This window comes from Microbacterium enclense, assembly GCF_001456955.1.
Taxonomy (GTDB): Bacteria; Actinomycetota; Actinomycetes; order Actinomycetales; family Microbacteriaceae; genus Microbacterium; species Microbacterium enclense.
Genome location: NZ_KQ758476.1, coordinates 1 through 56,461 on the forward strand (window position 1 = coordinate 1; position 56,461 = coordinate 56,461).

At 69.7% G+C, this 56,461-nt stretch carries 53 protein-coding genes; 22 read left to right on the forward strand and 31 right to left on the reverse strand.

The window, feature by feature from the left end:
• Both AS029_RS17385 and AS029_RS17390 read right to left on the reverse strand, forming a co-directional pair.
• On the reverse strand, nt 1-247 hold a 247-nt coding region (locus tag AS029_RS17385; RefSeq protein WP_139168154.1), incomplete at its 3' end, for a hypothetical protein.
• Nucleotides 248-316: 69 nt separating this feature from the next.
• Nucleotides 317-742, reverse strand: a complete 426-nt coding sequence (locus AS029_RS17390; protein WP_167345290.1) for a hypothetical protein — start codon at nt 740-742, stop codon at nt 317-319.
• A gap of 301 nt (nt 743-1,043) precedes the next feature.
• Here AS029_RS17390 and AS029_RS15655 point away from each other — a divergent pair, with 301 nt between their 5' ends.
• The 3 genes from AS029_RS15655 to AS029_RS15665 all read left to right on the forward strand — a co-directional run bounded on the left by AS029_RS15655 (nt 1,044) and on the right by AS029_RS15665 (nt 3,339).
• The gene (locus AS029_RS15655) at nt 1,044-1,310 is read left to right on the forward strand and encodes a GlsB/YeaQ/YmgE family stress response membrane protein (RefSeq protein ID WP_058233532.1); all 267 of its coding nucleotides are present in this window, start codon (nt 1,044-1,046) and stop codon (nt 1,308-1,310) included.
• Nucleotides 1,311-1,420: 110 nt separating this feature from the next.
• Nucleotides 1,421-2,296: a CHAD domain-containing protein gene (locus AS029_RS15660; protein WP_058233533.1), complete on the forward strand. Its 876-nt coding sequence runs from the start codon at nt 1,421-1,423 to the stop codon at nt 2,294-2,296.
• A gap of 17 nt (nt 2,297-2,313) precedes the next feature.
• A complete protein-coding gene (locus tag AS029_RS15665) occupies nt 2,314-3,339 on the forward strand; it encodes an endonuclease/exonuclease/phosphatase family protein (protein ID WP_058233534.1) in 1,026 nt (341 codons plus the stop codon).
• 18 nt (nt 3,340-3,357) lie between these two features.
• Here AS029_RS15665 and AS029_RS15670 read toward each other — a convergent pair whose 3' ends face one another.
• Together AS029_RS15670 and AS029_RS15675 are read right to left on the reverse strand one after the other, a co-directional pair.
• A complete protein-coding gene (locus AS029_RS15670; protein ID WP_058233535.1) occupies nt 3,358-3,786 on the reverse strand; it encodes a hypothetical protein in 429 nt (142 codons plus the stop codon).
• A gap of 48 nt (nt 3,787-3,834) precedes the next feature.
• A complete protein-coding gene (locus AS029_RS15675) occupies nt 3,835-4,443 on the reverse strand; it encodes a GntR family transcriptional regulator (RefSeq protein ID WP_058233536.1) in 609 nt (202 codons plus the stop codon).
• 319 nt (nt 4,444-4,762) lie between these two features.
• On the opposite strand from AS029_RS15675, the gene AS029_RS15680 reads away from it, so the two are divergent.
• Nucleotides 4,763-4,969, forward strand: coding sequence for a cold-shock protein (locus AS029_RS15680; protein WP_058233537.1), 207 nt, complete (start codon nt 4,763-4,765; stop codon nt 4,967-4,969).
• A gap of 55 nt (nt 4,970-5,024) precedes the next feature.
• Here the strand turns inward: AS029_RS15680 and AS029_RS15685 are convergent, their stop codons facing one another.
• From AS029_RS15685 to AS029_RS15725, 10 genes are all read right to left on the reverse strand, one after another.
• Entirely contained in the window at nt 5,025-7,088 is a 2,064-nt protein-coding gene (locus AS029_RS15685) for a bifunctional lysylphosphatidylglycerol flippase/synthetase MprF (RefSeq protein WP_058233605.1), read from the reverse strand.
• Between the two features lie 120 nt (nt 7,089-7,208).
• Nucleotides 7,209-8,429, reverse strand: a complete 1,221-nt coding sequence (locus tag AS029_RS15690; protein WP_058233538.1) for a hypothetical protein — start codon at nt 8,427-8,429, stop codon at nt 7,209-7,211.
• Nucleotides 8,422-9,126, reverse strand: a complete 705-nt coding sequence (locus AS029_RS15695) for an HAD hydrolase-like protein (RefSeq protein ID WP_058233539.1) — start codon at nt 9,124-9,126, stop codon at nt 8,422-8,424. Before AS029_RS15695 ends, AS029_RS15690 begins: the two co-directional genes overlap by 8 nt.
• Nucleotides 9,127-9,241: 115 nt before the next feature.
• Nucleotides 9,242-9,940 carry an endonuclease NucS gene (nucS, locus tag AS029_RS15700; protein ID WP_058233540.1) on the reverse strand — a complete coding sequence of 233 codons (699 nt, stop codon included), beginning with the start codon at nt 9,938-9,940 and terminating at the stop codon, nt 9,242-9,244.
• An 82-nt stretch (nt 9,941-10,022) separates the two neighbouring features.
• On the reverse strand, nt 10,023-10,448 hold the full coding sequence (locus AS029_RS15705; protein ID WP_139168156.1) for a hypothetical protein: 426 nt from the start codon (nt 10,446-10,448) through the stop codon (nt 10,023-10,025).
• A 183-nt stretch (nt 10,449-10,631) separates the two neighbouring features.
• Nucleotides 10,632-11,132, reverse strand: a complete 501-nt coding sequence (locus AS029_RS17395; RefSeq protein ID WP_139168157.1) for a hypothetical protein — start codon at nt 11,130-11,132, stop codon at nt 10,632-10,634.
• Nucleotides 11,133-11,194: 62 nt separating this feature from the next.
• The gene (locus AS029_RS15710) at nt 11,195-11,710 is read right to left on the reverse strand and encodes a hypothetical protein (RefSeq protein ID WP_058233542.1); all 516 of its coding nucleotides are present in this window, start codon (nt 11,708-11,710) and stop codon (nt 11,195-11,197) included.
• A complete protein-coding gene (locus AS029_RS15715; protein WP_058233543.1) occupies nt 11,707-13,506 on the reverse strand; it encodes a hypothetical protein in 1,800 nt (599 codons plus the stop codon). Before AS029_RS15715 ends, AS029_RS15710 begins: the two co-directional genes overlap by 4 nt.
• Nucleotides 13,503-13,865: a DUF6507 family protein gene (locus AS029_RS15720; protein WP_139168158.1), complete on the reverse strand. Its 363-nt coding sequence runs from the start codon at nt 13,863-13,865 to the stop codon at nt 13,503-13,505. The genes AS029_RS15715 and AS029_RS15720 overlap by 4 nt, the downstream gene beginning before the upstream one ends.
• Before the next feature lie 142 nt (nt 13,866-14,007).
• Complete coding sequence (locus AS029_RS15725) at nt 14,008-15,246, reverse strand: MFS transporter (protein ID WP_058233606.1); 1,239 nt, start codon at nt 15,244-15,246, stop codon at nt 14,008-14,010.
• A gap of 78 nt (nt 15,247-15,324) precedes the next feature.
• On the opposite strand from AS029_RS15725, the gene AS029_RS15730 reads away from it, so the two are divergent.
• The 7 genes from AS029_RS15730 to mnhG all read left to right on the forward strand — a co-directional run bounded on the left by AS029_RS15730 (nt 15,325) and on the right by mnhG (nt 22,756).
• A complete protein-coding gene (locus tag AS029_RS15730) occupies nt 15,325-16,368 on the forward strand; it encodes a LacI family DNA-binding transcriptional regulator (RefSeq protein ID WP_058233545.1) in 1,044 nt (347 codons plus the stop codon).
• A gap of 96 nt (nt 16,369-16,464) precedes the next feature.
• Nucleotides 16,465-19,392: a Na+/H+ antiporter subunit A gene (locus tag AS029_RS15735; protein ID WP_058233546.1), complete on the forward strand. Its 2,928-nt coding sequence runs from the start codon at nt 16,465-16,467 to the stop codon at nt 19,390-19,392.
• Nucleotides 19,389-19,955 (forward strand): Na(+)/H(+) antiporter subunit C, encoded by a 567-nt coding sequence (locus AS029_RS15740; RefSeq protein WP_058233547.1) that lies wholly within the window; start codon nt 19,389-19,391, stop codon nt 19,953-19,955. The genes AS029_RS15735 and AS029_RS15740 overlap by 4 nt, the downstream gene beginning before the upstream one ends.
• On the forward strand, nt 19,952-21,505 hold the full coding sequence (locus AS029_RS15745) for a Na+/H+ antiporter subunit D (RefSeq protein ID WP_058233548.1): 1,554 nt from the start codon (nt 19,952-19,954) through the stop codon (nt 21,503-21,505). Before AS029_RS15740 ends, AS029_RS15745 begins: the two co-directional genes overlap by 4 nt.
• Nucleotides 21,505-22,113: a Na+/H+ antiporter subunit E gene (locus AS029_RS15750; RefSeq protein ID WP_058233607.1), complete on the forward strand. Its 609-nt coding sequence runs from the start codon at nt 21,505-21,507 to the stop codon at nt 22,111-22,113. Before AS029_RS15745 ends, AS029_RS15750 begins: the two co-directional genes overlap by 1 nt.
• Complete coding sequence (locus AS029_RS15755) at nt 22,110-22,379, forward strand: MrpF/PhaF family protein (protein ID WP_058233549.1); 270 nt, start codon at nt 22,110-22,112, stop codon at nt 22,377-22,379. Before AS029_RS15750 ends, AS029_RS15755 begins: the two co-directional genes overlap by 4 nt.
• Entirely contained in the window at nt 22,376-22,756 is a 381-nt protein-coding gene (gene mnhG / locus AS029_RS15760; RefSeq protein WP_058233550.1) for a monovalent cation/H(+) antiporter subunit G, read from the forward strand. Before AS029_RS15755 ends, mnhG begins: the two co-directional genes overlap by 4 nt.
• 55 nt (nt 22,757-22,811) lie before the next feature.
• On the opposite strand, the gene AS029_RS15765 is transcribed toward mnhG, so the two are convergent.
• From AS029_RS15765 to AS029_RS15775, 3 genes are all read right to left on the reverse strand, one after another.
• Nucleotides 22,812-23,354: an SRPBCC family protein gene (locus AS029_RS15765; RefSeq protein ID WP_058233551.1), complete on the reverse strand. Its 543-nt coding sequence runs from the start codon at nt 23,352-23,354 to the stop codon at nt 22,812-22,814.
• Nucleotides 23,355-23,761: 407 nt separating this feature from the next.
• Nucleotides 23,762-24,469: an ABC transporter ATP-binding protein gene (locus AS029_RS15770; protein ID WP_058233552.1), complete on the reverse strand. Its 708-nt coding sequence runs from the start codon at nt 24,467-24,469 to the stop codon at nt 23,762-23,764.
• Between the two features lie 25 nt (nt 24,470-24,494).
• Nucleotides 24,495-25,949 carry an ABC transporter permease gene (locus tag AS029_RS15775; RefSeq protein ID WP_058233553.1) on the reverse strand — a complete coding sequence of 485 codons (1,455 nt, stop codon included), beginning with the start codon at nt 25,947-25,949 and terminating at the stop codon, nt 24,495-24,497.
• A gap of 77 nt (nt 25,950-26,026) precedes the next feature.
• On the opposite strand from AS029_RS15775, the gene AS029_RS15780 reads away from it, so the two are divergent.
• Together AS029_RS15780 and AS029_RS15785 are read left to right on the forward strand one after the other, a co-directional pair.
• The gene (locus AS029_RS15780) at nt 26,027-26,803 is read left to right on the forward strand and encodes a response regulator transcription factor (RefSeq protein WP_058233554.1); all 777 of its coding nucleotides are present in this window, start codon (nt 26,027-26,029) and stop codon (nt 26,801-26,803) included.
• Nucleotides 26,800-28,239 carry a sensor histidine kinase gene (locus AS029_RS15785; RefSeq protein WP_058233555.1) on the forward strand — a complete coding sequence of 480 codons (1,440 nt, stop codon included), beginning with the start codon at nt 26,800-26,802 and terminating at the stop codon, nt 28,237-28,239. The genes AS029_RS15780 and AS029_RS15785 overlap by 4 nt, the downstream gene beginning before the upstream one ends.
• Nucleotides 28,240-28,318: 79 nt before the next feature.
• On the opposite strand, the gene AS029_RS15790 is transcribed toward AS029_RS15785, so the two are convergent.
• The 3 genes from AS029_RS15790 to AS029_RS15800 all read right to left on the reverse strand — a co-directional run bounded on the left by AS029_RS15790 (nt 28,319) and on the right by AS029_RS15800 (nt 32,779).
• On the reverse strand, nt 28,319-30,913 hold the full coding sequence (locus tag AS029_RS15790; RefSeq protein ID WP_058233556.1) for a bifunctional lysylphosphatidylglycerol flippase/synthetase MprF: 2,595 nt from the start codon (nt 30,911-30,913) through the stop codon (nt 28,319-28,321).
• Nucleotides 30,914-31,026: 113 nt separating this feature from the next.
• Nucleotides 31,027-32,235: a cation:proton antiporter domain-containing protein gene (locus AS029_RS15795; protein WP_058233557.1), complete on the reverse strand. Its 1,209-nt coding sequence runs from the start codon at nt 32,233-32,235 to the stop codon at nt 31,027-31,029.
• 37 nt (nt 32,236-32,272) lie between these two features.
• Entirely contained in the window at nt 32,273-32,779 is a 507-nt protein-coding gene (locus AS029_RS15800; RefSeq protein WP_058233558.1) for a hypothetical protein, read from the reverse strand.
• 147 nt (nt 32,780-32,926) lie between these two features.
• Here AS029_RS15800 and AS029_RS15805 point away from each other — a divergent pair, with 147 nt between their 5' ends.
• The 3 genes from AS029_RS15805 to AS029_RS15815 all read left to right on the forward strand — a co-directional run bounded on the left by AS029_RS15805 (nt 32,927) and on the right by AS029_RS15815 (nt 36,115).
• Nucleotides 32,927-33,604, forward strand: a complete 678-nt coding sequence (locus AS029_RS15805; RefSeq protein WP_058233559.1) for a response regulator transcription factor — start codon at nt 32,927-32,929, stop codon at nt 33,602-33,604.
• Entirely contained in the window at nt 33,601-34,692 is a 1,092-nt protein-coding gene (locus tag AS029_RS15810; protein WP_058233560.1) for a sensor histidine kinase, read from the forward strand. The genes AS029_RS15805 and AS029_RS15810 overlap by 4 nt, the downstream gene beginning before the upstream one ends.
• Nucleotides 34,693-34,849: 157 nt before the next feature.
• Nucleotides 34,850-36,115 (forward strand): DUF3500 domain-containing protein, encoded by a 1,266-nt coding sequence (locus AS029_RS15815; protein ID WP_058233608.1) that lies wholly within the window; start codon nt 34,850-34,852, stop codon nt 36,113-36,115.
• A 279-nt stretch (nt 36,116-36,394) separates the two neighbouring features.
• Here AS029_RS15815 and AS029_RS15820 read toward each other — a convergent pair whose 3' ends face one another.
• The 4 genes from AS029_RS15820 to AS029_RS15835 form a co-directional block, all read right to left on the reverse strand.
• Nucleotides 36,395-37,966, reverse strand: coding sequence for a tripartite tricarboxylate transporter permease (locus AS029_RS15820; protein WP_058233561.1), 1,572 nt, complete (start codon nt 37,964-37,966; stop codon nt 36,395-36,397).
• On the reverse strand, nt 37,954-38,496 hold the full coding sequence (locus AS029_RS15825) for a tripartite tricarboxylate transporter TctB family protein (protein ID WP_058233562.1): 543 nt from the start codon (nt 38,494-38,496) through the stop codon (nt 37,954-37,956). The genes AS029_RS15820 and AS029_RS15825 overlap by 13 nt, the downstream gene beginning before the upstream one ends.
• A complete protein-coding gene (locus tag AS029_RS15830) occupies nt 38,493-39,473 on the reverse strand; it encodes a Bug family tripartite tricarboxylate transporter substrate binding protein (protein ID WP_058233563.1) in 981 nt (326 codons plus the stop codon). The genes AS029_RS15825 and AS029_RS15830 overlap by 4 nt, the downstream gene beginning before the upstream one ends.
• A 95-nt stretch (nt 39,474-39,568) precedes the next feature.
• Nucleotides 39,569-40,465: a GntR family transcriptional regulator gene (locus tag AS029_RS15835; RefSeq protein WP_074615979.1), complete on the reverse strand. Its 897-nt coding sequence runs from the start codon at nt 40,463-40,465 to the stop codon at nt 39,569-39,571.
• A 121-nt stretch (nt 40,466-40,586) separates the two neighbouring features.
• Here AS029_RS15835 and AS029_RS15840 point away from each other — a divergent pair, with 121 nt between their 5' ends.
• The 5 genes from AS029_RS15840 to AS029_RS17080 are packed head-to-tail and all read left to right on the forward strand — an operon-like array spanning nt 40,587 to nt 46,139.
• Nucleotides 40,587-41,498 (forward strand): amidohydrolase family protein, encoded by a 912-nt coding sequence (locus AS029_RS15840; protein ID WP_058233564.1) that lies wholly within the window; start codon nt 40,587-40,589, stop codon nt 41,496-41,498.
• On the forward strand, nt 41,498-42,841 hold the full coding sequence (locus AS029_RS15845) for a 2-hydroxycarboxylate transporter family protein (protein WP_058233565.1): 1,344 nt from the start codon (nt 41,498-41,500) through the stop codon (nt 42,839-42,841). The genes AS029_RS15840 and AS029_RS15845 overlap by 1 nt, the downstream gene beginning before the upstream one ends.
• 26 nt (nt 42,842-42,867) lie before the next feature.
• Complete coding sequence (locus tag AS029_RS15850; protein WP_058233566.1) at nt 42,868-43,953, forward strand: isocitrate/isopropylmalate dehydrogenase family protein; 1,086 nt, start codon at nt 42,868-42,870, stop codon at nt 43,951-43,953.
• 29 nt (nt 43,954-43,982) lie between these two features.
• Complete coding sequence (locus AS029_RS15855; RefSeq protein ID WP_058233567.1) at nt 43,983-45,395, forward strand: NAD-dependent succinate-semialdehyde dehydrogenase; 1,413 nt, start codon at nt 43,983-43,985, stop codon at nt 45,393-45,395.
• 3 nt (nt 45,396-45,398) lie between these two features.
• Entirely contained in the window at nt 45,399-46,139 is a 741-nt protein-coding gene (locus AS029_RS17080) for a cupin domain-containing protein (protein WP_082642355.1), read from the forward strand.
• A gap of 217 nt (nt 46,140-46,356) precedes the next feature.
• On the opposite strand, the gene AS029_RS15865 is transcribed toward AS029_RS17080, so the two are convergent.
• The gene (locus AS029_RS15865) at nt 46,357-47,574 is read right to left on the reverse strand and encodes an MFS transporter (RefSeq protein ID WP_139168160.1); all 1,218 of its coding nucleotides are present in this window, start codon (nt 47,572-47,574) and stop codon (nt 46,357-46,359) included.
• A 184-nt stretch (nt 47,575-47,758) separates the two neighbouring features.
• Nucleotides 47,759-48,847 (reverse strand): flavin monoamine oxidase family protein, encoded by a 1,089-nt coding sequence (locus AS029_RS15870; protein ID WP_058233569.1) that lies wholly within the window; start codon nt 48,845-48,847, stop codon nt 47,759-47,761.
• A gap of 199 nt (nt 48,848-49,046) precedes the next feature.
• Between AS029_RS15870 and AS029_RS15875 the strand changes: the two genes are divergently transcribed.
• Nucleotides 49,047-50,420, forward strand: a complete 1,374-nt coding sequence (locus AS029_RS15875) for a glycosyltransferase (RefSeq protein WP_058233570.1) — start codon at nt 49,047-49,049, stop codon at nt 50,418-50,420.
• 151 nt (nt 50,421-50,571) lie between these two features.
• On the opposite strand, the gene AS029_RS15880 is transcribed toward AS029_RS15875, so the two are convergent.
• From AS029_RS15880 to AS029_RS15900, 5 genes are all read right to left on the reverse strand, one after another.
• A complete protein-coding gene (locus AS029_RS15880) occupies nt 50,572-52,509 on the reverse strand; it encodes a YhgE/Pip domain-containing protein (protein ID WP_058233571.1) in 1,938 nt (645 codons plus the stop codon).
• A complete protein-coding gene (locus tag AS029_RS15885; RefSeq protein ID WP_058233572.1) occupies nt 52,506-53,102 on the reverse strand; it encodes a hypothetical protein in 597 nt (198 codons plus the stop codon). The genes AS029_RS15880 and AS029_RS15885 overlap by 4 nt, the downstream gene beginning before the upstream one ends.
• Complete coding sequence (locus AS029_RS15890; RefSeq protein WP_058233573.1) at nt 53,099-53,704, reverse strand: TetR/AcrR family transcriptional regulator; 606 nt, start codon at nt 53,702-53,704, stop codon at nt 53,099-53,101. The genes AS029_RS15885 and AS029_RS15890 overlap by 4 nt, the downstream gene beginning before the upstream one ends.
• Nucleotides 53,705-54,193: 489 nt before the next feature.
• Entirely contained in the window at nt 54,194-55,636 is a 1,443-nt protein-coding gene (argG, locus tag AS029_RS15895; protein ID WP_058233574.1) for an argininosuccinate synthase, read from the reverse strand.
• A 78-nt stretch (nt 55,637-55,714) separates the two neighbouring features.
• Entirely contained in the window at nt 55,715-56,398 is a 684-nt protein-coding gene (locus tag AS029_RS15900) for a peptidylprolyl isomerase (RefSeq protein WP_228375974.1), read from the reverse strand.
• Nucleotides 56,399-56,461: the final 63 nt, after the last annotated feature.

Sequence of the window (56,461 nt, forward strand, 5' to 3'; positions counted from 1 at the left end):
CCACGACCGCGACGGCGGCGGCGAACAACGACGCCACCGCTGCGGCACAGTCCGCGGGTTCCTCGACCGCCGCCGTGAACGGGTCCACCCAGGCCTCCGCGAACGTCGGCGCCACCGCCAGCGCATCGTCCGTCGCCGCAGCACAAGCCGCCGCCATGAACGATGCAACCGCCACCGGCTCCACGACCGCGACGGCAAGCGCCAACGCGAACGCGTCGGCGGCCGCATCGGCCGCGTCGAAGGGCACGTCGCAGTCCACGGCGTCCGTGAACGTCGACGGGCAGGGATCGTCGGTCGCATCGTCCGCCGCGTCTGCTCAGGCGAATGCATCGGCATCGGCCGCTGCTGACTCCCGTGCGAACGCTGCTGCCGTGGGAGCCGCGTACAACGACGCGTCGACGACCGCTACTGCGGCCGCGAACTCGAACGCACGTTCCGCGTCGCAGTCCGCGGCTTCGTCCACCGCTGCCGTCAACGGAGCCACCCAGGCCTCCACCACGGCGACGACGAGCGCGAACGCGTCCGCGGCATCCGCCGCAGTCGCCGCCGCGAACGCGGACGCGAGCGCCGCGACGAACGCCGCCGCCTCGGCAGCCGCGAAGGCGAACAACTCGGCTGCAGCACAGTCGGCCGCAACGGCTGCCTCGACCTCGAACGCATCCGGCAATTCCCAGGCCAACGGACTTGCTGTGACCGGCTTCGAGGCGACCAGTCTGGTCCCTGGAGCGGTCGCCGGACTCACCGGGCTGCTGATCGGTCTGCTGGCACTGGTTGCGTCTCGACGGAAGCGGACGCAGTCGTAAGCTGACACACCCGAGCGGGGGTGTCAGGGAGATTCACTCCCTGGCATCCCCGTTCGGCGTTTCAGCTGCCACGTGAGAGCGAACCCGCAGACGACGCGTTGCAGCTTCGGGCCGGCCCCGAATCAGAGATCGACCTCTGATGCAACCCACCCCCGCGAACTCGCTTGCTGGGAGGAAGCTGGATGTCACGAGACTCCCGCCTCGAGCGGGCATCGGTTCACACTCGCGAAAGGAACAACAATGGGATTCTTCGGATTTCTTCTCCTCGGCCTCATCGCCGGCGCCATCGCCAAGCTGATCCTCCCCGGCAAGCAGGGCGGCGGCTGGCTCATCACGCTCGTGCTCGGCGTCGTGGGCGCGCTGCTGGGCGGGTTCCTCGGCTCCGTTCTCTTCAACGCGCCTTTGGAGGACTTCTTCTCGATCCAGACCTGGCTCCTCGCCATCGGCGGCTCGATCATCGTCCTCCTCATCTACGGCCTGATCGTGGGGCGTCGCGCCACGCGCTGACGACCATCATCGAAAGGCCCGGGGCGGTGGGACCGCGCCCCGGGCCTTTCGGCGTTTCTGCGTTCGTCAACCCGGGCTGTTGATCGCATCCGGACTCCTACCGTGGGCGGATGCCACGTGACACCCTTTCCGCACAGACGCTCGCCCGCCGAATCGTCCAGACCGCCTCGGCCGACGTCGAGTCCAGTGAGGCGGCGGCTCTCGGCGATGAACCCGACGGCCTGCACCAGCACCGCGTCGCCGTCCGGCGACTTCGGAGCGTGCTCGCCGTCCTGCGTCGCATCGCGCCGGCGTCGGAGACTCGCGCGCTGCGCGCGGCGATGAAGGAATGGGGTCACTTGCTCGGTGACGCGCGCGACGCCGAGGTGCGGGCGGATCGTGCCGAGAGCACTCTCGCGGAATGCGGCGTCGACGATGCCGATGCCCGCCGGCGTCTCGTCGGCGACGAACGCGCTGCATACCGCCACCTGCACGAGCGTGTCGTGGAGGCGCATGACTCGGACGCAGCGCGTGCCCGGACGCAGGCCCTGCGGGAAGCCGGACTGCGCCTCGAACTCGATCACGACGACGCCAGGGCGAAGAAGGTCTTCCGTCGCCTGCTCGTTCGAGAGGCCGACCGTGTCGCACGCGCCGCGCGGCGAAGCGACGGCTCACTGGAGCGCCTGCACGACGTGCGCAAGGCGTCACGCCGCCTGCGGTATCTCGCCGAAGCGGTCGACCGCGCCGACGCACACGTGCCCGGCGCCGACGCCCGGCGTCTGGGCCGGGCCGCGAAGCGGGTCCACAAGCTCCTCGGCGAACACCGCGACGACCTCCTGCTCGCCGAGCGCGCGAGACGGATGCATCGGCGGGCGTTCACCGCGCAGGAGGACACCGGTCCGTACGACGCCGTCGCGGCACGCGCTGACCAGCGTGCGGAGAAGCACATCCGACGTGTGCCGAAGGCATTGAAGAAGGTGAGAAAGGCGGCGAAGCGGCTCGCCTGACGCTCTACGGGACGACGATGCCGACTCGCCCTCGTCTCTCCTTCTCTTTCCTCGCCACCGTCCTCCTCGGTGCCCTCGCGGCCGGAGTCGTACTGTGGCCGCAGGGGGTCGGCATCCATCGACTGCCCTTCGTGGCCAACGTCATCTCTCTGCGCGGGATCTTCGCGCTCGGTCTCGCGGTGCTCGCCGTGATCGCCGGCGCGATCGCCGTCCGGCGCAGGAGATGGGGTGTCAGCGCCGCCCTGGCGATCGCGCTCGCCGCGGGGTCGCTCGGACACGTCGGCGTGCTGATCGCGCGCGGGTGGAGTTCGTCGACGTCGGGAGGCGATCTCACCGTGGTCTCATGGAACGCCTACGGCGGGGGCGCGTCGCCGGCTGACATCGCTCGACTCGTGCGCGAGACCCGCGCCGATGTCGTCAGCCTCCCCGAGACGGATGCGTTCGCCGCGGCGGAGGTCATCGGCATCCTGCGCCGTGCGGGGATCGAGATGCGCCACGACACCGTCGCCGCAGCGCCGGGCGGCGAGACCATCCCGACATCGATCCTCATCTCGAACCGGCTCGGCACTTACACGCGCGACGCGTCGATCCCCTCGACGCCGGGTCTGCCGAGCGGCGTGTGGCGACCGGTCGACGGCGACGGGCCGACGCTCGTGGCCGCGCATCCCATGCCGCCCCTGCCGGAGACCATGGCGGAGTGGGACGAGGGCCTGCGCTGGATCGCGGCGCGATGCGCGGAGTCCGATGTGATCGTCGCGGGCGACCTGAACGCCACCGTCGACCATTTCGCCGGCCTCGGCTCACGCGAGGACGTGATCGGCGGATGCCGTGACGCGGCGTCCGAGGCCGGTGGGGCAGCGCGGGGGACCTGGCCCGTGCGGCTCCCGGTCGCTTTCGCGGCCCCGATCGACCACGTGCTCGTCGGCGCTGCCTGGCGCGTGGAGTCGTTCGCCGTGCTTCCCGGGTTCGACGACGCCGGCAGCGACCACCGGCCGATCGTCGCCACCCTCACCCGTGAAGACCGCGCAACCGTGACGCCGTGACGTGACGGGAGGGTCGGATCACTCCAGCGTCGGCGGCAACACGTAGACGACGTCGGCGCCGTCGCGTGCGTGCTCGACGAATCCGATCCGCGCGAGCACATCGTGTGCCGGGTGGTCGCTCGCAGCGACGCAGGCGTACAGCGGCCGTTCGGCCTCGTGTGCGGTCAACAAGCGCAGGGCCTCGGTCGGCGCATCGTCGTCGGCGTCGGGCGAGACGGCGAGCAGGATCTCCCGGTCGCCTTCGACGTCCATCGCGGCGGCGACGCCGACCACCGCGGCATCCTCGACGATGACCTGCGCGACGACGTCGGCACGTGCGGTCCAGGCATCGAACGAGGATCGATCGTCGAACGCGGCGCGAGGCCAGGCCGACCCGCTCGCGCGGGCGGCCGAGAAGGCGGCATCCCGATCGTCGTCGTGCAGGTCGCGCAGCTCGATGTGGGACATGCCGTCACGCTAGCGTCGCGCGACCGGGCGATCGCCGGACTTGTGCGTTCACGCGAAACCGTGCAGGGCGAGGAACGTCCACGTGGCGCCATTGGTGTCGCGCGCCGCGATCTGCGCGCGGAGGTGCTCGAAGAGCGCTCCGCGGGTGCCGTCGGAGACGCTCTCCCACCCGTCGAGATTGCGGCGGAGGACCAGGTCGGTCTGATCCAATGCTCGGCCGAAGACGATATTGCGCGAACTGGCCGCGGCGTGAGTGTAGAACGCGAGGACGGCGGTGACGTACGCCCGCGAGGAGTCGGCGTCGCGCATGCGGTCGACGAGGTCGAGCATGGTGGCGATGTCATCGTCCGTACAGCGGGGGACCGCCACGCGGAGGGCGCCCGCGATCGTGTGGGCGGCGTACTCGCGCATATCGATGCGGGCGCGATCGGAGAGGGCGGAGACGCGCGTGTACCTGTTCGCCGCGACCTCGACGAGCCCGATCCTCTCGAGCTTCTGGAGGGCTTCGCGCACCGGTGTGCGAGAGATGCCCATGAGCTCGGCGAGTTCGACGTCGCGGAGGCGGTCGCCGGGTTGCAGCCGGCCGTCGACGATGGCCTCGCCGAGGGCACGATATGCCTCGTCGACGAGAGCCGAAGCACGGCGGCGACCATCCATCAGCCGGATTTTACGACGTGCGGATAGCACAGAACGTCGGTCTTGCTCCGAAATTCTTCGTTTTCGTGTCGCGCGCACGCCTCCGCGCCGGTATTGTCATCTCGTCACGCCTCGCGTGACATATCCGGGGGGATCCGTCGACGCCCGGGCTTCGAGCCTCGCTCAGCCCGGGCGTCGTATGGGCTGACGTGCGTTTCCGTCGCGATGCGTCTCGCGCAACGTTTGTGTCACGGTGCCGTGCGCACGACGAATCCGGCCGTTACCGTGGGGGCACAGTCCGGCGCGCTCGGTGTCGGCTCGAGCGGGAAACGGCAACACGATGAGCACGCAGGGCACGGTCAAGTGGTTCAACTCGGAGAAGGGCTTCGGCTTCATCGCCCCGGATGACGGTGGGCAGGACGTCTTCGCCCACTACAGCGCCATCCAGTCGGGCGGCTACCGCTCGCTCGAGGAGAACCAGCGCGTCGAGTTCGAGGTCGCCCAGGGCCCCAAGGGCCTTCAGGCGGAGAACATCCGCGCGCTCTGACTCTTCCGACACTTCTCGAGCACTCCGGCCGACGCGAGGCGTCGACCGGGGTGCTTCAGTTCTCCTGCCGCACGAGATCGACGCCCGCCGCAGCGAACTGCCGAATCGTCGCGTGCGGCAGGAACGCCCGTGTGAGCGCGGCTCCGATACGGGTGAGATCCGCTTCGTCGCGGTACAGCAGGTACATGGTCTCGTACCGCGGGTGGAACTTCTGCTTGAACCGGTGCAACGACGAGAAGCCGTAGACCGGCTCGAGCAGGTCGGCCAGGCGCCTCTGCAGGTCGGCGATCACTCCGGCGTCCGCGGGGTACTCATGCGCGAGGGGAGCGCCCGACAGCGACATGACCTGCGCGCCCTCGGCCGAGAACTGCCGGGCGGAGGCGCCGATCAGGAACTCCATGACCGGACCGAAGCCGCCGTCGCGTCGACGCATGAGATCGAGGGTCCAGCCGCGGATGGCGCCCTCTCCGTAAACGGGCAGCCACGACAGGAATCCGTCGACATCACCCGCGGGCGAGACGGCCAGCGCGACACGCACCTCGGGGTCGGACGCCTCGTGCAGGGTCCCCAGTGTGAATCCCATCTCCGGCAGACCCTTGTCGCCCACCCAGCTCTCGGAGATCGCCCGGAGCTGCTGCCGCACGCCCCACGTCTCGTCGCCCAATCGCGACAGCCGGAACGTCATGCCCTCGCGTTCCGCGCGGTTCAGGGACGTGCGCACCGCCCCCCACGCCTTGCCCGTGAACTGCAGCCCTGGCAGGTCGACGACGGTGTCGTCGGCCACCACGATGCTGCGCCACCCCGCCGGAACGGCCGCGAGCGTGGCGGCTCCGGCGCTGAAGAAGCAGGGGGCCAGTCCCGCGGCCTCGGCGCGGTCGACGAAAGCGCGCACTGTTGCGGCTCGGGACTCGGGCGGGCCGAGCGGGTCGCCCAGCGCGAGTGCGACCCCCGAGCGGCGCTGGTACGCCACCATGCCGCGGTCGAAGCGGGCGTACGACATGCCCTCCCACGTCGTCATCCACGACAGGGTTCCCCCGCCGCTGGCGCGCAGTTCCTGCTTCACCTCATCGACGGTCGGCGCCGGAGCGTCTCCGAGGGCAGCCCGCGGGCGCGCGCGGAACGCTGCACGCACCAGCACGAAGTACACCGACGCCACGATCCACAGCGCCGACGAGGCGAGCACGCTGCTGATGTCGGCATCCGCCTCTGCCTCGATCCCCGGCGCTCCCGACAGCAGCAGGATGCCGACGACCAGCACCACGAGAATCAGGTTGAGCGCGCAATAGACGATCACGACGATCCACGCCCACCGGCGGCCTCGACGCAGCGCCGTGGCGACGACGAGGACGACGACGGTGTTGACCGCCACGTCGATCCACGACCCTGCGGCCGCCGCGGAGTATCCGAACGGCCCCGTCATGGGAGCGACGTAGCCGAGGATCTCGATGGCGCCCAGCGCACACAGCACGACGAACGCGACCAACCGCTGCTCGCGGACGCTCACGCGCTGCGGACGAAGGGAGCGGTCGACGGCGAGCACGAGCAGCACGGCCAGCACATGCTCGAGGTCGGGGAGCGAGCCGTAGTAGAAGAACGACACGGCGAGCACGGCGAGGAAGACGGTCCACGCGCGGAGCCGCCACGGCGAGGGGAGAAGGGCGAGAGCCGCGGCCAGGCAGGCGAACAGCCCGCCCGACGGGCCCACGTCGAGAGCGGTGGCCTGTTCCTGAGCCCATTGCCACGGCAGCAGCGAGGCGCCCCAGAGGAACGCGGAGGCCGCGAGCACGGAGAACAGCTGCCCCGCGGCGAATGTCGTGGCGGCTGCGCGCGAGCCGCGGCGCGCTTCGAGAAAGGCCATCGCCGCGAGCAACGGGATGCCGGCGGCGTAGATCCAGGGAGCGCTGACGAAGAACGTGCCCGTGATGGGCGTCCACCACCGGCCGGCCCGAAGGGCGGGGAGGCCGTACGCCACGGTGTCGTACAGATCGGAGTCGGCGAACGGACGCCACAAGCCGCCGGAGAGAACACCCACCAGCAGCAGCACCCCGGCCAGCGACAGGGAAACCGGCACCCGCCGTACGACCGAGAGCGAGCGCGTAGCGAAGGTCTTCTCGGCCATGCCGCTCACGATAGGGCACGGGCCGTGCGCGGCGGGATGGTGCCGTGGCACCGAGTGTCGCGGGGGCGCGACCGCGGCGCGGAGTCGCACCGCGTGCCGCTCACCGGTCGGCGGGCGACCTCAGCGCACTGCGGCCCACGCCGCCCGAGCCGCCGCCAGGGCCGCCGCAGCGTCGGTCGCGGCGCGGGCCTCGGCGAGGTGGCGACGCGCGCGCTCGAGACGGAGCAGCAGGGCGATGCGGTTCTCACCGTCGGGCGCTGCGAGCCCGGCCTCATCAGGCACTGCATCGCGCGCGTCAGCCGCGGCGAGGGCGGCGCGCGCGCAGGCAAGGGTTCCCGGCAGGGCGGCGCGAGCCGCCTCCAGACGCCGTCGCACGCTGACGGCCTCGTCGAGCAGTTGGTCGCGTTCTTCGCGCACCGTCGCGACGACGGCGATCGCCTCGCGCGGTCGGCGCGACGCGGAGGCGGCGGCGTCGTCGAGGGCGTCGGCGGCGACCCGCAGGCGCTCCGCCGCGCCGGGGCGACACGCAGCGGGTCGCGAGGTCGCCACATCGAGAGCCTGTTCGACCTCGCTCCGCGCCGCCGCGAGCTCGGCGTCGGCGTTGTCGGCGGCCTGCATCGCGACCCGGTGATCATCCTCGACGGCGCGCAGGTGACGCGCGGCGCGGTTCACGGCCGCGGTCGCCCGGAGCAGGTGGTCGGCGGTGGGTTCCGCGGCCGCTCGGTCGAGGGCGGTGTCGGCCTCGGCGAGGGCGTCGGTCGCGGCGCTCGCAGCCGTGGCGGCATCGGCCCAGTCCACATCGTCGAAGCGCGCGCGCAGGGCGGCGATCAGCGGCTCGGGGTCGCCCGACGCCGCCACCAGCTCGTCACGCCGTGCGCGGGCGGCGGCGAGAAGCCCCTGGGGCGTGCGATGGACGGCGACCCAGTCGGTCAGCTGCGAACGCGTCGAGGCGACACTCTCGCGTTGGAACTCGAGCGCCTGCGTGACGCGTGCCGCCTGCGTCCGGCGGCGGGCGGCCACGCCGGCGTCGTCCTCCAGGGCGAGCACGTCACCGAACCCGCGATCGCGTGCCCGGTGCGCCGTCGCTCGCGCTCGCCGGAGGGCGATCGGGACGTCGGTCGCTTCGTCCGCGTCGGCGGCTTCGAAGGCCAGATCGAGGTCGCGAAGCGCATCATCCAGTGCGAGCAGGGCGCGAGCGGCATCCGATACCGCGCGGTCGGCGGCCGCTCGAGCGCGGGGCGAGCGGCGCTGCAGGCGCACCGCGACGACGACGATCAGCGTCACGAGGGCGGCGGCGCCCAGGGCGATCGCCGCCGGCACCAGCCACCCGAGATCAGGCACCGGCGGAAACGTGCTCGGAGGAGTCGTCGTCGACGAGGAGCAGGGCACGCAGCTGATCGACGTCGCCGACCGCGGCCTGGGCGCCCTCGGCTTCATGGGGCCAGCTGAAACCCCAGCGCACGAAGATCACCGGCACTCCGGCATCCTGACCGCCCTCGACATCATGATGCCGATCTCCGATCAAGACGGGTCGCGAGGTGTCGGCGCCGGCGGCCTCGAGCCGGCGCAGCGCTTCGCGCACGATGTCGGCCTTGGAGCTCAGTGTGCGCTCGTCGAGGGAGGCGCCGACCGTCGCCTCGAGGGCGGGGGCGAGACCGAAGTGGTCCATGAGCGCGACGACCTGCACCTCCGGCTTCGAGCTCGCGGTCGACTGCGGCACCCCGGCCGCGTGCAGTTCGTGCACCAGGTCGCCGACCCCGGGGTAGAGCTGCGCGCTGACGGTGTAGCCCTCGCTCTTGTTGAGGCCGCGGTAGAAGGCGACGGCCTCGACGGCCTGCTCGGCTGTCATGCCGACGTTCACCTGGAACGACTCGAACATGGGCGGACCGATCCAGCGCGACAGCTCGCCGCGCGTCGGGGGCGTGCGCCCGAAGTGGTTCAGCGTGGTCGTCAGGCGGCGGAGGATCCCCTCGGACGCGTCGACGAGGGTTCCGTCGACGTCCCACAGGACGCACGAGAAGGGAGAGCGTTCGGGCATGCGTCCACGCTACCGGGGCGGCATCGCGGCGGGTCGACCGGATGCCGTGCGCAGACCCCTCGACCGCCTCAGGCCGAGGCGCAAGCGTCGGTCTCCGCCGATATTCGGTGCGTGCTCAGAACAGTCGCGGTGCGCCGGACTGCACGCCCTTCATCTCCTCGTAGTCGAGGGTGAGGCAGCGGATGCCGCGGTCGGTGGCCAGCACGCGCGCCTGCGGCTTGATCTCCTGTGCGGCGTAGACGCCGGTGACCGGGGCGAGCAGGGGGTCGCGGTTGAGCAGTTCGAGGTAGCGCGTGAGCTGCTCGACGCCGTCGATGTCGCCGCGACGTTTGACCTCGATCGCCACGGTGCCGGGGCCGTCGTCGTTGCGCAGCAGCAGGTCGACCGGGCCGATGGCGGTGGGGTACTCGCGGCGGACCAGCGTGAGGTTCTCGCCGACGACCGACACCTGCTCGGCGAGCAGCCGCTGCAGGTCGGCCTCGACGCCGTCTTTGATGAGACCGGGGTCGACGCCCAGGTCGTGCGCGGTGTCGTGGATGATCTCGTGGATGCGCACCAGCAACGCGTCACCCGTCTTCGCGTGCGTGACGCGCCAGCGCTCAATCACGCCGTCTTCGACGTCGACCTCGTCGGGCTGCTCGAGGGTGAGCGAGCACGGCGGGCTCATCCAGTTCAGCGGCTTGTACGATCCGCCGTCGGAGTGCACCAACAGGCTGCCGTCACCCTTGTGCACGAGCAGGCGGGTGGCGAGGGGCAGATGCGCGTTGAGGCGGCCGGTGTAGTCGACGGAGCAACGGGCGATGACGAGACGCACCGACCCATTGTCCCAGGAGTCGCGGCGCGTCGATGCCGTTGCCCGGGCGGGGCACGTCGTCAACCCGATCAGCCTCTCGCGGTCAGTACTCCCCGCCCGGCCAGACGTCTTCCGGCAGGACGAAGCAGGGAGAGAACGACAAGATCTGCACGAAAGTCTTGTCAACGGAGAGGGCCACGAGGTACCCCTGACCGTCGTCACCGACGACGTGTGCCCGAGGTTGACCATCAGTCGTCGAATCGGTCTTCGTTCGGTACGAGTCGCGGCCGTCGTATGTGCGCGCAATCGCATTCACAACGGCCGCACCGTCGTAGGTGCCGTCAGAGCTCAGCACGACCTTCGTCTGCCCGGACCACTGGTAGGCGCCCTCCTCACTGCACGACATGAGCACCCCGGTCGGGTTCTGTTGGACGGCAGAGACCTGGGCGGCGGGGACGAAGTCCGCCAGCGCGACCTCCATGCCCTGGGCCACGCCTTTCGCTTCGTCGAGACTGAGGGATTTGTTCACCGAGGCGTCTCCTATTGAAGGGCTGCAGCCCGTGATAGTGACTGCGCACGCCGCAAGAACAGCGAGACCACGGCAAAGTCGTATCGATTCAACCTCCGGGAATCGTGTGGCCACGGATCGTCTGATGGTTTGAGTCCCGGCTGTCATGGACATCTCTCGCGCTGGGCTGGGTGCACGGGGGACTCAGTACTGCTTGCTCGGTGACATCCCGTCAGGCAGGACGAAGCACGGGGAGAACGAAAGGATCTGTACGGCGGTCCGATCGGTGTTTTCGTTCACAAGATAGCCGGCCCCGAATTCTCCCAAGACGTGCACGCCTGGTTGCCCGTCGATGGTGGGGGCTGGTTCCGTCCGGAAACCGTCCCCGTTTCCGAAAGCCGCGGTTATCGCATCTACGAGTCCCTGTGGGTCGACCGATGCTCCGTCCCTGTAGGTGACATCTGTTCGTCCTGACCATTGGTAGCCACGCTCCCGATCGCAGGAGAGTAAGAAACCGGACGGTCGTTGTTCGATCGACGCGATCGACTCGCTTGGCACGTAGCTTGCTAGTTCACTCTCCATCTCTTGAGCGGTCGCTTTAGCGGCGTTCAGAGTCAGCGACTTGTCGGTGCCGCCAGGTGTCGTGTCATCAGCACAACCGCTCAGGGCTGCCAGCAGAACCATGGAGGTCGTGAGAGTTGTCATCGAGCGCCTCCAGGATGTCTCGTTTGTCGAGGAGGGAGGCGAACACTCCCCATACCGAATACTCAATACGAGCCGCCCGGCGACAACCCCTCCTGCAGTTCGAAGCACGGAGAGAAGGATGCAATGCGGACGCCGGCACGGTCCGGGTCTTCGGAAACCAAGTATCCCGCGCTGTCAGGCCCGACGATGTGGGCTCTCGGTTCGCCGTCCGAAGTCTGCTCGACGGCTGCGACGAACGAATTCCTCCCGTCGTAGGCGGCGACGATCTCGGATGTCAGCGCTTTCGCGTCGACGCGTTTGCCCGGCGCGATGCGAACCGTCGTCGCGCCCGTCCACTGGTATGACCCGTCGGCACGACACCGGAGCAGGACGCCGGAGGGGCGCTGGTCCACGGAAACCACGATATCCGGGGGGATGAAAGCCGCGAGCTCCGTCTCGACGCTTTGTGCGACTGCCTTCGCTTCTTCGACCGTAAGGGACTGGTTCACATCGGATCCTTCGTCGTGGGTACCGCAGCCCGCCAGCGTCAGGGCGAGGATGGCTGGGATCAGGAGTGTCGGGAGAGGCGGGCGGGTCATTTGCGAACCTCGCGATAGATGTCTTCGAGCGCGGACTGGTTCTCCGCGTCTTGGCTTGCAATGAGGTTGTGGTTCTCGATTGGTGTCGTGGTCAGGGGGATGGAGAGCGGAGGTCGAGTCGAGAAGACCGCGGCATCCGAGCCGGCTCCTGAAGGCAGATATAGCGTGAAATCCCCGTCTCGGCCGTAAAGGTGTGAGGAGAATGACGAATCTCGGGTGGGGATGCGTCCGTCCCATACGACGCCAGCTCCTTGCGCGATCGAGAGCGCGTCGGTGTAACCCCAATGGAAGTACCGAGTGTCGGTGTTGGGCACCCAACCTGACGGCATCCCCGCTCCGGCCAATGAGTGCACCTGTGAGTATCTCGCACCGGCTACCTCGGAGGAAGTGATTGCCGCGAGTCCCCATGAATGACCCATGGCGTCCTGCTGGGCGGATGCGGCTTGAGGTGACGCACAGAGAAGCTCGCGCTGAAATTCGGCTATGAGACGACCTGATGCCTGTGCGGCCGACTCGTCATTCGCTTCCAGAATGCGCCCCAGGTTCGCTTGACCACTGCCCGCATCTTCACCTGGGAATGGTCCCTCTTTCCAGACGAATGTGGTCACTCGAGAATCATTGGTCTGCAGCCAGCGCCCCACCTGCTGCACCTCGTCGCCGTAGAAACTGTGAACGCTCGTGAATGTGCCGGGCACGTACGTGATGACGTCGGTCGTCGTGCCGTCGAGGGTTCCGATCATCTCGATGATGCTCTGCGAGTCGGGTTCATACAGGTAGAGCTGGACATCGCCATCGGCGGCGCGCTGAAGATAGTCGCGTTGCTTGCGGAGGCGTTCGATTGCGGCTCGCCTCTCAGCGCTGGCAGCGGCCGGTTCTCCGCTTCGACCGGCTTCTTCGAGTCGCCGGATCTCGGCGTCGACGGCGCGAGCGCGCGTGTGTGCGTTCAGGGCATTCGCTGCGACGCGGCTCACCGGGGGAACGCCGCCAAGCGAACCCACGATCAACGGTGCACCGAAAATCAAAGCTTCGAGCGATCGAGGGTTCTCAGTTGCTCGTCCAATCCACCATGTGTTCACCGCCGCGGCATCCGGCGGACTCTCCAGCAGCAGACGGCGCCAATCATCGTGCAGCGCCAGAAGGGCGCGAGCGTCGTCGGCCGTTCCGGCGCTGAGTTTCTCGAGGATCGCGAAACCGACGTCGTTCGCCACCGCGTCGTACTCCGCTGCCCACGCGGACATGGATCGTGTTGTCGCACCCGCGGGGTCCGCGTTCAGCAGAAACACATCGGGTCGACCGATGGATGCCAGGTCGCCGCGCGCTTCTTCGATCGCGGTGTCGCGCAGCGTGCGCACGGCTAGGCATTCGCTGAGGAGCGTCTGGTTGCGGATGAACTGCCCGGGTCCCCACGTGTCGCCGGTGCTTCCCAGACCAGTGTCGTCTGAGGTCGCTCGAAACCGGCGGACGGCGTCGCGAAAGGTCTCGATCTCGTCTCGCAGGGACCTCTCTTGCTCGCGTGCCAGCGCGAGGTGGTCGGCGAGTTGAGCCATGATCGTCGCGACACGCTTCGTGGTTGCGGCGAAGTCATCGGCCGCTCGAGGCACGACGGACATGCGGGAGAGCAGTTCCCCGGCCTCGGGAGCCCGGTAGTCCAGATGCAGCGTGCTCCATCTCGTCGTCAGGCGCTCGGACGAATCCGAGACGGAGTCGGCGTACCGACGGAGGGACGCCGCGACGGATGAGAGGGCAACGGGGTCGATCGCCACCGAGGGGACGTCGGAGAGAGATACGAGCGTCATCGCAGCGTCGCCCCGAATCTCCCGGGGCCTGATGCACCTGGCGCGGTCGCGGCAGCGTCGGCTCTCGAGGTGGTCGCGGCCATGTCGTCGTCAGCCTGCACGTACGCGAGAGCGACGCGACCGGCAGCTGTGACGACAGCCCCGCCGTGCTGAACCGCGCGCGGGCCATTCTGTCGACGCTCTGAGGTCGCGCTGCCCAACGCGTGACTGAGATCCCTTTCAGCAGCGACGAGGTCTGCCAAACGGTCGAGGTCGGAGGCACTTCCGGTCACCGCTTGCCCGAGAACCTCGAGTTCCGTCGCGACGCCGTCGGTGGTCGAAATGAACCGCGCCACGTCGATCGAGTACTGCCCGCCCATACGCAGAACGATAAACAGGGACACCGAGCGAACCCGTGGTTCCGCGCAGATCTGTGGATAAATCACCACTCTCGTGGCGGTCGATCACCAGCTACGGCAGCGCGTCTCGATCTGCCGCGCCGGCTCCGGGGGCGGGTCGGATTCAGTCGCGCCGCGCCGGCTCCTTCGCGGCTTCGGTCACAGTTAGAGGCTTGGCGGCGCCCGAGAAGAGGCCGGATGCCACGATCAAGCCGACCACGATCAGCAGGGTGTTGAGCAGGCCGATGTGGTCGCCGATCCAGCCGAGGATCGGCGGGCCGCAGAGGAACGCGACGTACCCGATGGTGGCCGCGGCAGCCACCCGCGAGGCGGCCTTGGCGGGGTCGTCGGCGGCGGCGGACATGCCGATCGGGAAGCCGAGCGACGCTCCGAGACCCCAGAGCGCCGCGCCCACGAAGACGAGCGGTCCGAACGGGGCGAGGATGAACAGCAGCAGACCGGCCGCGGCCGTGCCGGCGAGCACGCGCAGCACGAGCACACGCCCGAACCGGTCGACGACCGGACCGCCAACGATGCGCCCCGCGGTCATGGCGACCGAGAAGACGGCGAGTACCGCCGGGCCCGCTTCTTCGGGGGCACCGTGCCCGTAGACGACGGCGGAGGGCAGCCAGTCGTTCGCGCTGCCCTCGGCGAAGGCCATGCCGAGCATGATCACACCGAGCGTGTAGGTGCGCGGCTCGCGCCATGCCTGCATGGAGACGGCGAAGCGCTCGCGCCAGTGGGCGCGCTCCTCGGCGACCGGTGCGTCCATCGCGACCTCTGCGCGAGGCACGTTCGCCACCGAGACGAAGGCGACGACGAGGATGACCGCTCCCATCGCGACGCAATGCGCCATGACCGGGATCCCCATGCTGACGGCGAGGAAGCCCAGACCGGCCCCGATGACGGTGCCGAAGCTGAAGAACGCGTGCAGCAGCGGCATGATCGTGCGACCGGTGGCCTTCTCGAGCGCGGCGCCTTCGACGTTCATCATCACGTCGACGGCGCCGTTGCCGAAGCCGAAGAGCGCGAGGCCGACGAGCGCGACGCCGAAGAGCTGCAGGGTGTCGGCGCCGAAGCCGATGATCGCCAGGCCGACTCCCACGAGCACGAGCGCGACCAGCATGCCCGAGCGGGCTCCGATGCGGGCCATGACGGCGGGGGCGATGGACAGCCCGATGATGGATGCCACGCCCATGCCGAGCAGGAGGAGCCCGACGCCGGCGTTCTCGATGTCGAGCGACTCGCGGATCGCGGGCACGCGCGACGCCCATGTCGAGATGCTCAGACCGCTCGCGAGGAAGATCGCGCAGATCGCGATATGCCAGCGGACGAGCTGGGACCGGCTCAACGTGGTGTGCATGGCGCCCACTCTACCGAATCGATTCGACATCGATCGAATCGATTCGGAACTGGGCTCGGACGCGGGTAGCATCGCCCCGTGAGCATCCGTCGCGCGACCATCAGCGACGTCGCCCGTGAGGCCGGCGTCTCACCGTCGACCGCGTCGGTGGTCTTCAGCGGCAAGACGCCCACCTCCGAGGCGACCCGCGCGCGGGTGCTCGCCGCGGCAGAGGCCCTCGGCTACACGGGGCCCGACCCCCGCGCGGCGTCGCTGCGGCGGGGCCGCTCCGGCATCGTCGGCGTCGTCTTCGACCAGCACCTCGGTACGGCGTTCCTCGACCCGGTGACGACGCACATGATGGACGGTCTCGCCGACGGCGTCTCGCGGCTGGGCGCGGCCCTCCTCCTTCTGCGCGACGACGGTGTCACCGTGAGCGAGCCCTCGTTGCACACGGCTCCCATCGACGCCGCCGTGCTCATCGGCTGCAGCCCGCGCATGCGCGACTCGCTCGAGATCGTTCGAGCTCGTGGCATCCCCGTCGTGGTCGTCGAAGGCGATGCGGGCGACGGCATCCCGCGGGTTCTGCTCGACAATGCCGAGGCGCAGCGCGAGGCCGCGCGTCACCTCGAAGCTCTCGGTCATCGCGACGTCGTCATCGTCACCCTGCCGATCGACGCGTCCCGGCGGCGCGGATGGATCGCCGATGACGCCATCGTCGGGGTCGATGTGACCGCCGATCGGCTGCGGGGAGCCAGAGAGGTGTTCCCTGACGCCCCCGCGCTCGCCGCGGCGACCAGCTCGATCGACGAGGGCGCCATCGCCGGGCGCACGATCTTCGCCGAGCGTCGGCCCACCGCGGTGATCGCCCAGAGCGATCTGCTCGCCGCCGGCGTCATCCGCGCCGCCGAGGAGGCGGGACTCCGCGTGCCGCACGACGTCAGCGTCACCGGCTTCGACGGCGTCGTCGTCGACGGACTCGCCCCGCATGTCCTGACGACGCTCGTGCAACCGGCGACGGCGAAGGGGCGCGCCGCGGGCGAGGCGGTCGCGGCGATGCTCGAGGATGCGATGCCTTCGGGCCTCGATCTCGAGTGCGCCTTCCGGGCGGGTACGACGACGGCCGCGCCACGTAGCACATGAGGGACGTGGGTACGGGAACTCTCATGCGCCGCATAGAATAGGTTCGACACCCCGAGAGCCCGGGCAACCGCCCGTCGACCCCGAGGAGGCCCGCGCATGTTGATGTTCCTCGGCGCGTTCGCGGTCCTCCCGCTGCTGCTCCCGTGGCTCGTCTCCCGGATCGGCGCGCGCGCCTTCTACGTCGCCGCGGTGCTTCCGGCCCTCGCCTTCGCGCACGCCATCGTGTTCGCACCCGCGGTCTTCGCCGGCGACATTCCGTTCGAGGAATACCGCTGGATTCCGGCGATCGACGTCTCGCTGTCGATGCGCATGGACGTGCTCGGCTGGCTGCTGACGCTCGTCGTCACGGGCGTCGGCGCGCTCGTCATGCTGTACTGCCGCTGGTACTTCCGCGGAAAGTCCCATGGCGTCGGCCAGTTCTCGGCCGTGCTGCTCGCCTTCGCCGGCGCGATGTACGGGCTCGTGCTCACCGACGACATCGTCGTGCTCATCATGCTGTGGGAAGTCACGAGCGTGCTGTCGTACCTGCTCATCGGCTACTACCACGCGCGTTCCGCGAGCCGTCGCGCCGCCCTCCAGGCGCTGCTGGTGACGACCCTCGGCGGTCTGGTGATGCTGATCGGCGTCGTGCTCGTCGTCGTGCAGGCCGACACGTCGAGCCTGTCGGCGATCTTGGCCGACCCGCCCACCGGCACCGTCGTCGACATCGCGGTGCTCCTGCTGCTGGTGGGCGCGCTGAGCAAGTCCGCCATCTTCCCCTTCCACTTCTGGCTCCCCGGTGCGATGGCGGCTCCGACCCCGGTCAGTGCGTACCTCCACGCGGCGGCCATGGTGAAGGCCGGCATCTACCTCATCGCCCGCCTCGCCCCCGGCTTCGCGGAGACCCCGTTCTGGCGGCCGACCCTGATCGCGCTCGGGGTGTTCACGATGCTGCTCGGCGGCTTCCAGGCGTTGCGGGAGCGCGACCTCAAGCGCATCCTCGCCTTCGGCACCGTCAGTCAGCTCGGGTTCCTGACGGTCATGCTCGGCTACGGCACACGGGATGCCGCGCTCGCGGGCGTCGCGCTGCTGCTCAGCCACGCCCTCTTCAAGTCGTGCCTGTTCCTCATCGTCGGCGTCATCGACCGTCAGTTGAACACCCGCGACATCGGACAGCTCTCGGGGCTCGGACGCCAAGCGCCCGTGATGGCCACCGCATCGTTCATCGCGATCGCCTCGATGGCCGGCGTCATCCCGACCCTGGGCTTCGTCGCCAAAGAGACCGCGCTGACGGCGCTGCTGCACGAGGCCGAGGCCGGAGCGGGGTGGGGGATCGTCGCGCTGGTAGGCATCGTGGTCGGCTCCGCTCTCACGGCGGCATACGGCATCCGGTTCCTGTGGGGCGCCTACTGGACCAAGCGCGAGGTCGAGACCACCGACTGGCCCGACCCGCCGATCGGCTTCCTCTCGGCGCCCGTGCTCCTGGCCGCCGCCTCGCTCGCGCTCGGTGTGCTCTCGCCGATCGTCGACCACTGGCTCGCCCCCTACGCCGACGGCCTCCCCGAGGCGACACCCGGTGTGGGTGCACCCGACTACCCCTACCATCTGGCGCTCTGGCACGGTCTCGAGCCCGCGCTCTTCATCTCGCTCGGCACGCTCGCCCTCGGCGCGGGACTGTTCTGGGTCGTGCGCAAGACGCAGCTGCACAAGCGTCGGCGCCTGCTGCCCTTCACCGCGAACGACGCCTACAACGTCAGCCTGCGCTTCATCGACCACTCGTCGGAGTGGGTCACCGCGCGCTTCCAGCGCGGCTCACTGCCGTTCTACGTCGGCACGATCTTCGTCGTGCTCGTCGTGGCCGAGGGAACGGCGCTGCTGGCCTCTCGCGAATGGCGGGCGCAGCTCGACGCGTGGCAGTCACCGGCGCAGCTGATCTCGGCGCCCATCATGATCGCGGCGGGGATCCTGGCGGTGCGCGCGCGCAAGCGCTACACCGGCGTCGCCCTGGTCTCGGTCACCGGCCTCGGAATGGTCGTGCTGTTCGCGACCAGCGGTGCTCCCGACCTGGCGCTCACCCAGGTGCTGATCGAGACGGTCACCCTCGTGGTCTTCGCCCTCGTGCTGCGCCGACTGCCCGCGCGCATGGGCGAGCAGAACGAGTCCGTCGCCCCCCTGGCCCGGGCCATCCTCGGTGCCGGTGTCGGCCTGACGATGGCGCTGGTCGCGATCGTCGCGACCGGAGCACGGCAAGACCTTCCCATCTCCCTCGAATGGCCGCCGCTCGCGTACGACATCGGCCACGGCCGCAACGTCGTCAACGTCGCGCTGGTCGACCTGCGCGGCTGGGACACCATGGGCGAGCTGTCGGTGCTCGTGCTCGCGGCGACGGGTGTGGCATCCCTCGTCTTCATCACCGACCGCAGCGACAACCTCGCCCGCCGCTCGGGCACCGCGCGCAGCGTCGTGGGCCTGGGACGCCGTCGTCCGCTGGTCGAGACCGACGAGGGCGTCCGCGCGCAGCGCGTCGGCGAGACCGGCGCCCCGCGGGCCTGGCTCGTCTCGGGCGCGAAGGTGCAGCCCGAGAACCGGTCGATCCTGCTCGAGATCGTCATCCGGGTGCTCTTCCACACGGTGATGATCGTGTCGCTCTACCTGCTCTTCGCCGGCCACAACCTCCCCGGCGGCGGTTTCGCCGGCGGGCTCGTCGCGGGCATGGGCCTGGTCATGCGCTACATCGCCGGCGGACGCTGGGCGCTCGGCGCCGCCGCCCCCACCGACGCCGGGCGCCTGCTGGGCGCGGGCATGGCCATCGCCGTGCTGTGCGCCCTGGCTCCGATGCTTTTCGGCTTCGCACCGTTGCAGAGCTTCACCTTCGAGGGCGAGCTGCCGATCATCGGGCACTGGGAGTTCGTGACCAGCACCATCTTCGACATCGGCGTGTACCTCGTCGTGATCGGCCTCGTGCTCGACGTGCTCCGCAGCCTCGGCGCCGAGGTCGACCGGCAGTCGCAACTGCCCGAAGACGCGGAGGTGGTGCCCTCGTGAGCATCTCCCTCGTGCTGGTCATCGTCATGGCCGTGCTCTTCGCCTGCGGCGTCTACGCCATGCTCGAGCGCAGTCTCACCCGCGTGCTCATCGGGTTCCTGCTGCTCGGCAACGCCGCCAACCTGCTCCTGCTCATCGTGATGGGCGTCCCCGGGCGCGCGCCGTTCTACGACGGGGGCGAGACGGATGCCGCGGACATGTCCGACGCGCTGCCGCAGGCGCTGACCCTCACCGCCATCGTCATCACGTTCGGCATCTCCGCCTTCCTGCTCGCCCTGATCTACCGCTCGTGGCAGCTGGGCCAGGCCGACACGGTCATCGACGACGCCGACGATGTCGCCCTGCGCACCCGCACGGCCGACGAGGTCGAAGACGCGATGGACGAGGAGTCGCGTTCCGACGACGACGACGTCACCACCGACTTCGTCGGCGACGTGGCCAACCCCATCCGCGTGCTGCACCAGGGCGATCTGTCGTCGCTGGTCGACGATGCACCGGTCGATCGGGTGGCCGTGCGTCGCGACGACGACCGCAGCGATCCTCAGGACGGTGACCGCCCGTGAGCGCGCTCGTACCCCTGCTCGTCGGCATCCCCCTGATCGGTGCCGCGATCAACCTCGTCTTCGGCCGCCGCAAGAGGGTGCAGATCGTGGTGTCGGTCGCCTCCCTCGCGGCGGTGCTCGTGCTCGGCGCGATCCTGCTCGTCACGGTCGACACGAGCGGCCCCATCGCGGTGGCGATCGCGGCGTGGGACATCCCGTTCGGCATCGTGCTCTACGTCGACGTGCTGGCCGCGCTGCTGGTCGTCGTCACGAGCATCGTGCTGCTCGCGGTGCTGCTCTTCTCGATCGGACAGGGCGCAGCCGACAACGACGAAGACACCCCCGTCTCGATCTTCTACCCGGCCTATCTCATCCTCGGCGCGGGCATCTTCAACGCCTTCATCGCGGGCGACCTGTTCAACCTCTACGTCGGCTTCGAGATCCTGCTCGTCGCCTCGTACGTGCTGATCACCCTGGGCGGCACCGAGTCGCGCATCCGCACCGGCGTGGTCTACATCGTCGTCTCGCTGGTGTCGTCGATCCTCTTCCTCGCGGCGATCGCGATGGTCTACGGCGCGCTCGGCACCGTCAACATGGTGCAGATCAGCGAACGGATGCAGCTGCTCCCGCAGGACACGCAGACGATCCTGCACCTCATGCTGCTGCTGGCGTTCGCGATCAAGGCGGCCGTCTTCCCCCTGTCGTTCTGGTTGCCCGACTCGTACCCGACCGCGCCCGCCCCGGTCACGGCGGTGTTCGCGGGCCTGCTCACCAAGGTCGGCGTCTACGCGATCATCCGCACCGAGACGCAGCTGTTCGTCGGCAACGACCTGAACTTCCTCCTGCTGATGGTGGCGCTGGCGACCATGATCGTCGGCGTGCTCGGAGCCGTCGCGCAGGCGGAGCTCAAGCGCATCCTGTCGTTCACGCTCGTCAGCCACATCGGCTACATGATCTTCGGGTTGGCGATCAACACGCCGCTCGCGATCGGGGCGACGATCTACTACATCGTCCACCACATCATCGTGCAGACGACCCTCTTCCTCGCGGTGGGGCTCATCGAGCGTCGCGCGGGCAGCACCTCGATCCTCAAGGTGAAGGGGCTCATGCGGGGGGCGCCGGTGCTGGCCGTGCTCTACTTCCTGCCGGCCATCAACCTCGGGGGACTCCCGCCCTTCTCGGGCTTCATCGGCAAATACGCGCTGTTCGACGCCGGTGCGCAGGTGGGCACGCCCGTGATGATGGTGCTGATCGTCGGCGGCATCGTGACCTCGATCCTGACCCTGTACGCGCTCATGCGCGCATGGAACCTGTCGTTCTGGCGCGAAGACGACGACTCCGCCGAGACCACCGAACGCATCGCGTACCTCGGCAACGCCCCCGCGGCATCCATCTCGACCGAGCGACGCACGATCCCCAAGATCATGACGGTGGCCACCGCCGGCATGGTCGTCGTGACCCTCTCGCTCACCGTCTTCGCCGGTCCGCTGCTCGACGTGTGTTTGCGCGCCGGCGAGCGGGTGGCCGAGGGCGTGTCGCTCGTGCAGCTGCAGGAACAGGCGGGTGAGTGATGAGTCCGACGCGTCGATCCCAGGTGACCCTGTTCCTGCACCAGCTCCCCCTTCTGGTGTGGCTGGTGGCCCTCTGGATGCTGCTGTGGGGCCAGTTCACCTGGCTCGCACTGCTCACCGGCCTCGTGGTGGCCGTTTTCGTCACGCGGGTGTTCCGCCTGCCGCCGGTGGAACTGTCGGGGCGCATCAACCTCTGGTACGGCCTCGTCTTCGTCGTCACCTTCCTCGGCGCGGTCGTGAAGGGCTCGCTCATCGTGGCGTGGCAGGTGCTCGACCTGCGTCGCCAGCCGGGCGCGGCGATCATCGCGGTGCCGCTGCGCGTCGACGACGACGTGATCATGGCGCACACGGCGGTCACGGCATCCCTCATCCCGGGTTCGCTCATCGTCGACGTCGACCGTGAGAACCGCACGCTGTTCCTGCACACCATCGGGGTGCGCAGCGAAGCGGATGCCGAGCACCAGCGCCGCGTCGTGCTCGGGTGGGAGGCGCGCATCACGCGCGCCGTCGGTTCGAAGGAAGAGCTGCAGGAGCTGCGGGCGCGTATCGCCGACAGCTCGGCCCACCACGCCGATCCGACGGCTCGAGGGCGGAGGGCCTCGCAATGACCACCGTGTTCGTCGCCGTGATCCTCGTGGTGTTCGCCGCCGCGGCGGTGCTGGCGCTCATCCGCCTCGTCATCGGTCCCTCGATCCTCGACCGCGCGGTCGCCGCCGACGTGCTGCTCACCGAGGTGGTCTGCATCCTGGGTGCCGACATGGTGATCAACCAGCACACCCGGTCGCTCCCCGCGATGCTGGTCATCGCGGCCATCGGCGTGTTCGGCTCGATCGCCGTCGCCCGCTTCGTCGCGCGGAAGGAGAACCCGCGATGACCATCGAGGCCGTTCTCGACACCGTCGCCCTCGTGCTCGTGCTGATCGGCGCGGTGCTCTGCCTGACCGCGACCATCGGGCTGTTGCGCTGGCGGGACGTCCCGACCCGCTTGCACGCCGCGACCAAGCCGCAGGTGCTGGGCGTGCTGCTCATCGTGATCGCGGTCGAGCTGTCGCTGCGCTCGTGGGCGGCCCTCGCCTTCGGCATCCCGATCGTGCTCATCCAGTTCGCCACCGCGCCGCTCGCCGCGCACATGGTGGGCCGCGCGGCCTACCGCAACCGCACGACCGACGAGGAGAACCTCTTCGTCGACGAGCTTCGGCACAGCACCGAGCAGCCCGGCTCGACCGGCAGCGAGACGCGTCCCGAGAGCTGAGTCGCTCGGCGGCTCCCGTCCGCAAACGGCGGAGGGGTGGCCTGGCGCGCGGACGTCAGATGCCGGCTTCGCGCACGTCGGCGCGGGCCTGGGGAGATGCGGTGCCCTCGCGCGGGTCGGGCGTCTCTGTGCGGTGATCGAGCTCGCGGGCCTCGCGCTCGTCGCGACGGCCCTCGGCGAGGAACGCCAGCCGGTTGAGGCACTCGTGGTTGCGCAGGACGAGCAGCGGCTTCCACAGCAGGCGGGGGAGGATCGACGCCGCACCCGACACCGGCTCCTCGACGATGGTCACCGCGGTGCCGTGCTCGTGGGCGCGGGCGTCGATGCGGATGACACCACGACCCAGGATGCCGGCCTGCGGCCGCAGGCGAAGCAGGCGCGGCGGGTCCCACTCGACGATCTCTGTCTCGTCGTGGATCATCACGGGCCAGACGCCGAGCGAGTGATGGATGCGGGAGCCTTCGCGCGGCCACTCCGGGTCGACGTCGCGCATGCGCGCCGCCCCGACGACCCACACCGGGTACAGCCAGCCGTCGGACAGCACCGCGAAGAGATCGTCGGGCGTGCAGCGCATCAATCGCGTGTTGCGGGCGGCCATGGCATCCCCTCGGTCGTCGTGTCTCGACTGTAGGGGGCGGATGCCGTGGGTCGGGCGGGTCTTGACGTGTGGGGCGGAGGAGCTGGTCGCTGCAGGTGCGTGGGGTGGGCGGTGTGCGGAGGTCGTGGCATCCGGGTCTGGGGTGTGCGGCTCGCGGTGGCGTCGAGCGTGATGAGCGGAGGGGATGGGGGGAGGGGAGGGCGGGATGCCGGGGATTTGTCCTCCCTTCGCCCCGAATCCTCCGCTCGTCGCGGGGTGGGTTCGGCGGGCTCGTCGCGGGGCGGTGTGGGCTGGCTTGGGGCGGCGGGCGTGACGAGCGGAGGGGATGGGGGGAAGGGAGGGCGGGATGCCGGGGATTAGTCCTCCCCTCGCCCCTGGCCCTCCGCTCGTCACGAGAGCGCCGGCGGTCAGTCGCGGGTGATGTCGGTCACCACGCCCTTCGCCAGTCGCAGGCGGCGACGGGCACGGCGGGCGACCGCGGAGTCGTGCGTGACCACGACGAGCGTCAGCCCCTCGGCGTTCAACTGCTCGAGCACGTCGAGGATCTCGTCGCGCATGCGCTCGTCGAGGTTGCCGGTCGGCTCGTCGGCGAGCAGCACGCTGGGCTGCTTCGCGACGGCGCGGGCGATCGCGACGCGCTGCTGCTGACCGCCCGACAGCTCGCCGGGCCGGTGGTCGGCGCGATCGTCGAGGCCGACGCGCTGAAGGGACTCGGTCACGCGCCGGCGACGCTCAGCCCGGTCGAGACCGAGCGGCTCGAGGCCCATGTCGACGTTCTCGGCGGCGGTCAGGGTGGGGATGAGGTTGAAGCCCTGGAACACGAAACCGATCTGCTCGGCTCGCACGCGCGACAGGTCGGCGTTCGAGGCTGCGGCGATGTCGACGTCACCGAGCATCACCGACCCGCTCGTGGGGCGGTCGAGGGCGCCGAGCATCTGCAGCAGCGTCGATTTGCCGCCGCCGGTGGGTCCCTGGATGGTGACGAAGTCGCCCGCGGCGATGTCGAGGTCGACGCCGGCCAGGGCCTGCACGGTGCGATCGCGCTGGCGGTAGGTGCGGGTCACACCCTGCAGACGGTAGGCGGTGGTGGTGAGGGTGGGGGCGGTGAGAGTCATGATGTCTCCTTCGAAGGGGTGCCGGTCAGGCGACCGAGCGGAGGGCGGCAGCGGGGCTGAGGCGGGCGGCGCGCCATCCGCCGAAGGCGCCGGCGAGCACACCACCGAGGACGGCGATACCGACGGCGGCCACCACGACCACGGGGGTCACCGGCGCACTGAGCACGATGTCGGTGGCCTGCGCGGCGGCCTGGCCGAAGCCGCCGGGGCCGCCCGCACCGGGTCCGCCCTGACCGCCGGGGCCGGCCGAGGTCGCCGACGACACCGAGACGGTCGGCGAGATCACGTTGACCAGCAGGATGCCGCCGAGCCCGAGGATCAGACCGGCGATGCCGCCGAGCAGGCCCTGGGCGAGGGACTCGCCCGCGACCTGGCGCACGATGCGGCCGTTCGACCATCCGATGGCCTTGAGGGTGCCGAACTCCCGCGTGCGGCGGGTGACGCCGGAGATGGTGAACAGGACGGCGAGGGCCAGGGCGACCAGCAGGACCACGATCGACAGCCAGGTGCCGAGGTTCGAGATCATCGACGACGCGCTCGACAGCGAGCCCGAGACGGTCGCGGCGAGCTCGGACTGCGAGCTGACGGTGGCATCGGGCAGCGCGGCGGCGATCTCGCCCTGCACCGCGTCGATGGCATCCGCCGACGAGGCCTGCACGTACACGGTCGACACGACGTCACCCACACCGGCCAGACCCTGGGCGACATCGAGCGGCAGGTACACGTTCGCGGCGGTGTCGGCCTCGGCCGAAGACGATGCCACGATGCCGACGATCTGCACCGCGGTGCCGGCCACGTCGACCGTGCCGCCGACGGCGAGTCCCGCGCTCGCGGCGTAGGTGGCGTCGACGACGGCGACATTCGCGCCGGCGTCGGACGCGTCGAGCGCGCGGCCCTCGCTGACGGTGACCGCCGAGAGGGGACCGACGGATGCCGCGGGGTCGACGCCGAGCACGCTGAACGAGTCGATGCCGAAGGCGCTGCCGCCGTCGCCGCCGGGACCACCGCCCGCCGGGGGCTCGCCCATCTGCTGGTCCTGGCCCTGGGTGGCGCTGCGGTCGGGCATCTGTCCCGAGAACGTGGTGTTGGTCAGCGACAGCGCGCCGGTGGCCGCCGAGACGCCGTCGAGCCCGGCGACGGTCGAGACCGTGGAGGCGTCGAGCGTGCCCCGTCGCACGTCGGTCATCAGCCGCGACTGGCTGAGGGTCGTCGTGCCGTCGCTGGTGGCGCCGTCGTCGGCGCCGAAGTCGAAGCGCGGGCCGCCGCCGCCCTGTCCCGGTTCGCTCTGCGCGCCGGTGACGGTGAGGTCGGTGCCGACGCCGTAGACCGACGACAGGGCCTGCGACTGGGCGTCGCGCACGCCCGCCGAGAGGGCGTTGACGACGATGACGAGGGCGATCGCGATCGCGAGTCCGACCGCGACGATCACGGTCTGTTTGGTGCGGCCGGCGAGTTCGCGCCGCAGGTAGGTGCCGTACATGCTTCTCCTTCCGGACGCGGGGTGCGGCCGTGCCCCAAACGTACGAACGGCACCCTCACCGTTCCCTCACCGTTTCTATGAAGCGCGTATGTCGCGTGACTCGGGCGGCTGGGAGCGTGCATGCTGGCCTCGTGACCTCCCGCCCCGCCCCCCTCACCCGACCCGACGGCTCGCCCATCCGCGCCGTCGTCGTCGACGACGAAGCCAACCTCAGCGACCTGCTGCGCATGGCGCTGCAGAACGAAGGATGGGAGGCCCGTACCGCCGCGAACGGTCAGGAGGCGCTGAACGTCATCCGCGAGTTCGCCCCCGACCTGCTCGTGCTCGACATCATGATGCCGGGGCTCGACGGCATGGAACTGCTCGCGCGCATCCGCGCGGCGGGCAACGACGTGCCGGTGCTGTTCCTGACGGCCAAGGACGCCGTCGAGGATCGCATCGCCGGCATCTCGGCGGGGGCCGACGACTACGTCACCAAGCCCTTCAACCTCGAAGAGGTCGTCGTGCGGCTGCGCGGCATGGCCCGTCGGCACGTCGCGGCCGTCGCCGACGCCGATCCTCGGCTGCGCGTCGGCGACCTGACGCTCGACGAGGAGTCGTACGAGGTCGAGCGCGGCGGCATCCCGATCAAACTCACCGCGAAGGAGTTCGAGCTCCTCCGCTACCTCATGCAGAATCCGCGCCGGGTGCTCAGCAAGGCGCAGATCCTCGATCAGGTGTGGAGCTACGACTTCGGCGGCAACGGCAGCGTCGTGGAGATCTACATCTCGTACCTGCGCAAGAAGATCGACACGCTCGGCGAGCCCCTGATCCACACCGTGCGCGGGGTCGGCTACACCATCAAGGCGTCATGACACGCGCCCGCTGGACGCTTCGCCGAACCCTCGTCGTCGGCGCCAGTGTGCTGGTCGCCCTGGCGTTCGTCGTGATGAGCCTGGCGACGATCGTGGCGCTGCGCTCCTTCACGCTCGACCGCCTCGACCAGCAGGTGAGCGAGGGCCTGTCGTTCGCCGTCGGGCGCGACGGCTTCTCGCCACCCGGCGGCGGCTCACGACCGTCGGGGGCGGATGACGACGGCCCGGCGCAACGCGTCGGCACCCTGCAGGCGGTGATCGGCGGCGACGGCACCGTCGAACGGTCTGGATACACGCGGGCGGACGGGACGCAGGTCGCGCTCAGCGAGGAGCAGATCGCGCTGCTGCGCGCGGTGCCCACCGATCGCACGCCCACCACCGTCGATCTCGGCGGCGACCTCGGCGCCTTCCGCGTGGCCGCGGCCGTCGACGACGGCTCCACCGTCGTCGCGGGCAGCTCGCAGTCCGACGTCACCGCCACCACCTCGGCGTTGACGGTCATCCTCGTCGCCGTCTCGGCGGTGACGCTGCTCATCGCGGTGCTGGGCCTGTCGCTCTTCGTCCGACGGAGCCTGCGCCCGCTCGACCGGGTGGCGGGGGTCGCGCAACGCGTGTCGACCCTGTCGCTCAGCGCGGGCAGCGTCGACATCCCCGACCGGGTCGAACCCGCCGACACCGACGCGGCGACCGAGGTCGGCCGGGTGGGGTCCTCGCTCAACGAGTTGCTCGGACACGTGCAGTCCTCCCTCGCCGCACGACAGCACAGCGAGGACCAGCTGCGGCGCTTCATCGCGGATGCCAGTCACGAACTGCGCACGCCCCTGGCGAGCATCCGCGGTTACGCGCAGCTCTCGCTCGGGGAAGACGCGCCGATGACGCCGACCCAGGCCCGCTCGTTCGACCGGATCGAGTCGGAGGCCCGGCGCATGGCATCCCTCGTCGACGACCTGCTCCTGCTGGCACGGTTGGATGCCGGTCAGCCGCTGCGCCGCGAGGAGGTCGAGCTCACGCTGCTCGCCGTCGACGCGGTCACCGACGCGCAGGCGGCGGATGCGACGCACGAATGGCGGCTCGACGTCACCGACGACCTCATCTCGGTGACCGGTGACGAGAACCGGTTGCGCCAGGTCGTGGCCAACCTGCTGCGCAACGCCCAGACGCACACCCCGGCCGGGACGACGGTGACACTCTCGCTCGCGCGCGAGGGAGCCGAAGCGGTGCTGCGGGTGGCCGACACCGGCCCGGGCATCGACCCGGGTGTGGCCGACCGGCTGTTCGACCGCTTCGCTCGCGCCGACGACGCCCGGAACCGGGATGCCGGGAGCACCGGCCTCGGACTCTCGATCGCGCAGGCGATCACCGAGGCGCACGGCGGCACGATCGCGGTCGAGAGCGAGCCCGGGCGGACGGTGTTCGAGGTGCGGCTGCCCGCGTGAGGCGCGGGCGGTCGTGGTGCGTGCTCACGCCGAGGTCGTCTCGCGCGAGCGGCGGAGCGCGGACGGCCGTGGTGCGTGCTCACGCCGAGATCGTCTCTCGCGAGCGGCGCAGCGCGGCGGTGAGCTGCACCGCACCGCGCAGGGTGAGACCGGGGATGTAGCAGCGCACGAGCGCGACGCCGATCGCGGGCAGGAGCGCCGGATCGGGGGAGACCATCCACAGCGGGGAGAACTCGGGCTGGAACTTCTTCTTGAACGTCGCCAGCGACCGGAAGCCGTAGGCGGGTTCGAGAAGGGCGCTGAGCACGTCGAGTCCGCGCTCGATCGAGCTGCGGTCGCCGTCGTCGACGGCATCGTGCCGGGCGAGCGGGGAGCCCGAGAGGCTCATCACCGTCATGCCGTCGGCGCGGAGCTGCTCGACGGCCCGGCCGATCAGGAACTCCATGACACCGTTCATCGCCCCCTCGCGGCGACGCATCACATCGAGCGCGTAGCCCGCCACGGCACCGTCGCGGTGGACGGGGATCCAGCTGGTGAAGGCCACGATGCGATCATGGGCGTCGCGCGCGAGCAGGAGGCGCACGGCGGGGTCGGCGAGCTGGTCGGTGGAGCCGAGCGTGAACTCCATCTCGGGGATGGTCTTGTCGGCGACCCACGCCTCCGAGATGTCGCGGATCTGGGCGCGCGCGACCACGCTCACGGCGCTCCAGCGGGTCCATTCGGCCGTGACCCCCTCGCGTTCGGCGCGGTTCGTGGCCGTGCGGACGTCTTGACGCTTCTTGCCGGTCGGCATCCACGTCTGCGGGTCGAGCGACGCCTCCTCGGCGACGCGCAGCTCATGCCAGCCCAGGAATGCCAGTCGCGCGCGGTCGGCGTCGTCGACGCTGTAGAACACCGGCGTCCATCCGCGCTCCTCGCAGAAGTCCACGAACGCGGCCGCCAGGGCGGGGTCGTCGCGGTCGGGCCCGAACGGACCGCCGAGGGTGACGGCGAACCGACCGCGCACCCGGTAGGCGATGGCCGCCTCGACGTCGGCCGCCAACCAGTACGAGTTGCCCTCCCACAGGGTCATGTGGGCGAGGGTGTCGCCGGAGCCGGCGGCGAGCAGCGCCTGGGCCCGCTCACGGTCGGGTGCGCCGGCGGTCGCGCGGGAACCCACGACGAAGCGGACGGTGGCGCCGATGACGACGACCCAGAACGCCAGCGGCAGCAGGTACCACGTGGCCTGGGCTTCGACGGTGACCGGGACGAACGACAGCGCCTCGCTCGGCAGCAGCGACGGGGGGAGGAGCCGGAGCGGAAGCGTCGCCAGCACGGCGGGAAGGCTCGGCCACGGCCGGAACCCGCTCGAGAAGGTCAGGATGCCGAACACCGCCAGCACCAGCGTTCCCCCCGCCGCGATGGCGAGCGTCGCGACGAAGCGTCGACGGACGGCAGGGGCGGACGCGATCTGCGCGGCGGAGCGGAACCGGATGAGCACGAGGGCGGCCGCGAGGGGCAGGAGCGCACCGACGACCATGCCGAGCAGGGTCTGCCACACGTCGATGGCCGCGTAGCCCGAGCGGGCATCGGCGAGCTGCCGGAGCGTGTCGGTCTCGGTGAGGGCGATCACCGCCGTCATCGCCACGACGGTCAGCAGGTTCATCGCGACCGCGAGGTGCAGGGCGCCGCGGCGACCGCGCAGGATGCCCCAGGCCGCGATCAGCAGGACCACCTGCGGCAGGGCTGCGATCCACCCCGCCCAGGGCTGCAGCTCGGCGTAGTCGCGCAGCGGCAGCGCACACGGCGCCGCGTCGGAGCCGATCGCGCACACCGTTCCGCCGGTCGACGCGAGGGGGTCGTAGGAGAGCCAGCCGTACACCGAGAGCAGGCCGGCGCCCGAGCCCCAGACGGTCGCGACGACCGGACCCACGGCGAACACGACGGTCAACGCGGCCAGAAGCACCCGCTGCTCGCTCCGGGAGCTGCGCAGGACGCCGGCGGAACGGGTGCCGCCCATCAGCAGTCCCGCACCGGCGCCGACGGGAAGGGCGATGAGCGCGTACATGTCGCCGGCCGAGGCGGCGTAGAGGAAGAGCGTCACGGCGAACACCACGCCGATGAGGCGGACGCGCCGGCGCCACCGCGGTGCCGCGAAGCAGCTGGCGGCCAGCGCGACGGTGAGGAGCGCGGCGAGGGGAGGCGCCCCCGCGGTCGGCGGGGCGTTCAGGGGCACGACGGGGATGACGTTCTCTTCGAACGCCGCGAGCACGCGTCCGAGCACGCCGACGACGAGGCCGCCGCCGAAGAACGCCGCGAGCAACCGCCGTGTGCCCATCACGGCCTCGGCGGCGACGCACACGACGAGGGCGAGGGCGAGGACGACGACGAGGGCGAGCGGATCGTCGACGCGTACGAGCGAGAGCAGCATCTCGCGTACGTCGAACGACGCGCCGGGCGTCCCACCGCCGGGGGTGGCGATCGAGACGGTACCGGTGACGATCAGCAGCGCCGCGATCGACAGGGTTCCGACGTGACGTCGCAGAAGAGCGGTGAGTCGACCGGGCGAGGCGGTCGCGGCGAGGCGGTGCGCGTCACCGCGTGGTGCCGTCGGTTGCGGCGCGGCCGGAACCGCCGGTGCGGGGGCGGACACCGTGGGGGACGACACCGGCGACATCGGCTCTCCGTTCGACACGGACGCCGAGGCTCCGGCATCCGTTCTCATCCTTTCTGCGGGCCGGGCCGCGGTCATCGGCCGGACGGCGGGGCAGCGCGTCCGATCGGGTGCCGCGGTTCGGGCCGGACGGCTCACCGCACGGCGGTCTTCGCCGGCCACAGGCGCCGCACCATGAGCGGTCCGGCGACCCCGTGCAGCACGACGCTGCCGAGCACGACCATGCAGGTGGCCGCCAGCACGAGGAAGCCCTCCTCACCGGGCAGCGCGTTCGCCGCGATCAGGCCGAAGACGATGGATGCCGCGCCCCGGGGCCCCATGGCGGCGACGAACAGGCGCTCCTTGGCGGTGGCCTCGCTGCCGACGAGCGCCAGCAGGACGGGGAGGAAACGGCCGAGGGTGAGGGCGACCAGGGCGAGGACGATGGCGGGCCACCAGTCGTAGGTCTCGCTCAGCAGGATGATCGACGCGAACCCGAAGGCGAGCCACAGCAGCAGGTTCAGCAGCCAGGAGAGGTCTTCGAGCAGCGCGATCTCGGCCGCGACGAGCACGTCGGTACCGCGGGTGAGGCGTACCGCGACTCCCGCGACGAAGACGGCGACGAAGCCGTTGCCCTGGAGCATCAGGGCGAGGCCGAACACCACGAGGGGCGCGGCGATGAAGGCAATGCGCATGCTCTGCGGTTCGGTCCAGCCCCGGCGGTCGGCGAACCGGATGGCCGCGCCGATCGCGGCGCCGGCGACGGCGCCGACGGCGATGGCGATCAGCCCGGCCGGGGCGGCGACGGTGAACGCGCGACCGGCGTCGCTCGACGAACCCGCCGAGGCGAAGGCGACGGCCCCCAGGAGGAACGGCGAGACGAGGCCGTCGTTGTAGCCGCTCTCGATGCTCAGCCAGCGCCGCACGCGCGCCGGGACGCGCTCGTCACGCACGAGCGAGGTCTCGGGAGAGAAGTCGGCGGGGACCGAGATGCAGGCGATCGCCAGGATGACCGCGATCGACAGTCCGAGCGGCAGGACGAGCCCGACCGCGAGAACGAGGACCAGCGACAGCGGCAGACCGATGCCCAGCAGTCGTGCGGGCACGCCGGTGAAATGCGACCGCATCGACCCTCGTACCTCGAGGGCGTCGACGAAGAGCAGATAGGCGAGCACGATCTCGGCGAAGAAGAGCGTCGCCTTCGACTCCAGGAACAGCGGCGCCTGGGCCGGCAGCAGCGCACCGCCGAGCAGGCCCAGCGCGGTCATCACGATGGGGCCGTTGACGGTGGCCTTGCGGAACACCCGGCTCCACAGCGCCCACACGAGCAGCGCGAGTCCGATGACGAGAAGGGGGACGGACACGTCGTGCTCCAGAGCGGTGAGAGGGCGAGGGGAGACCTCAACTGGGGGTGAGATCGACCTCGAGGTCGGCGATGTCGGGAAGGAGTCCCTGCGACACGGTCAGCCGGACGATCACGGGTTCTCGGTGACCATCCTGCCGGGAGTCGCGCGCGCTCACGCGGAAGACGACCCCGTCGGCGGCGTCGGTGCGGCTCAACGCGATGCGATGACCGGCGTCGACCCAGCCCTCGTCGCGCGGGAGCGCCAGGCGGGCCCGCCCCGCGGAGTCGCCCACCAGCTCGAGCGTGGCCGTCGCGTCGGCGCCGAGCGAGGCGATCGGTGCGGTGCGCAGATCCGCGACCGCGCGGACGCCGGTGTCGGCAGCTGCGCGCGGCTCGGTCGCCGCCTGGATCTGCGCCACTCCCTGTCCGCGCAAGCCGAGCGGGACGGCCGTGACGACCACGACGCTGACGACGACGGCGACGGCCAGGGCGATGCCGCCGAGCACGAGATTGCGCCGAGCGCGGGCGGCCGCGACGACCTGCGGTGCACGAGAGGGGCTCACTGTTCTCCTCCGATCGGTGGCGGGACTCCTCCACTGTCGCAAGTCGACCCACGGCGGCGGACCGGCCGAACGGGTAGGCGCCGGTCCGTTCGGGTACACGACGTCACCGCGCCCCCGAGCCCAGCCCCGACTGCATACCCTGGGCGAATGGCATCCCCCGTCGCCGCCCCCATCCGCGTCGTCGTCGTCGACGATGAGGCCCTCATCCGTTCGGGCTTCCGCTACATCCTCGACGCCGCGTCCGACATCGAGGTGGTGGGCACGGCCGACGGCGTCGACGCCCTCGACGTGCTGGCCGACGCGCGCCCCGACGTGGTGCTGCTCGACATCCGGATGCCGGGACGAGACGGGTTGGAGGTGCTGCGCGAGATCCGCTCGCGGGGGTGGGACATGACCGTGGCGATTCTCACCACCTTCGACTCCGACGATCACATCGCGGCGGCCCTCGAGGCGGGTGCGGCGGGATTCCTCGTCAAGGACACCGACCCGCGCCAGCTCCCTCAGCTGGTGCGCACGCTGCACGGGGGTGGCGTGGTGTTCTCGCCCACCGTGAGCCGGGCGGTCGTCGCGGGGTACCTGCGACCCGAGGCGGGTGCGGACGCCGGTCTCGTCGCCGCGCTCACCGACCGCGAGAAGGAGATCCTCGTGCACCTCGGCCGAGGGTTGTCGAACATCCAGATCGGTGCGGCGATGTTCCTCAGCCCGGCGACCGTCAAGGCGCACATCAGCACGATCCTCGGCAAGCTCGGGGTCGAGGGTCGGGTGTCGGCGGCGCTCGTGGCCGAGCGCGCGGGTCTGCTGCGCGACGGGGACGGTGTCGGATGACGCGGCGCGCCGTGCTGATCGACATCGCGCTCGTCGCGGTGGCCGCGGTCGACGGCATCCTGAATCTCTACACGACCAGCGCTCTCGAGCTCGGGCTGACCCTGGTGGCCGCGCTCGGCTTGTTCCTGCGACGTCGCCTTCCGGTGGTGTCGGTGGCTCTCGCCCTGCCCGCTCTCTTCCTGACCGCGGGCCCGATCGCGTCGGTCATCGCCCTGTACTCGGTCGCCTCGCGCGTGCGGTCGACCACGGTCGTGGCGGCGACCACCGCGGCGACCTTCCTCGGACTGGCGCTGTCGTGGGAGGAGTTCGCCTCGCTCGACGACGTGGTGCTCGCCCTCGTGTACGCCTCGATGACCTCGGGCGGAGCGCTCGCGATCGGACGCCTGCGCCGCAGCCGCGCCCGGCTGGCGGCGAGCCTCGACGAGCTGCGGCGCGCTCGCGAGGAGGAGACCCGGCTCGCCGCCCGCGAGGCCGTCGCGGAGGAACGCGCGCACCTGGCCCGCGAGATGCACGACGTGGTCTCGCACCAGGTCAGCCTGATCACTGTGCAGGCGGGCGCGTTGATGGTGCGCAAGGACGACCCCGACGTGGTCGAGACGGCCGACACCATCCGTGTGCTCGCCGCCACGACGCTCACCGAACTGCGGCAGATGCTGCTGGTGCTGCGCACCGACGCGCCGGAGGCGGCCCCTCTCACCCCGCAGCCCACCCTCGAGCACCTGCCCGCGCTGCTCGAGGCGGCCGACGGAGGCGTCGACGCATCCGTCTCGCTTCCCGACGGCCTTCCCCCGGTCGTGCAGCGCGCCGTGTACCGCGCCGTGCAGGAGGGCCTGACGAACGCCCGAAAGCACGCTCCGGGGGCGCGGGTGCGGGTCGGTGCTTCGTTGGTCGACGGGAGCGTGCTGCTGCGGGTGAGCAACGACGCCGCGCGCGAACGGCCGGCGCCGGTGGCCGCGACGGCGCGTCTGGGCCACCTCGGTCTCTCCGAGCGTGCGCAGATGCTCGGCGGCACGTTCCGCGCCGGTCCCGAGGGCGATGGCGGGTACGCGATCGAGCTGCGTCTTCCGGTGACCGGTCCGGTCGGCTGACGAGTCCCGTCCCGGAAGCGGCCCGTCGCCTCTCATCGCCGGCGTGGGTTCAGCTGCGGGGTCACTGCGACGACGACCCGTGATCGCTCGGCGTCTCATAGGAACGCCCAAGGTTCGATGAGGGGCGCGTTTGGGTGACGCCGCCACCATCATGGACATGCACACGAACTTCCTCTCACGCTTCCGCCGCCCCGCCGCCGACTCCTCCGTCCGCCGCGCTCGCCCCCTCACCACGCTGGCCGCCGGCGTCGCCCTGATGTCGATCGCTCTCACGGGATGTGCGACGACGGTCGAGGCCACCAGCACCGCGACCCCGACGACCTCGGTCTCCGCCTCGGCATCCGCCACCGCCACGACCACCACCACCGACAGCGACGGCACGTCGGCCACCACGACGGCCGAGACGATCGCCGACACCACTGCCGCGGCCGAGGCGTTCCTCGCCACGCTGTCCGATGAACAGCGCGACGCGGTGCTCTACGCCTACGACGACGAGACCAAGACCACGTCGTGGTCGAACTTCCCCATCACGTTCGTGGAGCGCGCGGGCCTGAACCTCGCCGACCTCACCGACGAGCAGAAGACCGCCGCGCTGAAGGTGCTCGAGTCGCTGCTCAGCGACGAGGCGTACGAGACCGTCAGCAACATCATGGCCGGTGACTCCTACCTCTCGGAGTACTCCAGCTCCACCGACGCCGACGTGCTGGGCCAGTACTACATCGCCTTCTTCGGCGACCCCTCCGACACGACCGCGTTCGAGGTGCAGTTCGGCGGGGACCACCTCGGCATCAACGCCACCCTCGACGGATCGACGGATGCCATCACCTTCGCCCCCACCCACCTCGGTATGCAGCCGGCCGACTTCACCGATGATTCCGGCACCGAGATCCAGTCGTTCCAATACATCTACAGCGACGCCTTCGCGTTCTTCGACAGCCTCACCGCCGAGCAGCAGGCCACTCTCACCTCGGGCGATGTCACCATGTGCGCGCCCGGCGACACCTGCGACTACCCCAGCGGCTCGGGTCTGACCGGTGCCGATCTCACCGACGAGCAGAAGCAGCTGTTGCTGAACCTCATCGCCAACTGGGCCGGCATGGCCGACGAGCAGACCACCGCCGACGCCCTGGCGAAGATCGAAGCCACCCTCGACACGACCGTCATCGCCTGGTCGGGCGAAACGGTCTACGACATGACCACCGGGAACGGCATCAACTTCTCGATCTCAGGACCCAACGTCTACATCGCCTTCCAGGCCCAGCAGGGCTCGGCCGGCGCCGACGTCGACGGCGTCACCACCTCGGGCTGGGGCCACGTGCACACCATCTACCGCGACCCCACCAACGACTACGCCAACAGCGTCACCCAGCAAGCCGCCACCGGCATGGCGGGCGGCCCGGGCGGCGGCGCTCCCGGCGCCTGATCGCCTCCCCGAACGGACGGCCGGCTCTCACCCGAGGAGCCGGCCGTTCTCGTCACGATGCGGCACCTGCCTGGCACTCAGAGGCCGCGCGCAGTCTCTCGTGCCGTGGCTCGCGCGCACCCCCGACGCGCTGGGTGCCCGGATCGCGTTCGCCGCGGACACCCTGATGCATACGCCTTTCGCGCCGAAAGAAGCGAACGACGGGTTTCCGGCGGAGCAGAACGCGGGAACGCCGAACGGCCCATCCACGCGGATGGGCCGTTCGGCGTTTGGGAGTCGTCAGCGGGAGGGCGTCGAAACCGTGTCCTGTTCGGGCTGGTCGCTCTCCAGGTCTTCCATCATCATCTGCTTCGCTCCGCCGCGGCGGCGGAGGGACAGCACGGTGATGATCACGGCGCCGAGGGCGAGCACCGAGTAGAGCGCGATGGTGAACGGGCTGGTGATGAAGAACAGGGGGTCACCCTCGCCGACGCTCACGGCGCGGCGGAATTCCGTCTCGGCGAGCGGTCCCAGGATGACGCCGATGAGCACGGGAGCGATGGGCATGTCGAACCGGCGCATCAGGAAGCCGAGGGCTCCCAAAGACAGCAAGATGACCAGGTCGAATGTCGAGGCGCTGATGGAGTACACGCCAAGGCAGGCGAGCACCGCGATACCGGAGTAGAGGTACGCCGCGGGGATCTTCAGCAGCTTCGCCCACAGTGGGGCGAAAGGCAGGTTCAGTGCGAGGAGCACGATCAGGCCGAGGAAGAGGCTGGCCAGCAGTGCCCAGACGATGTCGGGGCTTCGTTCGAACAGCAGGGGGCCGGGCTGCATGCCGTACTGACGGAATGCAGCGAGCATGATGGCCGCCGTGGCGCTGGTCGGCAGGCCGATCGCGAGGAGTGCCCCCATGGCGCTTCCTGCGGTGGCGTTTCCGGCCGCTTCGGGGCCGGCGACACCGCGGATGGAGCCGCGGCTGCCGAAGAAGGGGTCTTTGCGGCGCTTGGCCAGACGCTTTTCGACGGTGTAGGCCAGGAAGGAGGGCACTTCCGCGCCGCCGGCGGGGATCGCACCGAACGGAACGCCGATCGCCGTGCCGCGCAGCCACCCGGGAAGCGCCTCGCGGAATTCGTTCCATCGCAGCCACGGGCGGCCGGTCTGGATGATCTTGGCGCGGTTGTGGTTTCGATGGATCCGGGATGCCAGGAAGAAGACCTCGCCCATCGCGAGAAGGCCGACGGTCACCACGACGATGGATACGCCGTCGAAGAGCTGGGGCACCCCGAGTGTGAAGCGTGCGGTGCCGGAGACGCCGTCGATGCCGACGATCGAAATGAGGAGGCCGATGGCGAGAGCGCCGATGCCCTTGAGGAACGACTCCGCGACCACCCACGAGATGGCGATGAACGCGAAGACGGCGAGAGCGAAGTATTCGGCGGGTCCGAAGGCGGAGGCCAGCTGCACGATGAGCGGAGAGAAGAACACGACCAGGGTTGTGGCGATGAGCCCCCCTGTGAAGTCGCCGATGGCGCTGGCGGCGAGGGCCTTGGCGGCGCGTCCGTCTTTCGCCATCCGATGACCTTCGAAAGATCCTGCGATGGCGGACGCACTGTTCGGTGTATTGAGGAGGATGCCGGCGATGGAGTCGCCGAAGAGTCCGCCGTAGTAGACGCCGGCGAACATGATCAGGGCACCGACGGGGTCCAGGGAGAACGTGACCGGGAGCAGGAGCGCCACGGCCATGGCGGATCCGAGGCCGGGCAGGACGCCGACGGCGGTACCCAGCAGTGCCCCGATGAGCAACCACAGCAGGTTCAGGGGGGTGAGGGCGTCTGCGAAGCCGCCCAGGAGGTTGTTCAGCTGATCCATGAGGACACCGCTCCGATGACACCAGTGGGCAGGTTCAGGCCCAGGCCGATTGAGAATGCGATCTGCAGGATGGCTGCGAACGCGAGTGAGATGAGGACGTTCCGTCCGAGCGAGCGGCTGCCCAGCGCGAAGCTGAGGGTGAAGAACAATGCTGCCGCTGACAGGAGCCACCCGACGAAGGGCATGACGATGACGAACACCACCAGCGATCCGACGACGATTCCCAGCGTCTTGAAGTCGCTGCCCGGGTGCGGCTCGGTTTCCGCCTGAGCCGGTGCGACGGGCCTGCGGGATGTGATGACGGCTCCGATGCCCATCGCCAGTCCGGTTCCCAGGAGCAGGGCGGCGATGATGGTCGGGAAGAACTGCGGCCCGATCTCGCTGTTGCCGATGACTTTCATCGTTGCCGTGTTGACGGCGGTGAAGATGCCGAGGGCGACGAGGACCGCGGGGAGGACGAGTTCGCCCGCGAGCGTGAAGCGGCGTCCCTCCGGGGTGCGGGACTGCGTGGAGTGGGTGGTGGTGGTCATACGCCTGCCTCCTTCAAGAGCGTGGCTGTGCTGGCGATCTGCTCGTCGATGAAGAGGTCGAGTTCCGGCTCGGTGATGATGAACTCTTCCCACTCGTTGCGATCCACCGCGTCAGCCCATTCGGGAGTTGTGAACATCTCGGCGAGGATGGCGGCGATCTCTTCGCGTTGGTCGTCGGAGAGGCCGGGCGGGGCGACGAAACCTCGCCAGTTGGGCATGACGACGTCGATGCCCTGCTCGGCGAAGGTGGGCATGTCGATTCCCTCGACCGGCTCGTTCGAGGTGATCCCGATACCGCGGACGGTTCCGCCGGCGATCTGATCGCTGATCTCTCCGTAGCCGGATACGCCGGCTGCCACCGTGTTGGACAGGATCGAGGCGAGAACCTCTCCGCCTCCGGAGTAGGCGATGTAGTTCACATCGGAGGGGCTGATGCCCACTGCCTGAGCGAGAGCGATCACGGCCAGGTGGTCAGCGTTGCCCAGGGCGCCGCCGCCGATCGGGTGCCCCGCCGGGTCCGCCTTCCACGCTTCGACGAACGCTTCAGCGTCGGCATAGGGGGAATTCGCCGGGAGGACGATGACGGGGTAATCGGTCGTGGCTGACGTGATCGGTGTGACGTCGTCGAGGGTGGTGGTGCTCTGCGTGATCTCCACGCCGCCGACCATGGCGGAGCCGACGACGAGAATCGTGTCGTCGGCTCCGTTCAGCTCCGCGACGGTTTGCAGGCCGACCGTGCCTGACGCGCCGGGTACGTTGACGACCTGCACGTTTCCGGAGAGGCCGTTCGCCCGCAGGGCGCGCTGCGCTTCACGCGCAAGCGAGTCGTATCCACCTCCGGCTGATCCGGGCACCACGATGGTGAGGTTGCTGCGCGGTCCGCCGGTACTGCTTCCATCTGCCGCATCTACGACGGCAACCGACACCGTTCCCGCGGTGATCACGGCCAGGATGGCCAAAGACAGGGCTCGCTTCATTGCTGGGGTCTCCGTCGACTCGAGGTGTAGACGGTATTATTCGCGCAAGAAAGACCAGAACGCAAGCCCGGCTTTCGCTGCGCGCTGCTTTCAGCTCAGGTTGTCTTCTCCGCTGCCACGGTGGTCAGGTGCTCGCGGAGGAAGTCACTGGCGTCCAGCCTCCGGTCCGCGAGCAAGAGGCCGACCAGGGTGACGTGCTCGTTGCAGCGGACGATGGCGCGGTCGGGGTTGAGTGCCTGGCGGTACTCGATCAGCCGTCGAAGCTTGTTGATCCGGTCCAGGCTTTCGACGATGAACGAGTTTCCGCTGCACTCCGCGATCGTGCCGTGCAGGCGGGTGTTCAGCTCGAAGATCTCCGAAGGCGACACGTCGTAGACGCGCCCATCCACGAGCGCCTGCTGTTCCTCTCGTCGCCGGATGAGTTCGGCCCGGTTCAGCTCGAACGTCGGCTCCAGGATCGCTCGGGGTTCCACCATCAGGCGGAAGCGGTAGCTGTCCTGGTACGAACGCATGGATTTCAGGACGGGGAGGAATTCCCAGCCGTGACCTGGGAGCGAAACCGCCCAGCCCTCGTTGGAAATGCGGCGAGTCAGGCGATTCACTTGCCCCCGGCTGAGGCCGTACCGCCGAGCGAGTGCAGACTCCGACACCCGATCCGGCAGGTGGCCCTCGAGGTGGTCCTCGACGATGCGGTCGTATGCGTCGTCGCCCGCTTCCACGGCCGTGATCGTCGGAAGATCGGGGGTGGTGGCCACCTGATAGCGGCCGGTCTCCGTTCTGTCGACGTAGCCCTCATCCAGGAGGCGCTGCAATGCGCGGCGCACAGGCGAACGCGAGACCTTGAAGCGCTCCGCTAGCGCACGCTCGGTGAGCCGGGTCCCCTGCGCCAGTCCCTCGTCATGAACGAAACGAAGGATCGCGGCGCAGATCTGGTCTACGAGAGCCGTGTCCGTGCCCTGGCTCGTCGAGGCGGTCGTCAGCTCTGCGCTCATGCGCATGAGTTTGACACACCCGGTACCAGAGTCGACCGCTAATGGTATTTTAGGCTTGCAAAGGACCGAAAGTGAGCGTAGCTTTACCGCGTCACTCCCCACCACAGCAAGCGAGGAAGCTATGCCTGAGATCGAGGCGCACGGCCGCGGAGACGCCATCGACACGCACGTGCACGTTTTCGACCCGGCGCGCTTTCCGTACGCTTCCCCGCGGAACTACACCCCCGCCGAGGCGACGGTGTCTCACCTGCGGGATCACCTGCGCCGCGTCGATGCAGCGCGGGTCGTTCTCGTCCAGCCCAGCGTTTACGGTGCGGACAACGCAACGCTCCTCGACGCCCTCAATGAGTTCGGGTCCGATGCGCGCGCTGTCGCCGTCATCGACGAGAGCACCACTCCCTCCGACATCGACATTCTGAAGGCTGCCGGCGTTGTGGGGCTCCGGCTGAATGTGCGCTCCAACCCGGATGGGAACCGGGAGGACATCGCCGCGCAGCTCGCCGACGTCCTCCATGTCGCCGCACGCCACGACCTGTTCGTTGAAATCTTCGCCAGTGCAGTCTCCATCGGCCAGGCAAGCGATGTCATTGCGCGTTCGCCCGTGCCGATATTGCTGGATCACTACGGCGGGGTTCATGCGCACGGCGACGACAGCGTCACCGGACTCCTGCCCGTAGCGGAACTACTCGGTCTGGGCCATGTGTGGGTGAAGCTCTCCGCCGACTATCGAGTCGGTCGGAAGGCCGATACCGAGGCGGTTCTTCCTGGCGTCGTGCGTCATCTGCTCGAGGTGCGCACAGACCGTCTTGTCTGGGGTTCGGACTGGCCGCATACCGGTGGCGGCACAGACCGCAAAGCACGCGGCCCCTACGACATCGAGCCCTTCCGCTCCGTCGACAGCGCCGCCGATCTGAACGCGCTGCGCCGCTGGATCGCGGACGCATCCGCCGAGCGTGCCGTCCTCACGGAAAACGCCGAACGGCTCTACAACTTCGCGCCTGCCGACGCGACAGCACCTCTGAAAGGACAATGATGTCTCACACCACCCAGAAGCCGAAGACGGCTCAAGACATCCCCCGCTGGCGTCGCGCCTGGTGGAAGCTGATGGATTTCGACGTGGGCATCATCCCGCTGCCGATCTACATCCTGCTCATCGCGCTGATGGTCGTGTTCTCCCTGATCGACGGGATCGGAACCGAGCTGGCCTTCGTCATTGCCATCGCCGCGGTCTTCGCCTTCACCCTCGGGGAGATCGGCAACCGCCTGCCCCTGCTGCGTCAGATCGGCGGTGGCGCCATTCTCGTCACCTTCCTCCCGTCGCTGCTGGGCTTCCTCGGCTGGATCCCCGAGCCGATGGTCACCGCCGTCGGAGACTTCTTCAACGACACGAAGGTGCTCAACCTCTTCATCGCGGCCGTGATCGTGGGAAGCATCCTCAGCATGGACCGATCGATCCTCATCAAGGGGTTCGTGAAGATCTTCATCCCCCTCATCGCAGGCACACTCCTCGCAACCGGGGTCGGAATGCTCTCGGGGCTGCTTTTCGGTATCGGCGCCCACGACACCTTCTTCTACATCCTCGTCCCGATCATGGCCGGCGGCGTCGGCGAAGGCGCCATTCCCCTCACCCTCGGGTACTCCCAGATCACGGGAGCCGACCAGGGAGAGCTGCTCGCCCGAGTTCTCCCCGCCATCATGGTCGGCAACCTCACCGCCGTCATCCTGTCCGGCCTGTTGAGCTTCATCGGGAAGCGCATCCCCCGCCTGACCGGAAACGGAGAGCTCGCCCCCCACAAGATCGACATCGACTCCGACGCCGATTCCGTGAAGCTCACCGGCAAAGACATGGTGAAGGCCGTCGCAGCCGCGGGCATGGTCGCCGTCTCGCTCTACCTCGTCGGCGTCCTCGCTCACGAGATCCTGTCGTGGCCGGCGCCCGTGGTGATGCTCTTCCTCGCCGTGGGGCTCACCCTCGCCCATCTGGTCTCCCCGCGCATCAAAGCCGGCTCCAAGATCGTCTACCAGTTCGCCATCACGGCATGTGCGTTCCCCATCCTGTTCACCTTCAGCCTCACGCTGACGCCGTGGGAAAGCCTCATCCAGGGTTTCGCGCCCGCCAACCTCGTGACAATCGTTCTCACGGTCACCGGGATGGTCGCAGGCGGGTTCCTGGCCTCCCGACTCGTGAAGCTCTACCCCATCGAGGCGGCAATCGTCACCGCCACCCACAGCGGAATGGGCGGCGCCGGCGACATCGCCATCCTCACCGCCAGCAACCGCATGCAGCTCATGCCGTTCGCCCAGATCGCCACCCGCATCGGCGGCGGACTCACCGTCGCAGCCGCCCTCATCCTCTACGCATTCATCGGCGCCTGACCGCCACCTCACGAAAGGCACACACCATGGACATCCTCGTACTCCCGGGCGACGGCATCGGCCCCGAGATCACCGACTCCACCCTGCGGGTGCTCACCATCGTCGACGACGCCCTCGACCTCGGCCTGCACGTCGAGACCGCCGACATCGGTCTCAAGAGCCTCGCCGATCAGGGCACCACACTCCCGGAGACCGTCCTGACGCGCATCCCGGAAGTCGACGGCGTCATCCTCGGACCGGTCTCGCACTACGACTACCCGACGAAGGCCGAAGGCGGCTACAACCCCTCTGCCGAGCTTCGCGTGCAGTTCGAGCTTTTCGCGAACGTCCGGCCCTGCCGCTCTCGCGAGGACCTCAGCATCCTGCGTACCCCCATGGACCTCATCATCGTCCGGGAGAACACCGAAGGCTTCTACTCCGACCGCAACATGTTCGCCGGGTCGGGAGAGTTCATGCCCGACGAGAACAGCGCCTTCAGCATCCGCAAGATCACCGCCGCCGCCTCCGAGCGAGTCGCCCGCGCCGCATTCGAACTCGCGAAAGGCCGCAACAAGAAGGTCACCGCCGTCCACAAGGCCAACGTCGTCAAGCTCAGCGACGGTCTCTTCCTGCGCGAAGTGCGCAAGGTCGCCGCGGACTACCCCGACGTCGAGCTCAACGAGCTCATCGTCGACGCCGCCGCCGCCGCACTCATCAAGCGTCCCGAGCAGTTCGACGTCATCGTCACCACGAACATGTTCGGCGACATCCTCTCCGACGAGGCCTCCGAACTCTCCGGAAGCCTCGGCCTCGGCGGCTCTCTGAACGTCGGCTACGACATCGCCGTCGCCCAGGCGCAGCACGGCTCGGCACCCGACATCGCCGGGAAGGGCGTCGCGAACCCGACCTCCCTCATCCTCTCCGCCGCGATGCTTCTGGATTGGCGTGGTCGCCGCGACGGACGCGACGACCTGATTCGCGCTGCCGCAGCGCTCGAGACCGCCGTCGAGGCCACCCTCGACGACCTCTCGACCCGCACGCGTGACATCGGCGGCACGCTCGGCACGGTCGACTTCACCGATGCCGTCGCCCATCGGCTCGAGGCGGCGCTGGCGCAGCCGGCCACCGTCTGAATCACTCGCGCCGACCTGAAAGGACTCCCATGGCTATCACCTCCGTGAACCCTGCGACCGAACAGACCATCGCCACCTTCGAGATCGACACACCCGAACAGGTGGAGCACAAGCTCGAGGCGGCCGCACGCGCGCAACGTGAATGGCGTCGCACGGACATCGCCGATCGCACCGCCCTCCTGACCCGCATCGCCGAAGTGCTCCGCGAGGGCAAAGAGGAGTACGCGCAGGTCATCACCGCCGAGATGGGCAAGCCCATCGCCGAATCGCGGGCAGAGATCGAGAAGTGCGCCGTCACGCTCGACTACTACGCCGAGCACGCGCCCAAGTTCCTGGCCAACGAACGCGTCGCCTCCAACGCAAGCGAAAGCGCGATCGTCTTCGACCCGCTCGGGGTGGTCCTCGCGATCATGCCCTGGAACTACCCGTTCTGGCAGTTCTTCCGCTTCGCCGCCCCGGCCCTGGCCGCAGGCAACGCACCGCTCCTCAAGCACGCCAACAACGTGCCCCAGTCGGCTCTGGCAGTCGAAGACATCGTGCGCCGTGCCGGCGCCCCCGAGGGGCTGTGCACGACCCTCATCATCGACGCCAAGGACGTCGCCGCTCTCATCGACGACGACCGCGTCGCCGCCGTCACCCTCACCGGCTCGACCCAGGTGGGCCGCATCGTCGCCTCCCAGGCAGGCAAGGCTCTGAAGAAGCAGGTGCTGGAACTCGGCGGCTCCGACCCTTTCATCGTCCTCGCCGACGCCGACATTCAAGAAGCGGCGAAGGTCGCCGTCAAAGCCCGATTCACGAACGTCGGCCAGAGCTGCGTCAACGCCAAGCGATTCATCGTTCAGGAATCGGTGGCAGATGAATTCGTGGCGGCCTTCGTGGACCACGTATCAGCGCTGAAGGTCGGCGACCCGACTGAAGACGACACCAATATCGGACCCATGGCGCGCGGCAACCTCCGCGACGAGCTCCACCAGCAGGTGCTTCGCACCCTGGAGAACGGCAGAACCGTCCTCAAGCTCGGCGGCGCGCCCCTGGACGGCCCCGGGTTCTACTACCCGCCGACGGTCATCGATCAGGTCGAACCCGGCGACACCGCCTTCGACGAAGAAACCTTCGGACCCGTCGCGGCCATCATTCGCGCGCGCGACGTCGACCACGCGATCGAGCTGGCGAACGACACCGAGTACGGACTCGGCGCCGCCCTTTGGACGCAGGACCTGGATCTCGCCCGGCGTCTGACCAGGCAGATCGACGCCGGCGCCGTCTTCGTCAACGGCATGGTCGCCTCGGACGCCCGACTGCCTTTCGGCGGTATCAAGGCGTCCGGGTACGGTCGCGAGCTCGGCGACTACGGTCTCCGCGAGTTCGTCAACATCAAGACCGTGTGGATCGGCCCCGCAAAAGCCGCTGCCCCCACTACGGGCGAAAAGATCGGCGAGTAATCGATGAGCGTCGCCGGCATCACTTCTCAACCGACCCATGTTTTCCGTCCCGACGAGTTGCCGTCGAAGAACCGCGGGGGCGGAGCCAAAACCGTCCCCCTGGTGACAGCCGCGCGGGGAGGAACCACCTACCTCAACGGCGTCACCATCTTCGAGCCCGGCGCGGCGATCGGCCACCACATCCACAACGTCGCCGAGTCCGTCATGGTCATCGAGGGCAACGCGATCGTCGACATCAACGGCGAACGCACCGCGCTGAACACCTTCGACACGACGTTCGTCCCCGCCAACATCCCGCACCACTTCGAAAACGCCTCTACCACGGAGGAGATGCGCATCCTTTGGACGTACGGCTCACTCGACGCGACGCGCACGCTGACCGAGTCGGGGGAGCACGGGCGTGTCGACGCGGAGTCGGCGGATACGGGCGCTTCCTCGACCAGGATCGTCACGGAGATGGCAACCATCACGGTCTTGCCCGGGCATGAGAAGGAGTTCGAGCATGCCGTCGCGACGGCCGCGCCGCTTTTCCAGCAGGCGCCCGGGGCGAGAACGTTTCGGTTGGAGTCCTCCGAGGAGGAACCGACGATGTATCGCCTCTTCGTCGGTTGGGAAAGCGTAGAAGATCACGTCGACCTCTTCCGCAACTCGCCCGCTTTCGCAACCTGGCGCGCCCTCATCGGACCCCATCTCGATGGGCCGCCGCACGTCGAACACCTTCGCAACGTCATCACTGCTTTCTGAGCGAGCGGATCTCCGGACGTGCGTCACGCCCCGGAGCCTGCGAGCCGGCGCATCCTGTCGAACTCGAGATCGGTCGAGCTCGCCGGGATGCGCCGGTGAGAGCATGATGCGACCGTGGTGCTCGTCGTCACGTGAGCCCACTGCCCTCTCGTCACGATCGTCACCGCTTCACGCGTCGGGAGCAGGGTCCCTCCAGGATGCGCGCGGCGGAATGCCCTCACGAATCCTTCGCGATGGTTGGGGGCGGGCGGCGGCCGATGACGGTCAAGCCTCCGCATGCGACCGCGAAGGCGAGACCGAGAATGACCCACCCCGTGACGCCGGTGCCGAGGACGAGGGGGAGCGCGGCACCGGGACCGATGATGCGGGCGAGGGAGTACGCGGTGGAGAAAGTGCCTTGGTACTGACCCTGCAGCTCTGGCGGGGAGTGGTGGAAGGCGAGATGCCAGGCAGCCAGCCCTCCGAACATCTCTCCCGCCGTCAGCGCCATGATCCCCACGAGCACGATGAGCGACGAGGTCAGCGGTGTGCCCAGCGACGCTGACCCGATCAGGACGCATGCCGCGAAGTTGGCGATTCCGCCGATCCAGGCGAAGCGAGAAGCGTCGTTGTCCGAGCGGAGTCGTGACGCGATCGTCGTCTGGAAGAGCACGATCAGAACAGTGTTCAAAGCGAGCCCGGCTGCGGCCAGCCACGAGGGGCTCGCCGTTCGCGTGGATACCCAGAGCGGCAGAAGCACGCTGAGCAGCGGCATGGCGACGAACAGAATGACCGACAGCCCCGTGACCAGCATGAAACGGCCGTCGCGCAGGGCAGTGAGGCGAGGTCCCGCCCTCAAGACGGGTGTGGTAGGCGCCGCCGGCAGACCGATGAAGGTGGCGCCCGCGACAAGTGCCACGAGAGCAGCGGTGGCGAAAGCCCACGGGGCGTACTCCGTGAGGTTCAACGCCACGACGAGAACACCGACAACCGTGCCGAGACCGAGGCCCGCGTTCTGCATGGTGTAGATGATCGCCCGCGTGCGGATCCTCCGTGCGGGATCCGCTTGGGCCGCCACGATGCCCTGTCGTATCGCGTTCAGGGAGACCTGAGCGACGAAGAAGCACATGGCCCCCGCCATGAAAGTCGGAACGTTGCTCGCGAGGGCGTACGTACCCAGCGCGAGCGCAGACAGGGCCGAGAGCGCCATTCCCATCCGGTGCAGACCGATGCGGTCCGCAATGACCCCGAGGGGTGTGGCCAGTACAAGAGAGGCTGCCGCGCCGGCTGCCAGTATCAGACCGATCGTGACTTCCGGGATGCCGACGGACTCGTGGAAGTACAACACCGCCAACGACACCGCGACGCCGTCCACCGTCGACCCCAGCAGCTGCGCCACGACCATCCGGCTCAGAGCGCGCCTGCTGCCCCGCGCTCCCTCTTGCCATTCACTCACGTGGCCATTGTCGGTGAGGCGCAGCGTCGGCGGCGACGCCCGCAGCGGTGCGTCAGCCTCGCCGCCGAGCAGCGGGCCACCCTGACCTCTGGCGATGTCACCATGTGCGCGCCCGGCGACACGTAGAAGTGCGCCGCCGCGGCGAGATCGTGGACGGCGAGGACGAGGTGGTCGATCCGACGTGTCACGGTCGGAGGCTCCCGTCGCGGTCGGCCAGTGACTGCGCGATCGCGCGAGCGGCGTGCTCCGACGCTTCGATCGCACCGGCCAGATACCCGCCCTCGTGAGAGCTCGTCTCGCTTCCGGCGGTGAACAGCCGGTCCGCCCAGGCGCCGTGAACCCACCGGTCGGCGGGTGAGGGGTGGCCGCCCGAGATCAGGTCGTCGGATGTACAGGTGAGCGGTTCCGCGGCCCAGTCCCTCAGGATCGTGTTCACCGGGGTCATCGCCGCCTCCCCGAAGATGCGGGCGAACTGCGCGAGGCACGCCTGCGTAAGGGCCGTCTCGCCGATGAGCGAGCGTTCGGTCGGCCCCACGCCGAGGAACCCGAAGAGGGCGGGCCGTCCGTCGGCGGTGGTGGCATCGTGCATCTCGAGCATCGGACCCACCATGCTCTGTGCGGTGCCCGACAGACCGGCATCCAGCCAGAACGCCTCGTCGTAGGTGGCGAAGAACTTCGCCTGCGCCGCCATCCACGTCGGAGTGGAGCGCCACAGCGCCGCGGTCTCGTCGGCGAGAGGCGGGGAGAACGAGACCGTCGCCGCGGCGAGGCGCGGCGGCAGGGCGATGACGACGCGCTCGGCCTGCACGACGCCCGCGGCCTCGCCCTCGCCGTACGCCACTCGCACTCCGTCCGTCGACAGCTCCACCTCGCGTGCCGCGGCGCCCAGGCGGATCGCGGTGTCGGGAACGGAACGGCGCAGAGCGTCCACGAGGGAAGCAGCACCGCCGCTGAAGCGCAGCGACTGCGAGCTCTGCCCGGTGCCCGAGTACCGCTGCGCCGGTTCGCGCGACATCCGCTCGAAGACGACATCACCGGCGCTGCTCTGCGTGAAGGCCGGCAGCGACAGGTCGTCGACGAGGGCTCCGATGGCCGGCTGCATCGCGGGCCAGAACCACGACGGGCCGAGATCGCACCCGTCGACGGTGTCGACCCGCCCCCCGAGGCGGTCCCGTGCCTCCAGCAGCACGAAGGGGATCTCGGCCTCGGTGAGGATGCGAGCGACGTTCAGGCCGGCTACGCCGCCGCCGATGATGATGACCTGGGTGCGCAAGAGGACTCCCGTCGCGAAGTGGAGCTTCGACGGTAACCCGCGCCGTGGCCTGCGACGACCACGCGGGACATCCCATCCGCCCTGGGGTCCGTCGTCCGCCCCGTGCAGCAGACGGGCCCCGCCGTCAATGCCGGTGACGCACAGCCCCCGCATAGACACGATGAGGGTCCTATTATGTGCTCCCGATGAGGATTCGACCATGCCCGCGCCCCCCGACGCCGATTTCGTCGTGCTCTCGAGCCGCTTCGCGCCCGAGCGCGACGGGGGGTATGCGGTCGCCGTCGCCTCCCGCCTCCGGCTGCTCGCCTCGCTCGGCGTCGAGCGCCCCCTCCTGCTCACCTTCGACACCGGCCGAGCCGACGATCACGCGAGGGACGGTCGACGTGCATTCGCCGCGCCCCATCTCGACGTCGAGATCCGAAACCTCTTCGAGGAGATCCGCCTCGACCCGACGTGGCTCTTCGCGCAGGCCCGCGTGGGGCGCGCCGACCCCGCCCACGCGTATCGCGCGATCGAGGACGACGAGGGACGCGAGGTGCTCTTCCTCCCCGTCATCGCGGACGATCCGGCCTGGCACCTGACGACGGCCTCGGTGGTGGTGCCGGGTGAGACCGGCACCCGCACCGTGGCCGGCTTCCGAGAGCTCTACCGCGTGTGGCTGACGCGCGTGGTGGGCCAGCTCCGCGAGCGCGCCGGCGACCCGGATCGCTGCATCGTCGTCATCTGCGAGTCCAAGCAGATCGGCGAGCTGATCGCCGACTGGGCCGACCCCCACGTGCGCATCGTGCACACGGTCCACAACTCGCACCTCACCGAGCCCTGTCGGTCCTCCTCGGAGCTGCGCGATGACGGGTGGCGCCGATGGCTCGCCCTGCGGGAACACTTCGACGCCGTCATCTGGCCCACCGCCTCGCAGAAGCACGACGTGGCCGAACGGTTCGGCGCCGATGCGGCATCCGTGGCCATCCCCACCCCCGTCATCGCCGCCCCCGGAATCCGCCCCCGCCCGCGGAGGATCCGGGACGTGCTCATGGTGAACCGGCTCGTCGACCAGAAACGGGTGGATGCCGCCATCTCGGCGTGGCCCCGCGTGCGGGAGGCCGTACCCGATGCGCATCTGCGCATCTACGGCGACGGCCCCCTGCGCAGCCGGCTGGAGGATCAGATCAGAGAGGCAGGCCTGACGCAGAGCGTGCACCTGCACGGGTACTCCGACCACGTTCGGGAGGCCATGGCCATCTCGACGGTGTTCCTGTGCACCAGCGCGTTCGAGGGACAGAACCTCGCCATCGGGGAGTCGCTGGCGAGTGGTCTCCCGGTCGTCGCGTTCGACGTGTGCTACGGACCCCGCGATTACGTGGGCGACGGCGGCATCCTCGTCGCTCCGGGCGACACGGATGCTCTTGCGGACGCACTGCTCGAGGTGCTGCTCGACGAGGGCGCGCGGGCCGAGATGTCGCAGCGTGCGCTCGAGCAGGCTCGCCGACTGAGTCCGGAGGCGGTGGGCGAGGCGTTCGCGCGTCTGCTCCACGACGTCGTCTCGCGCCCGGCGAGGCGGCGCGCCGCCGGCTGAGTGCGCGGGTCGCGGTCCCTTCGACAGGCTCAGGGACCGCTGCGCGAGGTGGCTGAGCCTGTCGAAGCCCCGGCGCGGGGTACGGTCCCTTCGACAGGCTCAGAGACCCGGGGTGGGGTGGCTGAGCCCGTCGAAGCCACCGGGACCCGCGTCAGCCGATCAGGCTCGGCTGCAGGTCCTTCAGCGTGCGGTGGTGCGTCATGCGCGTCACGCCGATCGCCGCCACCAGCACGCCGCCGACCATCCACGCGCCCAGCACCAGCAGGTCGGACCCGACGCGCGAGACGTCGCCGCCGTACATGACCTGCCGCATGGCGTCCACCACGTATCCCATCGGGAGCACGTGATGAAGCGCCGCCAGCGGCGCGGGAAGCGTCTGCCACGGGAAGGTGCCGCCCGCGGTGACGAGCTGCAGCACCATCAGGACGAGCCCCAGGAACTGCCCCACGGAGCCGAGCCACACGTTCAGAGCGAGCACGATCGCCGCGTACGTCGCCGAGGCGAAGAGCAGGATGCCGAGAGCCGCCGCCGGATTCGCGAACGAGAACTGCAGCGCGATCGCGAGCACCGTGAACAGCCCCACCATCTGCAGGGCGCCGAGCCCCGCCGGGGTCAGCCAGCCCGCGAGAGTCACGCGCACGGGAGACCGCAGCGCCGTGATCGCGCGCTTCGAGACGGGCTTGACGATGAGGAACAGCGCGTAGATGCCGATCCAGCCCGCCAGGGCGGCGAAGAACGGGGCGAGACCGGCGCCGTAGTTCTGCGCCTTCGTCACGGCGCTCGTGCCGACCGCGACCGGGTCGGAGATCGCCTGGGCCTGGACCTGCCGGGTCGCATCGTCGGAGTCGGGGATCTGCTCGACACCCGCGGCGAGCCCGTCGCGCAGTTGCGTCGCCCCCGTCGAGAGCTGGCCGATGCCGCCGTCGAGCTGTGCGGCGCCGTCGCGCAGCTGCGCGGAGCCGTCGCGTAGCTGCGCGGCGCCGGATGCCGCGGTGCCCGCGCCGTCGGCGAGGGCCGAGGCCCCGTCGGCCGCGCTCGCCGCGCCGGTTGCGACGCTCGCGCTGCCCGCGGCGACCTGCCGGGCTCCCGCGTCGAGCTGGTCGATCTGGGTGACGGTGTCCTGCACGCGCTGGTTCGCGGCGGCGAGGCGGTCGCCCACCGGGTCGAGCCGGGTGAGGACCTCGTCGACGCGCGCCTGGTCGAGGCCGGCGTCGGTCAGGGCCTGCGCGATGTCGGCGCGCGCCTGGGGCAGCAGGGAGGCGGCTTCGCCGGCCGCGGATCCGACGCGCTCGGCCGCGGCGTCGATGCGGTCCACGCCGCCGGCGACCTGTTGAGCGCCAGCCGCGACCTGCGCGGAGCCGTCGCGCAGCTGCGCGGTGCCGTTGCGCAGCTGGTTCGCGCCGGCCGAGAGCTGCGCGGTGCCGTCGGCCAGCTGCGACGCGCCGTCGGCGAGGGTCGCCGAGCCGCTCGCGAGCTGCGCGGAGCCGTCCTTCGCCGTCGCCAGTGCATCGACGAGCTGGGTCGCCCCGGAAGTGGCATCCACGAGTTTCAGGCGGATCGTGTGCAGGGCGTCGAGCAGGGTGAGCCCCGCTTCGTCGATGACCTTCTGTGCGACGGATGCCTGGATCCGCGCCACCGCCTGCGTGCCGATCGTCGAGGCGAGGTAGTTGTTCGCGTCGTTCGTGCGCAGCTCGATGTCGGCCTGGCGTGGGCTGTCGCTCGACAGCGAGGCCACGGCATCCGTGAAGTCGGCGGGCAGGGTCACGATGAAGTCGAAGTCGCCCGCCTGCAGGCCCGCGTCGGCCTGGTCGGACGAGACGCGGTGCCATTCGAACGTGTCGCTCTCGAGCAACTGCTCGGCCGCCTCGTCGCCGAGGTTGCGCTGCTGCCCGTTGACCTCGGCGCCCCGATCGTCGACGACGAGCGCCACGGGGACGCTGGAGAGGTTGCCGTAAGGGTCTTGGTTGGCCCAGAGGTAGAGGCCGCCGTACAGGATCGGCACGGCGAGCAGGGCGATCAGCGCGATCACCGACATGCGCGTGGACGTGAGGCGGCGCAGCTCCGCCGTGATCATCTGCGGGATCTTCACCGCGCGACCTCCCGGGCGTCGATGGCGGTGCGCGAGGCGTGTCCGGCGATCACCAGCACGGCGTAGCCGCGCTCGGCGAACTCCTCTGCGATCCGCCACCAGTCGAGCGGTTCGCCGCCGTGGCGATCGGGGGCGACGAGCACGAGCCCCTCGACGTCGGCGCGCAGAGCTGCGAGCTCGAGCAGCAGCCGGATGCGCAGAGACGGCTCGACGTTGCCGATGGGCAGGCCGGCGATCGCGTCGAGCCCGATGCCCTCCAGCCACCGCGCGGCGGCGAACGGGGTGGGCGCGTGACCGGCGAACATCAGCTCCTCGGCGACGACGCCGGTGACCGAGACGTTCGGTTCGGGTTCCGACACGACGGGCGCGTCGACGAGGGCGATGCGGCGGCGCAGGGTCTTGGCATCCACCCGTCCGTCGATGGTGACGGTGCCGCGATCGGTCTTCATGCGACCGGATGCCACGAGGCCCAGCACCGTGGGACGCTGCTCGGTCTCGGCGACGACGAGGCTCGCGCGGCCGGTCTCGAACGCCGTCGAGGTCTCGGGCAGGGCGCTGCGGCCCTTGGCGACGGCGTCGACGACGATCTTCACGAGGCCTCCAGGTCGGGGTGCTCGGCGAGCAGCGCGCGCGCCTCGGTCCAGGAGAGCCCCGCGATCCCGAGCACCGCGCAGACCGCGATCGCGCGTGCGGTCGAGCTCTCGGCGTCGACGCGGGCGACGACCGTGCGGCCGGTCTCTTCGAGCAGGCGCGACAGCGTGGGGGCGGGGAGGTCGGTGCGCAGCTCTCCGGCCTCCTGCCCGCGGCGGACGATCTGGTCGATACGGCGGCGGAGCGGCGCGAGGGCGGCGGAGGTCTCGGCGAGGTGGGCGTCGTCGAGCGCGAGGGCCGCGGCGGCCTGCACGTGCGCGGCTTCGCGCCAGAGTTCGGAGGCGAGGCGGGCCAGCGCGACGCGCGCGTCGGCGTCGTCGACGCCCGCGGCGATGGCGTTGAAGCGCTCGGCGCCGGCGGCGATGACCTCGCGCACGATGGCGTTGCGGTCGTCGAAGTGGCCGTAGAGGGCGCGGCGCGAGAGGCCGGCGCGGCGGGCGATCGAGTCGATCGACGCCCGCGGGTCGTGGCCGATGGCGGCGGTGGCCGCGGTTAGGATGCCGGCGCGGTTCTCGACGGCGTCGCGGCGGGTGGAGGTGCTCACGGGGATCAGTCTACGCCGAACTTGCACGCCAGTGTGCAAGTTAATCACCCCCTGCGTCCGCTATCTCGGTGACTTGCGGGAAGTGTTCGCGGGGGAGGGGCTTTTTCGAGCACGCGGCGCAAGTCATCGTTTGGAGGCGCGGGTGGCCGGGTGAGGCCGGTGACTCGCGGGTTATGCACGCGGCGGCCGTCTTCCGGCGGGCATAAGGCGCAAGTCACCGACTTACGGGCCGGGGCCGGTCGTGTTCCCGGCCCGGGGTGGGCGCGCGGGGCGCGGGAGCGGTGACTTGCGGCGTATGCACCCGAGCGTGCGCGTTCGGCGGGCATGGGCCGCAAGTCACGGGCCGGGCCGGGAGCGGCAAGAGAGCGCGCGGCCAGGGAGCGGCATGAGAGCGCGCGGCCGGGAGCGGCAAGAGAGTGCGCGGCCAGGGAGCGGAAAGGGAAAGAGCCCGCGGCGCTCGGCGCCGCGGGCTCTCGCCGGGGTGCTTCGTCAGTCGGTGCCGGCGTCGAAAGCGGCGGACTCCCCCGCGGCATCCGTTGCCTCGGCGAGGCGTTCGCCGGCCGCGTCGAGGGGTGACGCCGACTCGATGATCTCTTGCGCGCCTCCCGCGGCGACGTCGCCGACGAGCTCGCCGGTGGGGCCGCCGATGAGGCCGAGACCCGCGTACTGCTCGAGGCGTGCGCGCGAGTCGGCGATGTCGAGGTTGCGCATGGTGAGCTGGCCGATGCGATCGACGGGACCGAAGGCGGCGTCGCCGACGCGCTCCATCGAGAGCTTCTCGGGCGAGTACGACATTCCGGATGCCACCGTGTCGAGGATCGTGTAGTCCTCACCGCGGCGCAGGCGCACGGTCACCGAGCCGGTGATGGTCGATCCGACCCACTTCTGGATCGACTCGCGCAGCATCAGCGACTGCGGCTCGAGCCAGCGGCCCTCGTACATGAGGCGCCCGAGGCGGCGGCCCTGCTCGTGGTAGGTCGCGAGGGTGTCTTCGTTCAGGATGCTGTTGACCAGGCGCTCGTACGTGAGGAAGAGCAGCGCCATGCCGGGGGCCTCGTAGATGCCGCGCGACTTGGCTTCGATGATGCGGTTCTCGATCTGGTCGCTCATGCCCAGGCCGTGACGGCCGCCGATGGTGTTGGCCTCGCGCACGAGCGCGACCGGGTCGTCGAAGCGCGTGCCGTTGATCGCGACCGGGCGGCCGGCCTCGAACTCCACGGTGACGTCTTCGGTCTCGATCTCGACCTCGGGGTCCCAGAACCGCACGCCCATGATGGGCTCGACGATCTCGAGCGACACGTCGAGGTGCTCGAGGGTCTTCGCCTCGTGCGTCGCGCCCCAGATGTTGGCATCGGTCGAGTACGCCTTCTCGGCGCTGTCGCGGTAGGGGAAGTCGTGGGCGACGAGCCACTCGCTCATCTCTTTGCGGCCGCCCAGCTCGGTGACGAAGTCAGCGTCGAGCCACGGCTTGTAGATGCGCAGCGCGGGGTTGGCGAGCAGGCCGTAGCGGTAGAACCGCTCGATGTCATTGCCCTTGTAGGTGGAGCCGTCGCCCCAGATGTCGACGCCGTCTTCTTTCATCGCGCGCACCAGCAGCGTGCCGGTGACGGCGCGGCCCAGCGGTGTGGTGTTGAAGTACGTGCGTCCGCCCGAGCGGATGTGGAAGGCACCGCAGGCGAGGGCGACGAAGCCCTCTTCGACGAGCGCGGTCTTGCAGTCGACCAGGCGTGAGACCTCGGCGCCGTACTGCGTGGCGCGGCCCGGGATCGAGGCGATGTCGTCTTCGTCGTACTGGCCCAGGTCGCCGGTGTAGGTGCAGGGGATGGCGCCCTTGTCGCGCATCCACGCGACGGCCACCGAGGTGTCGAGACCACCCGAGAAGGCGATACCGACGCGCTCGCCGACGGGAAGGGACTGAAGGACCTTGGACATGCCCTCGATTCTAGGGCGGCACGACGGCGCGCCCCGACTCGGGGAACTCCGTTCCCTTTCGCCTCCTGGGGAGGAGGGTCAGCCGACGGTGACGCCGGTGATCGTCACCGGGTTCGCCGGGGCGCCGTCGCGCGCGCCGCCGGTGACGCCTCCCGCGGCGATCGACTGCACGACGGCCAGGCCCTCGGGCGACATCGTGCCGAAGACGGTGTAGTTCGGATCGAGCTGCGTGTCTTCGTACACCAGGAAGAACTGCGAGCCGTTCGTGCCGGGCCCCGCGTTGGCCATCGCCACCGTGCCCGCGGGGTACGTCTCGCTCCCGTCGAGCTCGTCGGCGAACCGGTATCCCGGGCCTCCGCGGCCGGTGCCGGTGGGGTCGCCGCACTGCAGCACGTAGATGCCCGAGGTGGTGAGTCGGTGGCACTCGGTGTTCGTGAAGTACTGCTGCTGCGCGAGCGAGACGAAGCTCTCGACGGTGCAGGGTGTGCGCTCGCCGTCGAGGGTCAGCGGGATGTCGCCGGCCGAGGTCTGCAGCACCGCCTGCACCTCACCGGTGGGCTGGTCGGTTCCCGTCGCCGGCGGCGTGACGTCGACCGCGGGCTGCCCCGAGGCGGGGTAGGCGCATTCGCCCGACACCGCGCCCGCGCTCGGCGCGCTCTCGCTCGCCGCGCTGGTCGCCGGAGCCGATCCTGTCGACGCGCATCCGGCGAGCATGAGCAGGGCGGAGGCGGCGAGGGCCGCGGACATCAGTCGAGTGCGCACGCGCTCCAGGGTAGGACGGCACGCCGGCATCGGCGAGCACGCGCACCGCGTCTGCGATGATTC

What these genes read in the sequence shown, in the direction of transcription:
- AS029_RS15780 (WP_058233554.1), top strand. Translation starts at nt 26,027, where the DNA reads ATGAAGCGCGTATGTCGCGTGACTCGGGCGGCTGGGAGCGTGCATGCT.
- AS029_RS15720 (WP_139168158.1), bottom strand. Translation starts at nt 13,865, where the DNA reads ATGGGCGGGCAGTACTCGATCGACGTGGCGCGGTTCATTTCGACCACC.
- AS029_RS15875 (WP_058233570.1), top strand. Translation starts at nt 49,047, where the DNA reads ATGCCCGCGCCCCCCGACGCCGATTTCGTCGTGCTCTCGAGCCGCTTC.
- AS029_RS15805 (WP_058233559.1), top strand. Translation starts at nt 32,927, where the DNA reads ATGGCATCCCCCGTCGCCGCCCCCATCCGCGTCGTCGTCGTCGACGAT.
- AS029_RS15680 (WP_058233537.1), top strand. Translation starts at nt 4,763, where the DNA reads ATGAGCACGCAGGGCACGGTCAAGTGGTTCAACTCGGAGAAGGGCTTC.
- AS029_RS15735 (WP_058233546.1), top strand. Translation starts at nt 16,465, where the DNA reads ATGTTGATGTTCCTCGGCGCGTTCGCGGTCCTCCCGCTGCTGCTCCCG.
- AS029_RS15655 (WP_058233532.1), top strand. Translation starts at nt 1,044, where the DNA reads ATGGGATTCTTCGGATTTCTTCTCCTCGGCCTCATCGCCGGCGCCATC.
- AS029_RS15685 (WP_058233605.1), bottom strand. Translation starts at nt 7,088, where the DNA reads ATGGCCGAGAAGACCTTCGCTACGCGCTCGCTCTCGGTCGTACGGCGG.
- AS029_RS15840 (WP_058233564.1), top strand. Translation starts at nt 40,587, where the DNA reads ATGCCTGAGATCGAGGCGCACGGCCGCGGAGACGCCATCGACACGCAC.
- mnhG (WP_058233550.1), top strand. Translation starts at nt 22,376, where the DNA reads ATGACCATCGAGGCCGTTCTCGACACCGTCGCCCTCGTGCTCGTGCTG.
- AS029_RS15815 (WP_058233608.1), top strand. Translation starts at nt 34,850, where the DNA reads ATGCACACGAACTTCCTCTCACGCTTCCGCCGCCCCGCCGCCGACTCC.
- AS029_RS15820 (WP_058233561.1), bottom strand. Translation starts at nt 37,966, where the DNA reads ATGGATCAGCTGAACAACCTCCTGGGCGGCTTCGCAGACGCCCTCACC.
- AS029_RS15725 (WP_058233606.1), bottom strand. Translation starts at nt 15,246, where the DNA reads ATGCACACCACGTTGAGCCGGTCCCAGCTCGTCCGCTGGCATATCGCG.
- AS029_RS15775 (WP_058233553.1), bottom strand. Translation starts at nt 25,949, where the DNA reads ATGTACGGCACCTACCTGCGGCGCGAACTCGCCGGCCGCACCAAACAG.
- AS029_RS15755 (WP_058233549.1), top strand. Translation starts at nt 22,110, where the DNA reads ATGACCACCGTGTTCGTCGCCGTGATCCTCGTGGTGTTCGCCGCCGCG.
- AS029_RS15855 (WP_058233567.1), top strand. Translation starts at nt 43,983, where the DNA reads ATGGCTATCACCTCCGTGAACCCTGCGACCGAACAGACCATCGCCACC.
- AS029_RS17080 (WP_082642355.1), top strand. Translation starts at nt 45,399, where the DNA reads ATGAGCGTCGCCGGCATCACTTCTCAACCGACCCATGTTTTCCGTCCC.
- AS029_RS17395 (WP_139168157.1), bottom strand. Translation starts at nt 11,132, where the DNA reads ATGACAACTCTCACGACCTCCATGGTTCTGCTGGCAGCCCTGAGCGGT.
- AS029_RS15670 (WP_058233535.1), bottom strand. Translation starts at nt 3,786, where the DNA reads ATGTCCCACATCGAGCTGCGCGACCTGCACGACGACGATCGGGATGCC.
- AS029_RS15660 (WP_058233533.1), top strand. Translation starts at nt 1,421, where the DNA reads ATGCCACGTGACACCCTTTCCGCACAGACGCTCGCCCGCCGAATCGTC.
- AS029_RS15770 (WP_058233552.1), bottom strand. Translation starts at nt 24,469, where the DNA reads ATGACTCTCACCGCCCCCACCCTCACCACCACCGCCTACCGTCTGCAG.
- argG (WP_058233574.1), bottom strand. Translation starts at nt 55,636, where the DNA reads ATGTCCAAGGTCCTTCAGTCCCTTCCCGTCGGCGAGCGCGTCGGTATC.
- AS029_RS15665 (WP_058233534.1), top strand. Translation starts at nt 2,314, where the DNA reads ATGCCGACTCGCCCTCGTCTCTCCTTCTCTTTCCTCGCCACCGTCCTC.
- AS029_RS15715 (WP_058233543.1), bottom strand. Translation starts at nt 13,506, where the DNA reads ATGACGCTCGTATCTCTCTCCGACGTCCCCTCGGTGGCGATCGACCCC.
- AS029_RS15810 (WP_058233560.1), top strand. Translation starts at nt 33,601, where the DNA reads ATGACGCGGCGCGCCGTGCTGATCGACATCGCGCTCGTCGCGGTGGCC.
- AS029_RS15830 (WP_058233563.1), bottom strand. Translation starts at nt 39,473, where the DNA reads ATGAAGCGAGCCCTGTCTTTGGCCATCCTGGCCGTGATCACCGCGGGA.
- AS029_RS15845 (WP_058233565.1), top strand. Translation starts at nt 41,498, where the DNA reads ATGTCTCACACCACCCAGAAGCCGAAGACGGCTCAAGACATCCCCCGC.
- AS029_RS15785 (WP_058233555.1), top strand. Translation starts at nt 26,800, where the DNA reads ATGACACGCGCCCGCTGGACGCTTCGCCGAACCCTCGTCGTCGGCGCC.
- AS029_RS15710 (WP_058233542.1), bottom strand. Translation starts at nt 11,710, where the DNA reads ATGACCCGCCCGCCTCTCCCGACACTCCTGATCCCAGCCATCCTCGCC.
- AS029_RS15850 (WP_058233566.1), top strand. Translation starts at nt 42,868, where the DNA reads ATGGACATCCTCGTACTCCCGGGCGACGGCATCGGCCCCGAGATCACC.
- AS029_RS15835 (WP_074615979.1), bottom strand. Translation starts at nt 40,465, where the DNA reads ATGAGCGCAGAGCTGACGACCGCCTCGACGAGCCAGGGCACGGACACG.
- AS029_RS15695 (WP_058233539.1), bottom strand. Translation starts at nt 9,126, where the DNA reads ATGCCCGAACGCTCTCCCTTCTCGTGCGTCCTGTGGGACGTCGACGGA.
- AS029_RS15825 (WP_058233562.1), bottom strand. Translation starts at nt 38,496, where the DNA reads ATGACCACCACCACCCACTCCACGCAGTCCCGCACCCCGGAGGGACGC.
- AS029_RS15675 (WP_058233536.1), bottom strand. Translation starts at nt 4,443, where the DNA reads ATGGATGGTCGCCGCCGTGCTTCGGCTCTCGTCGACGAGGCATATCGT.
- AS029_RS15750 (WP_058233607.1), top strand. Translation starts at nt 21,505, where the DNA reads ATGAGTCCGACGCGTCGATCCCAGGTGACCCTGTTCCTGCACCAGCTC.
- AS029_RS15765 (WP_058233551.1), bottom strand. Translation starts at nt 23,354, where the DNA reads ATGGCCGCCCGCAACACGCGATTGATGCGCTGCACGCCCGACGATCTC.